74 protein-coding genes and 1 tRNA gene (1 of these 75 running past the window's edge) are annotated in these 51,011 nt (G+C 70.6%); 56 read left to right on the top strand and 19 right to left on the bottom strand.

The annotated features are described in order from the left end of the window. A protein-coding gene (locus ACFY1J_RS31305) for a class I SAM-dependent methyltransferase (protein WP_390710475.1) crosses the window boundary here: on the bottom strand, positions 1 to 174 show its start. It extends 426 nt beyond the left edge of the window; the window shows 174 of its 600 coding nt (coding positions 1–174); its start codon is at positions 172 to 174; its stop codon lies off the left edge, out of view. Between the two features lie 189 nt (positions 175 to 363). On the opposite strand from ACFY1J_RS31305, the gene ACFY1J_RS31300 reads away from it, so the two are divergent. The 5 genes from ACFY1J_RS31300 to ACFY1J_RS31280 all read left to right on the top strand — a co-directional run bounded on the left by ACFY1J_RS31300 (position 364) and on the right by ACFY1J_RS31280 (position 5,368). After that, positions 364 to 1,140, top strand: coding sequence for an MHYT domain-containing protein (locus ACFY1J_RS31300; protein WP_390710476.1), 777 nt, complete (start codon positions 364 to 366; stop codon positions 1,138 to 1,140). 47 nt (positions 1,141 to 1,187) lie between these two features. Beyond that, entirely contained in the window at positions 1,188 to 3,710 is a 2,523-nt protein-coding gene (locus ACFY1J_RS31295) for a nitrate- and nitrite sensing domain-containing protein (RefSeq protein WP_390710477.1), read from the top strand. Further along, on the top strand, positions 3,707 to 4,144 hold the full coding sequence (locus ACFY1J_RS31290) for a roadblock/LC7 domain-containing protein (protein ID WP_390710478.1): 438 nt from the start codon (positions 3,707 to 3,709) through the stop codon (positions 4,142 to 4,144). The genes ACFY1J_RS31295 and ACFY1J_RS31290 overlap by 4 nt, the downstream gene beginning before the upstream one ends. A gap of 22 nt (positions 4,145 to 4,166) precedes the next feature. Further along, positions 4,167 to 4,580, top strand: coding sequence for a DUF742 domain-containing protein (locus ACFY1J_RS31285; protein ID WP_390710479.1), 414 nt, complete (start codon positions 4,167 to 4,169; stop codon positions 4,578 to 4,580). 182 nt (positions 4,581 to 4,762) lie between these two features. Continuing rightward, positions 4,763 to 5,368, top strand: a complete 606-nt coding sequence (locus ACFY1J_RS31280; RefSeq protein WP_390710480.1) for an ATP/GTP-binding protein — start codon at positions 4,763 to 4,765, stop codon at positions 5,366 to 5,368. Between the two features lie 9 nt (positions 5,369 to 5,377). Here ACFY1J_RS31280 and ACFY1J_RS31275 read toward each other — a convergent pair whose 3' ends face one another. Then, a complete protein-coding gene (locus ACFY1J_RS31275) occupies positions 5,378 to 5,806 on the bottom strand; it encodes a PPOX class F420-dependent oxidoreductase (RefSeq protein ID WP_390710481.1) in 429 nt (142 codons plus the stop codon). Between the two features lie 92 nt (positions 5,807 to 5,898). On the opposite strand from ACFY1J_RS31275, the gene ACFY1J_RS31270 reads away from it, so the two are divergent. Continuing rightward, positions 5,899 to 6,312: a roadblock/LC7 domain-containing protein gene (locus tag ACFY1J_RS31270; protein ID WP_263206034.1), complete on the top strand. Its 414-nt coding sequence runs from the start codon at positions 5,899 to 5,901 to the stop codon at positions 6,310 to 6,312. Positions 6,313 to 6,439: 127 nt separating this feature from the next. Further along, positions 6,440 to 7,339 carry a DUF6397 family protein gene (locus tag ACFY1J_RS31265; protein WP_390732412.1) on the top strand — a complete coding sequence of 300 codons (900 nt, stop codon included), beginning with the start codon at positions 6,440 to 6,442 and terminating at the stop codon, positions 7,337 to 7,339. Between the two features lie 9 nt (positions 7,340 to 7,348). Here ACFY1J_RS31265 and ACFY1J_RS31260 read toward each other — a convergent pair whose 3' ends face one another. Together ACFY1J_RS31260 and ACFY1J_RS31255 are read right to left on the bottom strand one after the other, a co-directional pair. After that, positions 7,349 to 8,212, bottom strand: coding sequence for an acyl-CoA thioesterase (locus ACFY1J_RS31260; protein ID WP_390710483.1), 864 nt, complete (start codon positions 8,210 to 8,212; stop codon positions 7,349 to 7,351). Between the two features lie 19 nt (positions 8,213 to 8,231). Further along, positions 8,232 to 10,745, bottom strand: a complete 2,514-nt coding sequence (locus ACFY1J_RS31255) for a DEAD/DEAH box helicase (RefSeq protein ID WP_390710484.1) — start codon at positions 10,743 to 10,745, stop codon at positions 8,232 to 8,234. A 145-nt stretch (positions 10,746 to 10,890) separates the two neighbouring features. Between ACFY1J_RS31255 and ACFY1J_RS31250 the strand changes: the two genes are divergently transcribed. Continuing rightward, positions 10,891 to 11,685, top strand: a complete 795-nt coding sequence (locus ACFY1J_RS31250; RefSeq protein WP_390710485.1) for a metal-dependent hydrolase — start codon at positions 10,891 to 10,893, stop codon at positions 11,683 to 11,685. Between the two features lie 14 nt (positions 11,686 to 11,699). On the opposite strand, the gene ACFY1J_RS31245 is transcribed toward ACFY1J_RS31250, so the two are convergent. The 7 genes from ACFY1J_RS31245 to ACFY1J_RS31215 form a co-directional block, all read right to left on the bottom strand. Then, positions 11,700 to 11,978: a type B 50S ribosomal protein L31 gene (locus ACFY1J_RS31245; RefSeq protein ID WP_390710486.1), complete on the bottom strand. Its 279-nt coding sequence runs from the start codon at positions 11,976 to 11,978 to the stop codon at positions 11,700 to 11,702. Between the two features lie 45 nt (positions 11,979 to 12,023). Further along, entirely contained in the window at positions 12,024 to 12,494 is a 471-nt protein-coding gene (locus ACFY1J_RS31240) for a DUF5709 domain-containing protein (RefSeq protein ID WP_390710487.1), read from the bottom strand. A gap of 345 nt (positions 12,495 to 12,839) precedes the next feature. After that, a complete protein-coding gene (locus ACFY1J_RS31235) occupies positions 12,840 to 14,621 on the bottom strand; it encodes an ABC transporter ATP-binding protein (RefSeq protein WP_390732411.1) in 1,782 nt (593 codons plus the stop codon). Further along, positions 14,618 to 16,432, bottom strand: a complete 1,815-nt coding sequence (locus tag ACFY1J_RS31230; RefSeq protein ID WP_390710489.1) for an ABC transporter ATP-binding protein — start codon at positions 16,430 to 16,432, stop codon at positions 14,618 to 14,620. The genes ACFY1J_RS31235 and ACFY1J_RS31230 overlap by 4 nt, the downstream gene beginning before the upstream one ends. A 159-nt stretch (positions 16,433 to 16,591) precedes the next feature. Further along, positions 16,592 to 17,776, bottom strand: a complete 1,185-nt coding sequence (xerC, locus tag ACFY1J_RS31225) for a tyrosine recombinase XerC (protein ID WP_390732410.1) — start codon at positions 17,774 to 17,776, stop codon at positions 16,592 to 16,594. A 24-nt stretch (positions 17,777 to 17,800) separates the two neighbouring features. Beyond that, positions 17,801 to 18,757 (bottom strand): hypothetical protein, encoded by a 957-nt coding sequence (locus ACFY1J_RS31220; protein WP_390732409.1) that lies wholly within the window; start codon positions 18,755 to 18,757, stop codon positions 17,801 to 17,803. A gap of 148 nt (positions 18,758 to 18,905) precedes the next feature. Further along, positions 18,906 to 19,343, bottom strand: a complete 438-nt coding sequence (locus ACFY1J_RS31215) for a helix-turn-helix domain-containing protein (RefSeq protein ID WP_390732408.1) — start codon at positions 19,341 to 19,343, stop codon at positions 18,906 to 18,908. Positions 19,344 to 19,493: 150 nt separating this feature from the next. On the opposite strand from ACFY1J_RS31215, the gene ACFY1J_RS31210 reads away from it, so the two are divergent. The 23 genes from ACFY1J_RS31210 (at position 19,494) to ACFY1J_RS31100 (ending at position 30,878) form a co-directional block, all read left to right on the top strand. Next, entirely contained in the window at positions 19,494 to 19,745 is a 252-nt protein-coding gene (locus tag ACFY1J_RS31210; RefSeq protein WP_390732407.1) for a helix-turn-helix domain-containing protein, read from the top strand. Continuing rightward, the gene (locus ACFY1J_RS31205) at positions 19,745 to 19,957 is read left to right on the top strand and encodes a DNA-binding protein (protein WP_390732406.1); all 213 of its coding nucleotides are present in this window, start codon (positions 19,745 to 19,747) and stop codon (positions 19,955 to 19,957) included. The genes ACFY1J_RS31210 and ACFY1J_RS31205 overlap by 1 nt, the downstream gene beginning before the upstream one ends. 189 nt (positions 19,958 to 20,146) lie before the next feature. Next, complete coding sequence (locus ACFY1J_RS31200; protein ID WP_390732405.1) at positions 20,147 to 20,467, top strand: hypothetical protein; 321 nt, start codon at positions 20,147 to 20,149, stop codon at positions 20,465 to 20,467. Beyond that, positions 20,467 to 21,384, top strand: coding sequence for a hypothetical protein (locus ACFY1J_RS31195; RefSeq protein WP_390732404.1), 918 nt, complete (start codon positions 20,467 to 20,469; stop codon positions 21,382 to 21,384). Before ACFY1J_RS31200 ends, ACFY1J_RS31195 begins: the two co-directional genes overlap by 1 nt. Continuing rightward, positions 21,377 to 21,784, top strand: coding sequence for a hypothetical protein (locus ACFY1J_RS31190; protein WP_390732403.1), 408 nt, complete (start codon positions 21,377 to 21,379; stop codon positions 21,782 to 21,784). Before ACFY1J_RS31195 ends, ACFY1J_RS31190 begins: the two co-directional genes overlap by 8 nt. Further along, positions 21,781 to 22,146 (top strand): hypothetical protein, encoded by a 366-nt coding sequence (locus ACFY1J_RS31185; protein ID WP_390732402.1) that lies wholly within the window; start codon positions 21,781 to 21,783, stop codon positions 22,144 to 22,146. Before ACFY1J_RS31190 ends, ACFY1J_RS31185 begins: the two co-directional genes overlap by 4 nt. Beyond that, positions 22,143 to 22,607, top strand: a complete 465-nt coding sequence (locus ACFY1J_RS31180; RefSeq protein WP_390732401.1) for a hypothetical protein — start codon at positions 22,143 to 22,145, stop codon at positions 22,605 to 22,607. Before ACFY1J_RS31185 ends, ACFY1J_RS31180 begins: the two co-directional genes overlap by 4 nt. Next, positions 22,604 to 23,701, top strand: a complete 1,098-nt coding sequence (locus ACFY1J_RS31175; protein WP_390732400.1) for a YqaJ viral recombinase family protein — start codon at positions 22,604 to 22,606, stop codon at positions 23,699 to 23,701. Before ACFY1J_RS31180 ends, ACFY1J_RS31175 begins: the two co-directional genes overlap by 4 nt. 2 nt (positions 23,702 to 23,703) lie before the next feature. After that, positions 23,704 to 24,600, top strand: coding sequence for a recombinase RecT (locus ACFY1J_RS31170; RefSeq protein WP_390732399.1), 897 nt, complete (start codon positions 23,704 to 23,706; stop codon positions 24,598 to 24,600). After that, entirely contained in the window at positions 24,597 to 25,202 is a 606-nt protein-coding gene (locus tag ACFY1J_RS31165) for a hypothetical protein (protein WP_390732398.1), read from the top strand. Before ACFY1J_RS31170 ends, ACFY1J_RS31165 begins: the two co-directional genes overlap by 4 nt. A 4-nt stretch (positions 25,203 to 25,206) precedes the next feature. Further along, a complete protein-coding gene (locus tag ACFY1J_RS31160) occupies positions 25,207 to 25,818 on the top strand; it encodes a hypothetical protein (protein ID WP_390732397.1) in 612 nt (203 codons plus the stop codon). Continuing rightward, on the top strand, positions 25,818 to 26,102 hold the full coding sequence (locus ACFY1J_RS31155) for a hypothetical protein (protein ID WP_390732396.1): 285 nt from the start codon (positions 25,818 to 25,820) through the stop codon (positions 26,100 to 26,102). Before ACFY1J_RS31160 ends, ACFY1J_RS31155 begins: the two co-directional genes overlap by 1 nt. Positions 26,103 to 26,124: 22 nt before the next feature. Then, positions 26,125 to 26,529: a hypothetical protein gene (locus ACFY1J_RS31150; protein WP_390732395.1), complete on the top strand. Its 405-nt coding sequence runs from the start codon at positions 26,125 to 26,127 to the stop codon at positions 26,527 to 26,529. Next, complete coding sequence (locus tag ACFY1J_RS31145; RefSeq protein ID WP_390732394.1) at positions 26,526 to 26,984, top strand: hypothetical protein; 459 nt, start codon at positions 26,526 to 26,528, stop codon at positions 26,982 to 26,984. Before ACFY1J_RS31150 ends, ACFY1J_RS31145 begins: the two co-directional genes overlap by 4 nt. Beyond that, positions 26,981 to 27,250 (top strand): hypothetical protein, encoded by a 270-nt coding sequence (locus tag ACFY1J_RS31140; protein ID WP_390732393.1) that lies wholly within the window; start codon positions 26,981 to 26,983, stop codon positions 27,248 to 27,250. The genes ACFY1J_RS31145 and ACFY1J_RS31140 overlap by 4 nt, the downstream gene beginning before the upstream one ends. Continuing rightward, positions 27,247 to 27,654 (top strand): hypothetical protein, encoded by a 408-nt coding sequence (locus ACFY1J_RS31135; protein WP_390732392.1) that lies wholly within the window; start codon positions 27,247 to 27,249, stop codon positions 27,652 to 27,654. The genes ACFY1J_RS31140 and ACFY1J_RS31135 overlap by 4 nt, the downstream gene beginning before the upstream one ends. Then, positions 27,648 to 27,797 carry a hypothetical protein gene (locus tag ACFY1J_RS31130; RefSeq protein ID WP_390732391.1) on the top strand — a complete coding sequence of 50 codons (150 nt, stop codon included), beginning with the start codon at positions 27,648 to 27,650 and terminating at the stop codon, positions 27,795 to 27,797. Before ACFY1J_RS31135 ends, ACFY1J_RS31130 begins: the two co-directional genes overlap by 7 nt. A gap of 3 nt (positions 27,798 to 27,800) precedes the next feature. Next, positions 27,801 to 28,163: a VVA0879 family protein gene (locus tag ACFY1J_RS31125; RefSeq protein ID WP_390732390.1), complete on the top strand. Its 363-nt coding sequence runs from the start codon at positions 27,801 to 27,803 to the stop codon at positions 28,161 to 28,163. After that, entirely contained in the window at positions 28,160 to 28,633 is a 474-nt protein-coding gene (locus ACFY1J_RS31120; RefSeq protein ID WP_390732389.1) for a hypothetical protein, read from the top strand. The genes ACFY1J_RS31125 and ACFY1J_RS31120 overlap by 4 nt, the downstream gene beginning before the upstream one ends. A gap of 63 nt (positions 28,634 to 28,696) precedes the next feature. After that, positions 28,697 to 29,368 carry a hypothetical protein gene (locus ACFY1J_RS31115; protein ID WP_390732388.1) on the top strand — a complete coding sequence of 224 codons (672 nt, stop codon included), beginning with the start codon at positions 28,697 to 28,699 and terminating at the stop codon, positions 29,366 to 29,368. A 3-nt stretch (positions 29,369 to 29,371) separates the two neighbouring features. Further along, positions 29,372 to 30,103: a WhiB family transcriptional regulator gene (locus ACFY1J_RS31110; RefSeq protein WP_390732387.1), complete on the top strand. Its 732-nt coding sequence runs from the start codon at positions 29,372 to 29,374 to the stop codon at positions 30,101 to 30,103. Positions 30,104 to 30,123: 20 nt separating this feature from the next. After that, complete coding sequence (locus ACFY1J_RS31105) at positions 30,124 to 30,567, top strand: hypothetical protein (protein ID WP_390732386.1); 444 nt, start codon at positions 30,124 to 30,126, stop codon at positions 30,565 to 30,567. Continuing rightward, positions 30,564 to 30,878: a hypothetical protein gene (locus tag ACFY1J_RS31100; protein WP_390732385.1), complete on the top strand. Its 315-nt coding sequence runs from the start codon at positions 30,564 to 30,566 to the stop codon at positions 30,876 to 30,878. The genes ACFY1J_RS31105 and ACFY1J_RS31100 overlap by 4 nt, the downstream gene beginning before the upstream one ends. On the opposite strand, the gene ACFY1J_RS31095 is transcribed toward ACFY1J_RS31100, so the two are convergent. After that, the gene (locus tag ACFY1J_RS31095) at positions 30,854 to 31,150 is read right to left on the bottom strand and encodes a hypothetical protein (protein WP_390732384.1); all 297 of its coding nucleotides are present in this window, start codon (positions 31,148 to 31,150) and stop codon (positions 30,854 to 30,856) included. The genes ACFY1J_RS31100 and ACFY1J_RS31095 overlap by 25 nt on opposite strands. A gap of 49 nt (positions 31,151 to 31,199) precedes the next feature. On the opposite strand from ACFY1J_RS31095, the gene ACFY1J_RS31090 reads away from it, so the two are divergent. Then, the gene (locus ACFY1J_RS31090; RefSeq protein WP_390732383.1) at positions 31,200 to 31,511 is read left to right on the top strand and encodes a hypothetical protein; all 312 of its coding nucleotides are present in this window, start codon (positions 31,200 to 31,202) and stop codon (positions 31,509 to 31,511) included. Continuing rightward, positions 31,501 to 31,746, top strand: a complete 246-nt coding sequence (locus ACFY1J_RS31085; RefSeq protein ID WP_390732382.1) for a hypothetical protein — start codon at positions 31,501 to 31,503, stop codon at positions 31,744 to 31,746. The genes ACFY1J_RS31090 and ACFY1J_RS31085 overlap by 11 nt, the downstream gene beginning before the upstream one ends. Positions 31,747 to 31,750: 4 nt before the next feature. On the opposite strand, the gene ACFY1J_RS31080 is transcribed toward ACFY1J_RS31085, so the two are convergent. After that, on the bottom strand, positions 31,751 to 32,293 hold the full coding sequence (locus tag ACFY1J_RS31080) for a hypothetical protein (RefSeq protein ID WP_390732381.1): 543 nt from the start codon (positions 32,291 to 32,293) through the stop codon (positions 31,751 to 31,753). Positions 32,294 to 32,330: 37 nt separating this feature from the next. Between ACFY1J_RS31080 and ACFY1J_RS31075 the strand changes: the two genes are divergently transcribed. The 8 genes from ACFY1J_RS31075 to ACFY1J_RS31040 all read left to right on the top strand — a co-directional run bounded on the left by ACFY1J_RS31075 (position 32,331) and on the right by ACFY1J_RS31040 (position 36,504). Next, positions 32,331 to 32,909 carry a hypothetical protein gene (locus tag ACFY1J_RS31075; protein WP_390732380.1) on the top strand — a complete coding sequence of 193 codons (579 nt, stop codon included), beginning with the start codon at positions 32,331 to 32,333 and terminating at the stop codon, positions 32,907 to 32,909. 137 nt (positions 32,910 to 33,046) lie between these two features. Further along, positions 33,047 to 33,406: a hypothetical protein gene (locus tag ACFY1J_RS31070; RefSeq protein ID WP_390732379.1), complete on the top strand. Its 360-nt coding sequence runs from the start codon at positions 33,047 to 33,049 to the stop codon at positions 33,404 to 33,406. Between the two features lie 17 nt (positions 33,407 to 33,423). Further along, entirely contained in the window at positions 33,424 to 33,672 is a 249-nt protein-coding gene (locus tag ACFY1J_RS31065) for a hypothetical protein (protein ID WP_390732378.1), read from the top strand. Between the two features lie 110 nt (positions 33,673 to 33,782). Then, positions 33,783 to 33,855, top strand: a tRNA-Ile gene (locus ACFY1J_RS31060). Positions 33,856 to 33,884: 29 nt separating this feature from the next. Further along, the gene (locus ACFY1J_RS31055) at positions 33,885 to 35,093 is read left to right on the top strand and encodes a DUF932 domain-containing protein (protein WP_390732377.1); all 1,209 of its coding nucleotides are present in this window, start codon (positions 33,885 to 33,887) and stop codon (positions 35,091 to 35,093) included. Positions 35,094 to 35,378: 285 nt separating this feature from the next. Next, positions 35,379 to 35,963, top strand: coding sequence for a hypothetical protein (locus ACFY1J_RS31050; protein ID WP_390732376.1), 585 nt, complete (start codon positions 35,379 to 35,381; stop codon positions 35,961 to 35,963). Continuing rightward, entirely contained in the window at positions 35,960 to 36,250 is a 291-nt protein-coding gene (locus ACFY1J_RS31045; RefSeq protein ID WP_390732375.1) for a hypothetical protein, read from the top strand. Before ACFY1J_RS31050 ends, ACFY1J_RS31045 begins: the two co-directional genes overlap by 4 nt. Continuing rightward, positions 36,250 to 36,504 carry a hypothetical protein gene (locus ACFY1J_RS31040; RefSeq protein WP_390732374.1) on the top strand — a complete coding sequence of 85 codons (255 nt, stop codon included), beginning with the start codon at positions 36,250 to 36,252 and terminating at the stop codon, positions 36,502 to 36,504. The genes ACFY1J_RS31045 and ACFY1J_RS31040 overlap by 1 nt, the downstream gene beginning before the upstream one ends. Positions 36,505 to 36,516: 12 nt before the next feature. Here the strand turns inward: ACFY1J_RS31040 and ACFY1J_RS31035 are convergent, their stop codons facing one another. Further along, a complete protein-coding gene (locus ACFY1J_RS31035; protein ID WP_390732373.1) occupies positions 36,517 to 36,759 on the bottom strand; it encodes a helix-turn-helix domain-containing protein in 243 nt (80 codons plus the stop codon). 294 nt (positions 36,760 to 37,053) lie between these two features. On the opposite strand from ACFY1J_RS31035, the gene ACFY1J_RS31030 reads away from it, so the two are divergent. The 6 genes from ACFY1J_RS31030 to ACFY1J_RS31005 all read left to right on the top strand — a co-directional run bounded on the left by ACFY1J_RS31030 (position 37,054) and on the right by ACFY1J_RS31005 (position 41,164). Next, the gene (locus tag ACFY1J_RS31030; protein ID WP_390732372.1) at positions 37,054 to 37,263 is read left to right on the top strand and encodes a hypothetical protein; all 210 of its coding nucleotides are present in this window, start codon (positions 37,054 to 37,056) and stop codon (positions 37,261 to 37,263) included. After that, positions 37,260 to 38,156, top strand: coding sequence for a hypothetical protein (locus tag ACFY1J_RS31025; RefSeq protein ID WP_390732371.1), 897 nt, complete (start codon positions 37,260 to 37,262; stop codon positions 38,154 to 38,156). The genes ACFY1J_RS31030 and ACFY1J_RS31025 overlap by 4 nt, the downstream gene beginning before the upstream one ends. Then, positions 38,156 to 38,389, top strand: a complete 234-nt coding sequence (locus tag ACFY1J_RS31020; protein ID WP_390732370.1) for a hypothetical protein — start codon at positions 38,156 to 38,158, stop codon at positions 38,387 to 38,389. Before ACFY1J_RS31025 ends, ACFY1J_RS31020 begins: the two co-directional genes overlap by 1 nt. A gap of 25 nt (positions 38,390 to 38,414) precedes the next feature. Then, complete coding sequence (locus tag ACFY1J_RS31015) at positions 38,415 to 40,523, top strand: cell division protein FtsK (protein WP_390732369.1); 2,109 nt, start codon at positions 38,415 to 38,417, stop codon at positions 40,521 to 40,523. 132 nt (positions 40,524 to 40,655) lie between these two features. Beyond that, positions 40,656 to 40,898, top strand: a complete 243-nt coding sequence (locus tag ACFY1J_RS31010) for a hypothetical protein (RefSeq protein WP_390732368.1) — start codon at positions 40,656 to 40,658, stop codon at positions 40,896 to 40,898. 32 nt (positions 40,899 to 40,930) lie between these two features. Further along, positions 40,931 to 41,164 (top strand): hypothetical protein, encoded by a 234-nt coding sequence (locus tag ACFY1J_RS31005; RefSeq protein ID WP_390732367.1) that lies wholly within the window; start codon positions 40,931 to 40,933, stop codon positions 41,162 to 41,164. A 357-nt stretch (positions 41,165 to 41,521) separates the two neighbouring features. Here ACFY1J_RS31005 and ACFY1J_RS31000 read toward each other — a convergent pair whose 3' ends face one another. The 3 genes from ACFY1J_RS31000 to ACFY1J_RS30990 all read right to left on the bottom strand — a co-directional run bounded on the left by ACFY1J_RS31000 (position 41,522) and on the right by ACFY1J_RS30990 (position 43,653). Then, positions 41,522 to 42,433: a hypothetical protein gene (locus ACFY1J_RS31000; RefSeq protein WP_390732366.1), complete on the bottom strand. Its 912-nt coding sequence runs from the start codon at positions 42,431 to 42,433 to the stop codon at positions 41,522 to 41,524. A 352-nt stretch (positions 42,434 to 42,785) separates the two neighbouring features. Continuing rightward, complete coding sequence (locus ACFY1J_RS30995) at positions 42,786 to 43,223, bottom strand: hypothetical protein (RefSeq protein WP_390732365.1); 438 nt, start codon at positions 43,221 to 43,223, stop codon at positions 42,786 to 42,788. 76 nt (positions 43,224 to 43,299) lie between these two features. After that, on the bottom strand, positions 43,300 to 43,653 hold the full coding sequence (locus ACFY1J_RS30990) for a hypothetical protein (RefSeq protein ID WP_390732364.1): 354 nt from the start codon (positions 43,651 to 43,653) through the stop codon (positions 43,300 to 43,302). Between the two features lie 395 nt (positions 43,654 to 44,048). On the opposite strand from ACFY1J_RS30990, the gene ACFY1J_RS30985 reads away from it, so the two are divergent. From ACFY1J_RS30985 to ACFY1J_RS30970, 4 genes are all read left to right on the top strand, one after another. After that, positions 44,049 to 44,321: a hypothetical protein gene (locus ACFY1J_RS30985; protein ID WP_390732363.1), complete on the top strand. Its 273-nt coding sequence runs from the start codon at positions 44,049 to 44,051 to the stop codon at positions 44,319 to 44,321. 216 nt (positions 44,322 to 44,537) lie between these two features. Continuing rightward, positions 44,538 to 44,741, top strand: coding sequence for a hypothetical protein (locus ACFY1J_RS30980; protein ID WP_390732362.1), 204 nt, complete (start codon positions 44,538 to 44,540; stop codon positions 44,739 to 44,741). A 326-nt stretch (positions 44,742 to 45,067) separates the two neighbouring features. Next, a complete protein-coding gene (locus ACFY1J_RS30975) occupies positions 45,068 to 45,628 on the top strand; it encodes a hypothetical protein (RefSeq protein ID WP_390732361.1) in 561 nt (186 codons plus the stop codon). A gap of 27 nt (positions 45,629 to 45,655) precedes the next feature. Further along, complete coding sequence (locus ACFY1J_RS30970; protein WP_390732360.1) at positions 45,656 to 45,877, top strand: hypothetical protein; 222 nt, start codon at positions 45,656 to 45,658, stop codon at positions 45,875 to 45,877. Between the two features lie 29 nt (positions 45,878 to 45,906). Here ACFY1J_RS30970 and ACFY1J_RS30965 read toward each other — a convergent pair whose 3' ends face one another. Beyond that, complete coding sequence (locus ACFY1J_RS30965) at positions 45,907 to 46,815, bottom strand: hypothetical protein (RefSeq protein ID WP_390732359.1); 909 nt, start codon at positions 46,813 to 46,815, stop codon at positions 45,907 to 45,909. Positions 46,816 to 47,168: 353 nt separating this feature from the next. Here ACFY1J_RS30965 and ACFY1J_RS30960 point away from each other — a divergent pair, with 353 nt between their 5' ends. The 4 genes from ACFY1J_RS30960 to ACFY1J_RS30945 all read left to right on the top strand — a co-directional run bounded on the left by ACFY1J_RS30960 (position 47,169) and on the right by ACFY1J_RS30945 (position 48,709). Further along, complete coding sequence (locus tag ACFY1J_RS30960) at positions 47,169 to 47,498, top strand: hypothetical protein (protein ID WP_390732358.1); 330 nt, start codon at positions 47,169 to 47,171, stop codon at positions 47,496 to 47,498. Between the two features lie 3 nt (positions 47,499 to 47,501). After that, positions 47,502 to 47,735: a hypothetical protein gene (locus ACFY1J_RS30955; RefSeq protein ID WP_390732357.1), complete on the top strand. Its 234-nt coding sequence runs from the start codon at positions 47,502 to 47,504 to the stop codon at positions 47,733 to 47,735. Between the two features lie 4 nt (positions 47,736 to 47,739). Continuing rightward, positions 47,740 to 48,108 carry a holin gene (locus ACFY1J_RS30950; RefSeq protein ID WP_390732356.1) on the top strand — a complete coding sequence of 123 codons (369 nt, stop codon included), beginning with the start codon at positions 47,740 to 47,742 and terminating at the stop codon, positions 48,106 to 48,108. A 112-nt stretch (positions 48,109 to 48,220) separates the two neighbouring features. After that, a complete protein-coding gene (locus tag ACFY1J_RS30945) occupies positions 48,221 to 48,709 on the top strand; it encodes a phage terminase small subunit P27 family (RefSeq protein WP_390732355.1) in 489 nt (162 codons plus the stop codon). Here the strand turns inward: ACFY1J_RS30945 and ACFY1J_RS30940 are convergent. Then, positions 48,706 to 49,014: a hypothetical protein gene (locus tag ACFY1J_RS30940; RefSeq protein ID WP_390732354.1), complete on the bottom strand. Its 309-nt coding sequence runs from the start codon at positions 49,012 to 49,014 to the stop codon at positions 48,706 to 48,708. The two genes, ACFY1J_RS30945 and ACFY1J_RS30940, sit on opposite strands and share 4 nt — an antisense overlap. A 103-nt stretch (positions 49,015 to 49,117) precedes the next feature. Between ACFY1J_RS30940 and ACFY1J_RS30935 the strand changes: the two genes are divergently transcribed. Beyond that, positions 49,118 to 50,896 carry a terminase large subunit gene (locus ACFY1J_RS30935; protein ID WP_390732353.1) on the top strand — a complete coding sequence of 593 codons (1,779 nt, stop codon included), beginning with the start codon at positions 49,118 to 49,120 and terminating at the stop codon, positions 50,894 to 50,896. The last annotated feature ends 115 nt before the right edge of the window (positions 50,897 to 51,011 follow it).

Here is a 51,011-nt window from a genome sequence, read left to right as displayed (position 1 = left end):
CGGCGGCAGGGCGCGTCCCGTGCCGCAGCCCGCGTCGAGCACCCGGTCCCCCGCGCGCAGCCCCAGGTCGGCCACGGCGGACGCGTAGGCGGGGCCGTCGTCGGGGAACTTGCTGTCCCAGTCGGCAGCACGGGCTCCGAAGAACTCCTGGACGTGTGTGTGGTCGTCGCTCATGCTCCGCATGATCCCTCACCGGCACGGTTTCGTACGTCCACTGGTGCCGCTACGTCCATGACGCAGGGTGCCTTCTACGCGCATGTTCGAGCGGGACGCGATCGTTCCAGCGCGTCTCCATGTCATATTCCAGCACCTTTCGAAATGCGCCCCCTTCGTGCACCCATGCACCCCTAGCGTCCCGGGGCCATGGGACACCTCGACCACGCCGCCTTCGGCTGGCTGACCCCTGTGCTGTCGTATGCGATGGCCTGCGTCGGCGCCGCACTGGGACTGTGCTGCACCGTCCGCGCGCTCGGCACCACGGGCCGCTCGCGCCGCAACTGGCTCGTCACCGCGGCCTCCGCGATCGGTACCGGCATCTGGACCATGCACTTCGTGGCCATGCTCGGCTTCGGGGTCAGTGGCACGGGCATCCGCTACGACGTGCCGCTGACCATCCTCAGCCTGCTGGTTGCCATGGCCGTCGTCTGCGTCGGCGTCTTCGCCGTGGGCTACGGCCGGGACCGCACTCGGGCACTGTTCCTCGGCGGCCTCACCACCGGGCTGGGTGTCGCGAGCATGCACTACCTGGGCATGGCGGCGGTACGGCTGCACGGCGACATCACCTACGACCCGGTGCTCGTCGCGCTCTCCGTCGTGATCGCCGTGCTCGCGGCCACCGCGGCCCTGTGGGCGGGGCTGAACATCAAGTCGCCCGCCGCGGTCACGGTCGCCTCCCTCGTCATGGGAGCAGCCGTCAGCAGCATGCACTACACGGCCATGTTCGCGGTGAGCGTGCGCGTCACGCCCTCCGCCTCGGTCCTGCCCGGGGCCACGGCGATGCAGTTCATCTTCCCCCTCGCCGTCGGCCTCGGGTCCTATCTGTTCCTCACCTCGGCGTTCGTCGCCCTCTCGCCTGCGGCGGGCGAGCGCGAACCGTCCGCTGCCGCCCGGCGGACGGTCGAGAGCGCCGCCGCCCGCTAGTGGGCCCCGGCAGGGCGCGCCCCGCACCACTACCGAGCGAGGAGGCCATGCGTACACCCCGTAGGACCCCCACAGCAGCAGCTAAGACGCAGGCCCCGCCACCGTTGCGCGGCCGCCGCGCGCACGCGGGGCCGCCGGCCGACGAAGGCACGGACGCACCCGCGGGCGCGACGTCGGACCACCCGCCCACGCGCGCGGTGCGATGGCGGATACGGCCGCGGACCGTCCGGGCCAAGGTCGTCTGTCTGCTGATGGTGCCCGTCGTCTCGCTGCTCGCCCTGTGGGCGTACGCCACCGTCAGCACCGTCCAGGACGTCGTCCGGCTGCGGCAGTCCCAGCGCGTCGACTCCGAGCTGCGGTCCCCGGTCGCCGCCGCCGTCACCGCGCTGCAGGCCGAGCGCGCCGCAGCGGTGCTCTGCGCGAGCGACCCGGCCGCCGGACGGAGCGGCAACCTCCGCACACTCGCCGCGCGCACCGACCGGGCCGTCGCCGGGCTACGGCTCGGGCCCGACACCACCGTCGCCGACAGCGAGGAACTGCCCCGCGATGTCGCCCGGCGGCTGGCCGACTTCGTCACCGGAGCCGAGCACCTGCCCGCGTTGCGGACGGCGGTGCTCGACCGCCGGGCCGACTGGGACGACGCGTACGCGCAGTACACGAAGACCATCGCGAAGGCCTTCACCGTGGACGGAGCCCTCACCGGCGTCCAGGCGGACGACCTCGGCTCCGACGCGCGCGTGCTGCTCGAATTCTCCCGCGCGAGGGAGGCGTTGGCCCAGGAGGACGCGGTGCTGGCGAGCGCCCGCCCCACCGGCGGTCTCCAGGGCGAGCGGCTGCGGCTGTTCACCGGCGCCGCCGCCACACGCCGTACGCTCACCGAATCCGCCGCGGCGGACCTGCCCGAGGCCCAGCGCGCCGCCTGGCTGGACCTCGCCGACAGCAGTGCCTACACCGCGGTCGGCACGCTTGAGGACAAGGTCCTCGCCGGTGCTCCCGGTTCCCGGGCGCTCGCTGCGGCCCCCGTGGCCGCCTGGAGCGCGGCCCACGCGCGCGTGCGGGACGGGATGCGGTCCATCGAGACGGACGCCGCTCGCACCGTCGCGGGCCGGGCCGATCCGTTCGCACGAGGTCTGCTCACCCCGGCAGGCGCCGCGGTCCTCTTCGGCCTGGTCGCCGTCGCCGCCTCGCTCGTCATCTCCGTCCGCATCGGGCGCGCCCTCGTCGTGGAACTGGTGAGCCTGCGCAACAGCGCCCTGGATCTCGCCCGCCGCAAACTTCCCGAGGCGATGCGGAGGCTGCGCGCGGGCGAGGAGATCGACATCCGGGCCGAGGCGCCGTCCGGACCACCAGCGGAGGACGAGACCGGTCAGGTCGCCGAGGCCCTCGGATCCGTGCACCGCGCCGCGCTGCGCGCCGCCGTGGAGCGCGCCGAACTCGCCGACGGGATCTCGGGGGTGTTCGTCAACCTCGCTCGTCGCAGCCAGATCCTGGTCCATCGCCAGCTCAGCCTCCTGGACAGCATGGAGCGCCGCTCCGAGGACCCCGACGAGCTCAGCGACCTCTTCCGCCTCGATCACCTCACCACCCGTATGCGACGCCACGCGGAGAGCCTGATCATCCTCTCCGGAGCGGCACCGGGACGGGCCTGGCGCATGCCGGTGTCCCTGACCGACGTGGTGCGCGCGGCCGTCTCCGAAGTCGAGGACTACGCGCGCGTGGAGGTACGCCGGCTCTCCGAGGCCTCCGTCATCGGCGCGGCCGTCGCCGACCTCACCCATCTGCTCGCCGAGATCGTGGAGAACGCCGCCCAGTTCTCGCCGCCCCACACGCGCGTGCGCATCACCGGCGAACCCGTCGGCAACGGCTACGCCGTGGAGGTCGAGGACCGGGGCCTGGGCATGGGCCAGGAGACGCTCGCCGAGGCGAACCGGCGCGTCGAGCAGTCCGAGGCACTCGACCTGTTCGACAGTGACCGCCTCGGGCTCTTCGTGGTCAGCAGACTCGCCGCGCGCCATGGCATCAAGGTCCATCTGAAGACCTCGCCCTACGGCGGCACGACCGCCGTGGTCCTGCTGCCCACCGCCCTGCTGCACAGCGGCGCGGCGGAACGTTCCCCCCACTCGACGGGGGACGCGGAACGGGCGGCGGAACGCGAGTACGCGCGCGTGCCCGGCGCCGCCTCGCTCCCGGAGGCCGTCGCCGCGTCGGCCGACCGACCCGCCCTGGCGGCCACCGTCCCGGCACCGACGGACACCCCGAGCGGCCCCCCGCCGCCTGGAGTCACCGCCTTGCGGCCGCACCGCCCACCCCACGACTCCGAGGGCTCGGACGACCTCCCGCGCCGGGTACGACAGGCGAACCTCGTCCCCCAACTGCGCGAGCGGCGCGCCGGGGAGCCGGCCCGGACACCGGCCTCGCGAGAGGACGACCGGCGCACCCCCGAACTCGTGCGGGACCGCATGGCGGCCTACCGTGACGGCTGGGCGCGCGGCGGCGGCAGGCACCCGGGCCGCGGCGCCGCCCCGGACCCCGAACCGGGCACAGACAGCAGCGAAGGAGACCCTGCATGATCCAGGACCCGAGCATGAGGGCCGCCCAGCGATCCGGTGAACTCGACTGGCTGCTGGACGACCTGGTGGTACGCGTGGGCGAGGTGCGGCACGCCGTGGTGCTCTCCACCGACGGCCTGGCCGTCGGTGCCTCGAACGGCCTCAAGCGCGAGGACGCCGAGCACCTCGCCGCCGTTGCCTCCGGCTTCCACAGCCTTGCCAAGGGCATGAGCCGGCACTTCGGAACGGGTGGGGTACGGCAGACCATGGTGGAGATGGACGACGCGTTCCTGTTCGTGGCTGCGGCCGGCGACGGCTCCTGCCTCGCCGTCCTCACCGCCGTGACCGCCGACATCGGACTGGTCGCGTACGAGATGGCCCGGCTGGTCAAGCGCGTCGGCGAGCACCTCTGCGCGCCGCCGCGCGTCGCCGTGCGCCCGCCCGCCGCCCGCTGAGCCGAGAGGGCGGTCGGCACCGATGACCCAGGACATGAGGGGCGCCCCGCGGGAGCAGGACAGCCAGTGGTACGACAGCGAGGCCGGGCCCCTGGTCCGCCCGTACGCCATGACCGGCGGACGTACCAGCCCCGGGCCCACCGGAGTGCGGTTCGACCTGATCGCGCTTGTGACGCTCGACTCCGCCGCGCCCGCCGCCCACGACGACCCCGGGCTCGGGCCCGAGCACCGGGCGCTCCTCGACCTGTGCCGCACGGAATCCCAGTCCGTCGCCGAGCTCGCCGCGGGCGCCGACCTTCCCGTGGGTGTGGTCAGGGTGCTCCTCGGTGACCTCCTGGAACTGGGCTGTGTCACCGTCAGCCGCCCGGTGCCACCGGCGCAACTGCCCGATGAACGGATTCTCCGCGAGGTCATCGAGGGACTGCGGGCGCTGTAGATGAAGGTTCAGAACCAGCCGCGGTACGGCACAGGGTTGCACTCCCTTCCGCCGACAACCGGCCCGATCCGGTCGGATGGTGACGATATCGGTGCAATCCCTCGGAAGTGAACGTCAGTTGTCATGATGCTGACTTCGCACACAGACGTCGCACACAGTCGGCACTCCCGAGAGAAGTGATCATGGTCTCCGAGCATTCCGATGCCACGCATGGCGAGACGTCCGCCCTGGCGCTGAAGATACTGGTCGCCGGCGGATTCGGCGTCGGCAAGACCACCCTGGTGGGAGCGGTCAGCGAGATCAAGCCGCTGCGCACCGAGGAACTGCTCAGCGAGGCAGGCCAGTTGGTGGACGACACGGACGGCGTGGACCAGAAGCTCACCACGACCGTCGCCATGGACTTCGGGCGCATCACCATCCGCGACGGCCTCTCCCTGTACCTCTTCGGCACACCCGGCCAGGACCGGTTCTGGTTCCTCTGGGACGAGCTGTCGCAGGGAGCACTCGGCGCCGTGGTGCTCGCGGACACCCGGCGGCTGGAGGACTGCTTCCCGGCGGTGGACTACTTCGAGCACCGGCGCATCCCGTTCGTCGTGGCCGTCAACTGCTTCGCCGGCGCCCGCACCTACGGCCCCCACGACGTCTCCCACGCCCTCGATCTCGACCGGGGAACACCGGTGGTCCTCTGCGACGCCCGCGACCGGGACTCGGGCAAGGAAGTACTGATCCGCCTCGTCGAATACGCCGGGCGGATGCACACCGCCCGGCTCCTCGACTCCGTGAGCTGAGCGGGCGCCTCAGGCCGACAGGTCCTTCACCGCCACGACGTTGTCGACGGCGACGCGGACCACGAGCTCACCCGGAACGCCGTTGCGGGCGCCGAACTCCTCGGCGCGCTCCTCACCCATGTACCGCGCCGCGATCCGGGTCGCCCAGGCCCGTACTTCGTCGAGGTCCTCCGACACCCGGGCACGACCGTTCAGGACCACGAAGTGGAACGGCGGCCGGTCGTCGTCCACGCACAGGGCGATCCGTCCGTCACGGGCGAGATTGCGCCCCTTCACGGTCTCCTTGCCGGTGTTGAAGACCACTTCGTCCCCATCCAGCAGGAACCAGATGGGGGCCACATGCGGGCTCCCGTCTGCCCGTACGGTCGCCAGCTTGCCGGTGCGGGTGCCGTGCGAGACGAACGCCCGCCATTCCTCGTCGGTCATCTTCTGTGCCATGCCCCCATCCTCCTTGCCCGGACGGCGGTCGTGGGGAAGGCTGGCGGACAGACCCTCCGGCCAGGGGGAGACATCACACGGGGAGACGGAGCATGGCGCAGAACCAGGGACTCGGCTGGCTGCTCGACGACCTGACGGAGCGCGTGGAACACGTACGCCACGCGCTGGTCCTGTCGAACGACGGCCTGGTGACCGGGGCGAGCACCGGCCTTCGCCGCGAGGACGCCGAGCACCTCGCCGCCGTCGCTTCCGGACTGCACAGCCTGGCCAAGGGTTCGGGACGCCACTTCGGCGCGGGCACGGTGCGCCAGACCATGATCGAGTACGACGACGCCGTCCTGTTCGTCACCGCGGCCGGCACCGGCAGTTGTCTGTGCGTGCTCAGCGGCGCGGAGGCCGACATCGGTCAGATCGCCTACGAGATGACCCTGCTCGTCAACCGGGTCGGCGAACATCTCGGCGTGGACGCCCGACGCCCCGAGCGAACCTCCCCAGCAGACCTCTGACCTGCGCATTTTTCATACCCCTCGGAGTTATCCACAGGCTTGCCACGCGATTCGCCAAACCGGCTACGGTTTTTTTCACGGCGAGCGCACACGGCGTGAGCCACCGACTCCACGGGGGAGTACGACCATGTCAGGCAACACCGTCACTCAGCCGCGTTCCCTCACCTGCGCGCCGAGCCGCGCCGCACGCGAACTGAGTCTGAAACGAGGTGAGTTCGACCTCGCCGTGCACCTCGGCCGTATCAGGACCGTGCCGGACGAGGGAGGAGGCGGAGGCCGCCGGGTCGAGCGCGCCGAGATCGACCGGCTGCGCTCGGGGGAGGGGTTTCCCGAAGCGCTCCGCGACAGCGTCAAGGCCGTGGGCACCACCGAAGGCGCGGAGATCATGAACGTGTCGGCCACCAGGTTCACCCGCTTTGCGCGCCTGGGGCTGGTGGTTCCGGTGAAGTTTTATTTGAATCGCTATCGAGCCGTGGTCTGGCTCTATCTTGCCGAGGAACTGCGGGAGTTCGCGGCCGACGAGAAGAATGCGTCCCTGCTGACCGGACGTACGCCCGAGGTGCTGCGTTCGCAACTGGACACCGGTCTGGATCTGCGCGCCCGGAACTGGCGCGGACGTCACCTCGGCTTCCTGCTCCGCCAGGCCGGCGATCCCTGGGAGCGCGCCGGAGCCTTCGCCGCGTTCCTCGACCCCGCCCATATCGCGGACGTGGTCAAGGACCCGTACGAGCGCTCCCATCTGAACCGGTTCCGCCCGGCGCCACCTGCCCACGGGGCACCGGGATCGCCCTCGGCGCATCTCGCCGAGAAGATCATGACGGCGAACGACCTGGACGAGCTCGGCTGGCTGAGGAGCGACCTGGCCCGAGGACTGGAGGAGGCCCGCGCCTACCGACCCGCTCCGCGTCCCGCACCGCGACACGACCCGACGGCACCCACACCCGCACCTATGCCCGAAGCGCCGGAGCGGCCGCGCGGGTTGCTGGGCCGGCTGCGCCGCAGAAGCCTCCGGCCCGCGGAACTGTGAAGCCCCGGCCTACAGGGCCCTGAACAGACCCTCCTGGACGACCGAAACGAGCAGGCGCCCCTCCAGGTCGTAGATGCGCCCGCGAGCCAGACCGCGGCCGCCCGTCGCGATCGGCGACTCCTGGTCGTACAGGAACCACTCGTCCGCGCGGAACGGCCGGTGGAACCACATGGCGTGGTCCAGTGAGGCCATGTCGAAGTTCCGCGCGCCCCACAGGGGTTCGACGGGTATGCGGACCGCGTCCAGGAGAGTCATGTCGCTGGCGTAGGTCAGCGCGCAGGTGTGCACCAGCGGGTCGTCGCCCAGAGGCCCGACCGCGCGCATCCACACCGCGCTGCGCGGCTCCGCGCCTTTGACCTCGTCGGGATTCCACCGCAGCCGGTCGACGTAACGGATGTCGAAGGGCTGACGGCGTGCCATCCGCTCCAACTGCTCCGGCAGAGCGCCCAGATGCTTGCGGATCTCCTCCGTGACCGTCGGCAGGGACTCCGGGTCCGGCACGTCACGGGTCGGCAGCTGGTGCTCGAAAGGTCCTTCCTCAGGCATGTGAAAGGAGGCGGTGAGATTGAAGATCGTGCGGCCCTGCTGTACGGCGGTGACCCGCCGCGTCGTGAACGACCGCCCGTCCCGGACCCGCTCCACCTGGTACACGATCGGCACGCCCGGACGGCCCGGGCGCAGGAAGTACGCGTGCAGCGAGTGCACCGGACGCTCGCCGTCCGTGGTGCGCCCCGCGGCGACCATCGCCTGGCCCGCCACCTGGCCGCCGAAGACCCGCTGGAGGGATTCCTGGGGGCTGCGGCCACGGAAGATGTTGACCTCGATCTGCTCCAGGTCGAGCAGGTCGACGAGCCTCTCGGCCGGGTTCGTCATGGGCGGCATTCTCCTGTGTTCACAGCTGGCCGACGTCGGTCACACGGACGACCGCACGGCCCTCCGTGTCGGAGGCCGCGAGGTCGACCTCCGCGCTGATGCCCCAGTCGTGGTCGTCGTTCGGGTCGTCGAAGATCTGGCGGACGCGCCACAGCCCGTTCTGCGGCTCCTCCTGGATCACGAGCAGCTTGGGGCCGCGGGCGTCGGGGCCGGTGCCCAGGTCCTCGTACTCGTCCCAGTACTTGTCCATCGCCTCGCCCCAGGCCTGCGCGTCCCAGCCGGACTCGGCGTCCATCTCGCCCAGTTCGTCGACCTGGTCGAGGGCGGCGAGCTCCACGCGGCGGAACATCGCGTTGCGGACCAGCACGCGGAAGGCGCGCGCGTTGGTGGTCACCGGCTTCACCTCGTCGGCCTTCTCCTGGGCCTCCTCGGCGGTCATCTCCTCCGGGTTGGCCAACTGCTCCCACTCGTCCAGCAGGCTGGAGTCGACCTGGCGCACCATCTCGCCCAGCCACTCGACCAGATCCTGGAGGTCCTCCGACTTGATGTCGTCCGGGACGGTGTGGTCCAGGGTCTTGTAGGCGCCGGCCAGGTAGCGCAGCACAATGCCCTCGATGCGGGCCAGCTCGTAGAAGGACACCAACTCCGTGAAGGAAAGGGCCCGTTCGTACATGTCACGGATGACGGACTTTGGCGACAGCGGATGGTCGCCGACCCAGGGGTGGCTCTTGCGGTAGGTGTTGTACGCGTGGAAGAGCAGCTCCTCCAGCGGCTTCGGCCAGGTGACGTCCTGGAGGCGCTCCATGCGCTCCTCGTACTCGACACCGTCCGCCTTCATCGCGGCCACCGCCTCGCCGCGCGCCTTGTTCTGCTGGGCAACCAGGATCTGGCGCGGGTCGTCCAGCGTGGACTCCACGACGGACACCATGTCCAGGGCGTAGGACGGCGACTCCGGGTCCAGCAGTTCGAACGCGGCGAGCGCGAACGTGGACAGCGGCTGGTTGAGCGCGAAGTCCTGTTGGAGGTCGACCGTGAGGCGGACGATGCGGCCCTCGGCGTCGGGCTCGTCGAGCTTCTCGACGATGCCGCCGTCGAGCAGCGAGCGGTAGATGGCGATGGCCCGCCGGATGTGCCTGAGCTGCTGCTTGCGCGGCTCGTGGTTGTCCTCCAGCAGTCGCCGCATCGCGTCGAAGGCGTTGCCGGGCCGGGCGATCACCGACAGCAGCATCGTGTGCGTCACACGGAAGCGGGACGTCAGCGGTTCCGGCTCGGAGGCGATCAGCTTCTCGAAGGTGTTCTCCGTCCAGGCGACGAACCCCTCGGGCGCCTTCTTGCGGACGACCTTGCGGCGCTTCTTCGGGTCGTCACCCGCCTTCGCGAGCGCCTTCTCGTTCTCGATGACGTGCTCGGGCGCCTGCGCGACCACGAGTCCGGCCGTGTCGAACCCGGCCCGCCCGGCCCGGCCCGCGATCTGGTGGAACTCACGGGCGCGCAGGGTGCGCACGCGGTTGCCGTCGTACTTGGTCAGGGCCGTGAACAGCACCGTCCGGATGGGGACGTTGACGCCCACGCCGAGGGTGTCGGTGCCGCAGATGACCTTCAGCAGACCGGCCTGTGCGAGCTTCTCCACCAGGCGCCGGTACTTGGGCAGCATGCCGGCGTGATGGACACCGATGCCATGGCGGACGTAACGGGACAGGTTGCGGCCGAACTTGGTGGTGAAGCGGAAGTTGCCGATCAGTTCGGCGATCTGGTCCTTCTCCTCGCGCGAGCACATGTTGATGCTCATGAGCGCCTGCGCCCGCTCCACGGCCTGCGCCTGGGTGAAGTGGACGATGTAGACCGGCGCCTGCCTGGTCTCCAGCAGGTCCGTGAGCGTCTCCGTGAGCGGGGTGAACTTGTACTCGTAGGAGAGGGGCACCGGGCGGGTGGCGGAGCGCACCACCGAGGTCGGGCGGCCGGTGCGGCGGGTGAGGTCCTTCTCGAAGAAGGAGACGTCGCCGAGCGTGGCCGACATCAGGATGAACTGCGCCTGCGGGAGTTCGAGCAGGGGGATCTGCCAGGCCCAGCCGCGGTCGCCCTCCGCGTAGAAGTGGAACTCGTCCATGACGACCTGGCCGACGTCCGCGTCCTTGCCGTCGCGCAGCGCGATGGACGCGAGCACCTCGGCGGTGCAGCAGATGACGGGAGCGTCGGCGTTGACGGACGCGTCGCCGGTCAGCATGCCGACGTTCTCGGTGCCGAAGAGCTTGCACAGCTCGAAGAACTTCTCCGACACCAGCGCCTTGATCGGGGCCGTGTAGAAGGTGACCTCGTCCCGGGCCAGGGCGGCGAAGTGGGCGCCCGCGGCGATCATGCTCTTGCCGGAGCCGGTGGGCGTCGACACGATCACGTTCGCGCCGGAGACCACCTCGATCAGCGCCTCCTCCTGGTGGGGGTAGAGCGTGAGACCCCGCTCCTGTGCCCACGACTCGAAGGCTTCGTAGAGGGCGTCGGGGTCGGCGGTCGGCGGCAGCTGATCGATGAGGGTCACGCACCCATCTTGCCTGGCCTCCCGGCCGATGGGTGAATCGGCTGCGGGTGCGAAGATCACGGCAGCTACGCTGTGGCGCCGACGGAGCGTCAATGCACCCGGTCAACTGGACAGCGGCACACGAGGAATGGGGCGGGGAACGGCCATGATGGGACCAGCACACTCACTGTCGGGAGCCGCCGCCTGGCTCGGCGTCGGAGCGGCGGCCGCCGCGGCCGGGCACCCCATGCCCTGGCCGGTCGTGCTGGTCGGGGCCCTGATCTGTGCCGGCGCGGCGCTCGCCCCCGACCTCGACCACAAGGCGGCCACCATCTCGCGCGCCTTCGGGCCGCTGTCGCGCTGGCTCTGCGAGATCGTCGACAAGCTGTCGTACGCCGTCTACAAGGCCACCAGGAAGCAGGGCGACCCGCGCCGCTCCGGTGGACACCGGACGCTGACGCACACCTGGCTGTGGGCGGCTCTGATCGGCGCGGGCTGTTCGGCGGCGGCGATCACCGGCGGCCGCTGGGCGGTGCTGGCGATCCTGTTCGCGCACATGGTGCTGGCGATCGAGGGCCTGCTGTGGCGGGCGGCCCGCGGCTCCAGCGCCGACGTCCTGGTCTGGCTGCTGGCGGCGACGAGCGCGTGGATCCTCGCGGGCGTCCTGGACAAACCGGGCAACGGCTCGGACTGGCTGTTCACCGCGCCGGGCCAGGAGTACCTGTGGCTGGGGCTGCCGGTCGTACTGGGGGCGCTGGTGCACGACATCGGGGACGCGCTGACCGTCTCCGGCTGCCCGATCCTGTGGCCGATCCCGGTGGGCCGCAAGCGCTGGTACCCGGTGGGTCCGCCGAAGGGCATGCGGTTCCGGGCGGGCAGCTGGGTCGAGCTCAAGGTGCTGATGCCGGCCTTCATGCTGCTCGGGGGAGTGGGCTGCGCGGCCGCCCTCAATGTGATCTGACGGCCGGGCCGGGGTCAGTCGGCTCCTCGGCTCCCGCCGGGGGCCTGCCCGGCCCCGCCGTAGCGCCGCTCGAAGCGCGCGACGCGGCCTTCCGAGTCAACCGTGCGGGCCTTGCCCGTGTAGAAGGGGTGGCTCTCCGAGGAGATCTCGACGTCGACCACGGGGTACGTCTCGCCGTCGTCCCACTCGATGGTCTGGTCGCTGGTCGCGGTGGACCGGGTCAGAAAGGCGTATCCGGCGGAACGGTCGCGGAAGACCACGGGACGGTAGTCGGGGTGCTTGTCCTGCTGCATGGATGCTCCTCGCACGGGGCGGCAGGCGGGCCGTGGACGTCGGGGTCAGCCGTAGTAGGTGTCCTCGTCCACGATGTGCATCGCGGCCTCCTCGGCGGAGGCGCCGGCGCCGTCGATCCCGACGTCCGTGGCGACCAGGGCGCTTTCCTCGTCCTCGTGCGCGCCTTCGTCGGGTGCCACGAGGCGGCCGGAGCGGAGCCCGCCGACCTCGTTGTCCAGGAGTTCGCCGTCGGTGCCCTGGCAGTCGCCGATGCCGTCGTCGTCCGGTGCGGCGAGATCGGGCAGCTCCTCGGCGAGGCGCTGGTCCAGGGTCTCGCCCTGGTGGCGCTCCGCCGCCGTCACGCCGGTGTGCTCCACGGCCCAAGGCCGCTCGGGAGGGGACCAGCCCCGGTCGAGGGGATCGTCGACACCGTCGGCGACCAGCGTGTCCTCCGCGTCGAGCAGCCCCGAGTCCTCCTGGATCTCGGATCCATCGGGCTGGTAGACGTCGTCTCCCCATCCGTCGGCGCTGTCCACGGGTACCTCCAGGTGCTGGGGACGGCTCCTTCTCACCACGGTCGGCGCAGGGCCGTCGGCGCGCGCGGCACGAGTTTCACCCGGCTCGAACCGGACGGTTCCCGGGCGTCCCCCGAACCGGTGCTGCCCTCCAGCCTTCCACCCCGGTTCGGCACCGCGCAACGGCACGGGCCCTGGCCTGGGGGTGCATGTCCGCGCCACGGTCCGAGGCGGCAGGCAGGGCGGCCCGGCGCGGGGCGGGCATGCCGCTGTCCGGGCCGGCCGCTTCCGGACCGGCGGCTTTGCCGGGGTGGCTCCCGCCCCACCCCGGCCGGCTGTCATGGGCCCGGTGACCTGCCTGTTCGCTCACCCGTGCCAGGACCGCCAAAGCGCCGCGTAGGCTCCGTCCGCCGCTACGAGCTGGTCGTGGCTGCCGAGCTCGCTGATGCGGCCGTTCTCGACGACGGCGATGACGTCGGCGTCATGGGCGGTGTGCAGGCGGTGGGCGATGGCGACCACGGTGCGGCCGTCGAGGACGCGGGCGAGGGACCGCTCCAGATGGCGGGCCGCGCGCGGGTCGAGGAGCGAGGTCGCCTCGTCCAGGACGAGCGTGTGCGGGTCGGCCAGGACCAGCCGGGCCAGCGCGATCTGCTGGGCCTGGGCCGGGGTGAGCGCCACACCGCCCGAACCGACCTCGGTGTCCAGGCCGTCGTCCAGCGCCCGCGCCCAGGCGTCCGCGTCCACCGCGCCCAGGGCCGCCCACAGCTCGGCGTCGACGGCGTCGGTGCGGGCGAGCAGGAGGTTGTCGCGCAGGGAGCCCACGAACACGTGGTGTTCCTGGTTGACGAGGGCGACGTGGGAGCGGACCCGTTCCGCGGGCATCCGGGACAGTTCGGCGCCGCCCAGGGTGATCCGGCCGTCCCGGGGCGCGTAGATGCCGGCGAGCAGCCTGCCCAGCGTGGACTTGCCCGCGCCGGACGGGCCGACCAGGGCCAGCCGGGTGCCGGGCGCGACCTCCAGCGACACCTTGCGCAGGACGTCGACGCCCTCGCGGTAGCCGAAGTGCACCCGGTCCGCGTGCACGTCGCGTCCGTCGGGGGTCAGCGAGGCGTCCCCGGCCTCCGGCTCGATGTCGCGGACACCGACCAGGCGGGCCAGCGACACCTGGGCGACCTGTACCTCGTCGTACCAGCGGAGGATCAGGTTCACCGGGTCGACGAGCATCTGGGCGATGAGCGCGCCGGTCGTCAGCTGACCCACGTCGATCCAGCCGTTCAGGACGAAGACCCCGCCGGCCATCAGCACCGAGCCGAGCACCAGCACGTGCACGGTGCTGATCACCGGGAAGAGCACGGACCTCAGCCACAGGGTGTACCGCTCCCAGGCCGTCCACTCCTTGATCCGCCGATCCGACAGGGCGACGCGACGGTCGCCGAGGCGGTGCGCCTCGATGGTGCGGCCGGCATCCACGGTCTCGGCGAGCGAGGCGGCCACGGCGGCGTATCCGGCGGCCTCCGAGCGGTAGCCGGACGGTGCCCGCCTGAAGTACCAGCGGCACCCCACGACCAGCACCGGTACGGCGAGCAGCACCGCGGCCGCGAGCGGCGGCGCGGTGACGACCAGCCCGCCGAGCAGCAGCACGACCCACACGGAGCCGATGGCCAGCTGCGGCACCGCCTCGCGCATGGCGTTGCCGAGCCGGTCGATGTCCGTGGTGATCCGCGAGAGGAGGTCGCCCGTGCCCGCCCGCTCCAGGACGCCCGGCGGCAGGCCGACCGAGCGCACGAGGAAGTCCTCGCGCAGGTCGGCCAGCATCCGTTCGCCGAGCATCGCGCCGCGCAGCCGTACTTCGCGTACGAACACGGCCTGCACGACCAGCGCCAGCACGAAGAGCCCGACGGTCAGGCCGAGATGGAGCTCCCGCGCCCCGTCGGACACCCTCTCGACGAGCCCGCCCAGCAGACAGGGGCCCGCCATGGAGGCCACCACGGCCACGGTGTTGACGCCGATGAGGAGCAGGAAGGCACGGCGGTGCCGGCGGAACAGCTCGGCCACATAGTCGCGGACGGTCGCGGCGGCGCCGACGGGCAGGGTGGTGGCCGTCGTCGGGGCTGCCGGGTCGTACGCCGGTGGCGCGACGCCGATCATGCGCTCTCCTCGATCTCTTCGAACGCCCCTCGCCGGGCGGCCTGGTGGTGGTCCGGCACACCCCGCAGGGCGGCTGTCCCGTCCTCCGTCTCGCGGGTCACGACCGCCCGGTACCGGGGCTCCGTGTGCACCAGTTCGCGGTGCACACCGACCGCCGCGACCTCGCCCTCGTGCACCAGGACGACCCGGTCCGCCCGGTCCAGCAGGAGAGGCGACGAGGTGAACACCACGGTCGTGCGCCCCGTCCGCAGCTGCCGCACCCCCTCCGCGATGCGGGCCTCGGTGTGCGAGTCGACGGCGGAGGTCGGTTCGTCCAGGACGAGCACCTCGGGGTCGGTGATCAGGGACCGGGCCAGCGCGAGCCGCTGGCGCTGGCCGCCCGACAACGAGCGTCCCCGCTCGGTGATCCGGGTGTCCATCGGGCCGGCCGCGTCCAGCGACGCCTGTGCGAGCGCCTCCAGGACGTCTCCGCACTGCGCGGCCGCCAGCGCGTCCTCGGCGCGTACGGCACCGGACGCGGGGACGTCGAGCAGCTCGCGCAGCGAACCGGACAGCAGCACCGGGTCCTTGTCCTGGACGAGGACGGCGGTGCGGGCGGATTCCAGGGGCAGTTCGTCGAGCGGCACACCCCCGAGCAGGACCGGCACACCGGCCTCAGCGGGATGCCCGCCGAGCCGTTCCGCGAGCCGCCCCGCCGCGTCCGGGTCGCCGCACACCACGGCGGTGAACCGGCCGCTCGGCGCGAGCAGTCCGGTGGCCGGGTCGTACAGGTCGCCCCCCGGCAGCTGGGCCTCGCGTGCCCCCGCGGTGTCCGTGGCCCGTTCCAGGGACAGTACCCGCGCGGCCCGTTTGGCCGACGGGCGCGAGAAGGAGTACGCCATGGCGATCTCCTCGAAGTGACGCAGAGGGTAGGTGAGGATCATGACCGCGCTGTAGACGGTGACGAGTTCGCCGACGGTGATCCGGCCCTGGTGGGCCAGGTCGATGCCGTGCCGGACGACCGCGATCAGCAGCAGCCCCGGCAGCAGTACCTGGATTGCGGAGATCAAGGACCACATCCGGGCGCTGCGTACGGCCGCGTGCCGCACCTCCTGCGAGGCGCGGCGGTAGCGGTCGAGGAACAGGTCCTCGCCGCCGATGCCGCGCAGTACGCGCAGTCCGGCGACGGTGTCCGAGGCCAGCTCGGTGGCCCGGCCGGCCTTCTCGCGCTGGAGGTCGGCGCGCCGGGTCGCCCGGGGCAGCAGCGGCAGCACGGCGAGCGCCACCACGGGCAGCCCGACCGCGACGATCACGCCGAGCGCCGGCTGGTAGACGACCAGGCCGACGCAGACCACGACGACCGTCAGCGCGGCCGCCGTGAAACGCGACACGGCCTCGACGAACCAGCCGATCTTTTCCACGTCGCCGGTCGAGACGGCCACCACTTCGCCGGCCGCCACCCGCCGGGTCAGCGCCGAGCCCAACTGGGCGGCCTTGCGGGCGAGCAGTTGCTGAACGCGGGCGGCTGCCGTGATCCAGTTGGTGACTGCGGTCCGGTGCAGGAAGGTGTCGCCCACGGCAATGCCCGTACCGCACAGCACCATCAGCAGGCCGGTCAGGGCCAGCCGGGTGCCGGAGCGGTCGACGACCGCCTGGACGGCGAGGCCGACGCAGAACGGCAGCGCGGAGACGGACACGAAGTGCAGCAGGCCCCAGGCCAGCGCCTTCAGCTGTCCGCCCAGTTGGTTCCGCCCCAGCCACCACAGGAATCGGGGACCCGAACGAGCGTCCGGTACGCCCGGGTCGGGATACGGAAGGTCTTGAATCTGCATGACGTCCCAGTGGCTCGTGTCAGGTGGGGGAGCGGCAACAAGCCGTGAAAGGTTCGCGTCGGAGCGTGGTCGAAATCAAACGGTTTTCCACGGACCTAGGCAGCGGGCCAGATCACAGGCCCCACCCCTTGATCACAGGGAAGGAAATCACACAATTACTCACGACCCCGCGGTATCCCCGCCGTGGAAGACGTCCCACGCAGCGGCGGCCGGGCGCAGATCTTCCACGCCGGGGTGGACGTACTTCTTCTTCGTGAACGAGGCGTTCGTGTGCCCGGCCCACGCGGCCAGCACCACGTCCGGGACGCCGGACACGGCGAGGAAGGTCAGGCAGGAGTGCCGCGCGTCGTACAGGCGCACCCGGCGCAGGCCCAGGCCGCCCATCAACCGGTAGGCGTACATGCGCAGCTGGCGGATGTTCAGGACCGCGCCCAGCTCGTCGACCGTGACGTAGCCGGAGTCCGTGTACGCCTCGCCCGCGGCCAGCTTCTCCGCGGCCTGCTTCGCCCGGAACCTCTTCAGCGCGTCGGCGGCCTTGGACGGCAGGGGAAGGCCGCGCTCTCCGGCCTCCGACTTGGTGTCCTTCTCGACGACCCTGCTGTTGCCCATCATGGTGCGGGTATTGGCCGTCTCCAGCGCGCCGAGCGTCAGGTCGACGTCCGACCACCGAAGGCCGCACACCTCGGCCGGGCGCAGGCCCATCAGGGACAGCAGCAGCACCGCATACATGCGGTCGCTCTCGATGCCCTTGATGAACTGCTGTACCTCCCCGACGGTCCACGGCTTCCCGCGGCGCCGCTGCCGCTTGTCCGTCTTCCTGTCGGCCAGCGAGATCTTCACGTACTGGGCGGGGTTGGAGGGGATCAGCCCGCGCACGACGGCCCGCCCGAGGGCCTCGCGCAGCCGGGCCAGGACGAACCTGACCGTCGTCACGGCCAGCCGCGTGCCCGGCGTGCCGCCTGTCCTGCGCCCCGTGGCGACGAGGGTGTCGACGAAGTTCTGCACCTGGTCCTCGGTGAGCTCCTGGAGCCGGATGTGCCCCAGGTGCTCGTGGACGTGGATGAGGGCGAGGCGGTAGGTGTTCAGGCTGGTCTCTTCGACGTCCCGCTCCTTGCGCTCAAGCCACTCGTCGATCCACTTGGCCACGGTCGTCTTGCTGGGCGCGATGTACGTCCCGCCGGTGATCTGCCCACGGATGCGGTCGACTTCGTTCTTTACCTCGGTCTTGGTGTCCTTGGTGATGGTCAGCTGCTTGCGCTTGCCGTCAGCGTCGCGGCCGATGTCGATCACGGTGCGGTATCTGGTCTTACCGCCCTTGAGGACGATCTTCTTGATCTCTGCCACTGGTTCCTCTCTCTCGACAGGTGGCTATCCACCTCCCAAGGACGGGAGGCAGAGTTCCACGTCCAGGACCGGGCTGACGCCGACGCCGGCACAGAGCCCGCTCCGGGCGGGTGCGGGCAACGGCGAGCTCCAAAGGGCTTCTTGGTCCTGGGAATCCTCCAAGTCCTCGGAGTCCTCCGGGTCCTGGGAGTCCTCAAGGTCCGCGGACTCGTCCAGGTCCTGGGACTCCTGCGGGTCTTCGGACTCCTGCTCGTCGGGCGAGCCTGTGGGTGTGATACCCGGGCCGGGCCCGGCAACTGTGGTGCCCGGTGCGGCTGTCGGCTCCTTGCCGACCTGCGCCACCGGTGTGGTGGGTACAGAGCTTGGCCGGGCGGATTCGCTGGGGCCGGGCGCGCTCGCAGAAGCGGGCGACGGGGTCCGGGCCAGGCCGCTCTGGCTGGACGCCAGCGGGGGGTTCGGGGGCGGTGTGACGGTCGCGGTGGGAGCCGTCGTCGGTGCGGAGGACGGCGGCCGGTGGTCGGCATCCGCATACCAGGGTGTGATCACGAGCAGAGTGGCCGTTGCGGCGCCGGCGGCCGTCGCGCCGATCGCCGTGCTGACGACGTAGCCGCGGTGTTCCCGCAAGGCCTCGCGCAGGAGCCCGGGTAATGCGAGGACCACGGCGATGGCGCCGCCCTTGTAGAGGCGCAGGTGCTTCTTGACGCGGACGGGTCTGTCACCCGGTTCGGGCTCTTTTCCCGGGTGGTCGCCGCCCACGACGGCCGGTTTCTCGGACAGGTGTGTGTCGGGCCGGGCGGCGCCGCTGGATCGGCGCCTGAGAATCGTGAGTTCGCGGTAGAGCTCGACGTGTACATCGGTGAGCTGCCGGATCGCGTCGTCAAAGCGGGCTTGGCGCCCCGCGATGCTGCTGATCCGCCGGAAAAGCAGAACCATCACGATGGTTAAGACGCCGAGTGCGACCGCGAGAATGAATTCGATCATCCTCATCCCCAGGTGGGTGCACGCGGGTCTTGCGAACATCAGTTACGTAGAGTGGGGGGATAGACACTCTGTGCTACATTGGACTATCTGTCATGCATATGCGCACGCTTCGTGACCGAACCGTGACCGTCGCCTGGCCGAACTGACCTCACCCGGCAGGACGTTGGCGGTCCTCCCCACGCCGGGTATCGGTCGCCTGGTGCAGCTCCTCGAACAGCTCCCGGAACGCCTCCCGCTGCTTGTCCAGGGGAAGCCTGCGGAACCGCTCGACCAGCTCCTCGACCTCGTCGGCGGCTCCGGCCTTCGGGGGTGCATGCTCCGGGTGCGGCACGTCCTCTGCGAGGCCCTTCGGCTTGCGGCCCTCCAGGGCGTCGCCATAGCCGCCCGGCGCCCACTTCAGTGCTCGTTCGATGCCGCGCCGAGTGAGGGGGCTGGCGTTATGGGGGTTGGTCCGGCCCTTCCGCAGGGCCGACAGGGTCTCGACGGTGACGCCCGACTGTGCGGAGACCTCTTTCCAGGTCATCCCGAGTTCGAGGCGTCGGTCCTCCATGGCCTGATCAAGTAGCTCGTGGGGGTTCGGGGCCATCGCTCCTCCTGTTGTCCTCCGCAGATTAGCGCAGATCAAAGCAGAACGCAGGAGGGGAGTCCCGGCCATTCTGTTTCTGTGCACAGATCTCGCGAGATGCTGGCAGCAGACCTGTTGAGATCTGAGTGGATCTGAGTTAGTCTCACTCGCATGCATCAGGTCAACAGCAAGCTCCGCAACGCACGCTTGCGACTCGGTCTGACGACGGTCGAGCTGGCCGCCCGGTGCACCGCTGAGGGCGCCGACGTCGACAACTCGCAGATCAGCAGATACGAGCGCGGCATCAACGCCCCGCGCGACCCCCGTGTCCGCGTGGTTCTCGCCCGCATCCTCGGCGTCGACGCGGCGACCGACTTCGGGCCCAACACCTTGATCGGCGAGTCCGGCGAGGGCGCGGCGTGATGGCCGGCAGCGCCGTCCGCCCGACTCTCGACCAGGTCCGCGCCTGGCCCGCCACGGTCGCGCCTGCCCAGGCGGCGACCGCGCTCGGCGTCTCCAAGAGCCACCTCAACGAGCTCATCCGGCGTGGCCAGGCTCCGGTCAAGGTCCTGCGCCTCGGAGGACGCAACCGCGTCGTCACCGCTGCACTCGTGCGCCTCCTCGAAGACGCCTGAACGAGGGAGGGCCCATGGCCCGGCAGATCCGCGTGCAGCCGCGCACGCCCCGGCCGCGCGAACCCCGGCCGATCGACAACCGGACGCCCAGCGGCAGACCGCTGCCCTACTGACGCGAGCGGGGCCGTCGTGCACCCGACGGCCCCGAATGATCCACCAATTCACCCTCACCAGGAAGGAAGTGGACTCGTGACCAGCATGACACAGCCGGGTCCCGAACCGCCGCCGCGCGTGGAGGGCGGCAAGCCCGCCGTCGAGGTCGAGCGGGACGACCTGCGCGAGCTGCTGCGGGCCATCGTCGAAGCCCTCGACGTGCCGGACGGCGCCGGGCGTTCGCCGCTTCTGGACCGGCGCTCGGCCCGCATCGTCGAGGCGCTGCGAGCCGTCCTGACGGGCAAGACCCCGTCTCCGGGCATCCCGTGGGAGACGGCCTTCCTGCGCATGAAGACCGCCGAGGACAGGCCGGTGCCGTATGCACTGACCGCCAGGACGCTGGGCGGTGATGTCTGATGCCGCGCATCGCCTACGTGGAGAAGAACTTCAGCCCGTCCAGCATGGCCATCATCAGCCGGGCCAACGCCATCTGCGCCGAGTACGCGGGCCAGGGCTTCGACTTGACCTTGAGGCAGCTGTACTACCAGTTCGTCGCGCGCGGCTACCTGGCGAACAAGCAGACCGAGTACAAGCGGCTCGGCTCGATCGTGAACGATGCCCGCCTGGCCGGGCTGCTCGACTGGAACTACATCGTCGAGCGCACCCGGAACCTGCGCGGCCTGTCCCACTGGGACGACCCGGAGTCGATCATCCGGTCGGTGGCGTACGGCTACCGCACCGACCGGTGGGCCGACCAGCCGCACCGGGTCGAGGTGTGGATCGAAAAGGACGCCCTTGTCGGTGTGATCACCGGGGCGTGCAACCGGAACGACGTCGACTACTTCTCGTGCCGGGGCTACACCTCGCAGTCCGAACTGTGGGGCGCCGCCCGCCGCCTGGCCCGCTACGAGGCGGACGGCCAGAAGCCGGTCGTCATCCACCTCGGGGACCATGACCCGTCCGGCATCGACATGACCCGCGACATCGCAGAGCGGTTCGCCCTGTTCGGCGCCGACGTCACGGTGCGGCGCATCGCGTTGAACATGCCGCAGGTCGAGGAGCACCAGCCGCCCCCGAACCCGGCCAAGCTGACCGACTCCCGCGCGTCCGGCTACATCCGCCGCTTCGGGCGCAGCAGTTGGGAGCTGGACGCCCTCGACCCCACCACCCTGGACCGGCTCATCGAGGATGAGATCTGGGCGTGGCGTGACGCCGACCTGTGGGCCGCCGCCACGGCGGAGATGGAGCGCGAGCGCGCCCAGCTCGAAGCCGTCTCCCGCCGCTGGCCGGACGTCGCCCGGCTGGTCGCCGAGGACGGTGACGGCAATGGCTGAGCCGCTGAGCCGGGCGGTGCTCGCCCAAATCCGCGCGGGTGTCGAACGCAACCCGGGCACGCCGTCCGCGCGCACGATCCGCCTGCTGCTCGACGAACTCGACCGGTGGCGGCCCGTGCAGCAGACGCCCTTCCCGCTGGACGGCATCTACCTCGACGTCCTTGTCTGCTCGGCCAACGGCCAGAACGTCGTCCAGACGGCCCACGCCCTGCACGTGGCGCCCGACGCCGTCCGCTCCCGCCGCAAGCGGATCCGCGACCGGCTGAACGTCGCCTCCATGGAACAGGCCGTCGCCGTGGCCATCCGGCAGGGCTGGCTGCCCCTCGGCGAGATCGAGATCCCCAGCGGCTGCACCCACCACACCCGCGACCTGATCCGCACACCCGGAGGCGCAGCATGAGCATCGACACGCCCGCCATGAAGCTCGACTGGCGGGGCATCGTCACCGCCGATGATGAGCTGCTGCGCCGAGTCGCGGCGCTGGCCGTTCAGTTCCCCGTCGGCTGCCGCATCGAGAGCATCCGGTCCGGCCGCGAAGGCACCGTCCGTGCCGACGAGCCCGTGCACGTGCCCGGCTACTTCGACGGCGATCCGACGGCCGTCTGCCTCAGCCGCATCGGCACACCCATGGTGTTCGCGCACTGGGACAACGAAGAGGGGATCACCTGGGGCGTGTGGGTGCCCGCCGACACGGTGCACCGCGTCCCGTCCCGCGCCGTGAACCGGCCCTCGAACCGTGCACAGACGGGTGCTCGGCGATGAAGTGGGCTCTGATCACTCCGGACGGCGAACTCACCCACCACGACGGCGAGCCCGACTGGAACGCGGTCATCGGGCCGGAAGGCCGGGCGCGGGTCCGGCTGCCGGATCTGGCCGTGGCCGGGTGGGTCAACGACGTCGGCCACGTCCTGACCGAGAAGTACCCGCGCAACATCACCGGTTCCTGCGTGCTCATCGCGCTCGGCGCCCTCCGGCAGCCGTACGCCGGGCCGGTCGTCTTCACCGGGTGGGAACCGCGTCACACCGCGCTCGGCCTGCCGGAGATCGTCTCCCTGCCGCAGCCCGGCTTCCTGACGGCCTTCCACCGCGAGGTGACGGCCGCCCTCGAAGGCCGCCACACCGCCCACCCGCCACGCTGGGCCGCCGCCATCCGCGAGATCGCCGACTTCGTGCACACCGCCCCGACGCCCGGCATCACCATCCGCCCGGGGAGGCCGTGGTGAAGCCGCCGGTCCCCTCCACCGGGCCGGAGGCTCATCCCCCCACGTCCGGCCCGGGACGCCTCGTCGCGCCCACTGCGCGCCTGCTGCTGCCTGCCGGTGCCCCGGAGGACATCTGGCGCACGGTGCGGCAGACCGGGGCCGGCGGCAGCGACGTGGCCGCCATCCTCGGCCTGGACCGCTACCGGGGCCCCCTGCACGTGTGGCAGGACAAGACCGGCCAGCTGCGGCCCGAGCGGGACGTCCGCCTGGAGCGCGCCGCCCGCCGCGGCCACCGGCTGGAATCGCTGGTCGCCGAGTTCTTCACCGAGGACTCCGGCCTCACCGTGCTCGACTCGCCCGGCACCCTCCAGCACATCGACCACCCGCACTGGATCGCCAACCCGGACCGGCTCACCGTTGCACCAGATGACACCGGCCGCGACGAACTCGGCGTCCTGGAGTGCAAGACCCGCACCTGGCGCTCCGCCCGCATCGAGGGCTGGCGCGGCGAGGAGCCGCCCGACGGGCCCTCCCTGCAAGCCCACTGGTACCTCACCGTGACCGGCTACCGGCACGCCTACATCGCCGGTCTCCTCGACGACGACCTCGTCTGGTTCCGCCTCGAACGCGACGACGAACTGTGCCAGCTGCTCGCTGACGCCGTCGACGAGTTCTGGCAGCACCACGTCCTCACCGGCATCCCGCCCCAGCCGGACGGCTCCAAGGCCACCGCCGACCTCCTCGCCCGCATGTGGGAGGCCGAGCAGGACGCGACCGCCGACGTCGACCCCGTGGAGACCACGCTGCTGCTGGCCCGCCGGCGCGAGCTCGCCGCGCGCGCGGCCGAGCTGGGCGGCGACCTCGACACGGTCGACAACCGGCTCCGGGCCCTGCTGGGGGAAGCCGAGGTGGCGCTCGTCGGCGGCCGTCCCGCCTACACGTGGCGGCAGAACGGCACCTTCGCGGCGAAACGGTTCCGTGAGGCCGAGCCCGAACTCGCCGCCGCCTACACCCGCTCGGTCCCGGCCGTCGACCTCGACCGGCTGAAGGCCGAGCGCCCCGAGACCTATCGCCAGTACCGGGCGCGGCGGCTCGTCGTGCCCACGGAAGGATGACCATGGCCGACCTCAAGGACCGCGTGAAGCAGGCGACCGGTGACCAGGAACCGCCCCTGGAGGGGCCGCAGCCGCACGACGTCGCACTGCGGGACGACAAACTCGCCTGGCTCCAGGGCCACAAGGCCTATTTCACCGACGCCCTGCCTCGGCATGTCGACCAGGCGCACTTCACCGCGGTCGCCCTGTCGGTGATGCCCAACCTGAAGAACTGCACCAATGCGTCGATCATGCGGTCATTCCTCGCGTGTGCCCGATTCGGCCTGGAGCCCGACGGCCGCCAGTCCGCGATCGTCCCGTACAAGGACGTCGCGACCTTCCAGCCCATGTACGAGGGCTACATCGAGCTGATGTACCGGCACCCCCGCGTCGACAGCGTCCACTTCGGCTGGATCCGGGAGAAGGATCAGTGGGACTACACGCCCACCGAGCCGAGCCCCCGCGACTTCTTCCACAAGCCACGCGTCGACCTGTCTGAGGAGGAGCGCGGGCCGGTGATCCTCGCCTGGGCATTCGCCTGGATCGAGGGCCGCCGCTCCCAAGTGATCATCCTGAACCGGCAGCAGGCCACGCAAATCCGCGACAAGTACAGCAAGGCCTATGCGAAGGCCGAGCGCGAGGGCAAGCGGGACAGCACCTGGCACACCGAATTCGACGCCATGTGGGCCAAATCCTGTGTGCGCCGCCTCGTCAAGGTCGTGCCGACGTCCACCGAACTGTCTGAGCTGATCAGCGCCGACGATGACGCTGACGAGGCAGGCTCCGCGCCCGCCGTCATCCGCGGCACAGTCATCTCCCGCGACGACCAGGGCGACAGCGAGCAGCAGCCGTCGGCCGCCAGGTGGCCGGAGACCGCACAGCCCCGTTCCGGTGGTGAAGACGGCGGTGAGACGCCGTGAGCGTGGTTCTGCTGCCGCCGGTGACCACGTCGTGCGGCCGGATCGATGCCGAACCCCTCACCGTGGGGCCGCGGTTCGTTCGCACGCGGGCCATGTCCCGCTGGCACCGGCCCCGTTCCGGCCGCCGCTACGTCAGGACCGGGCGGGCCGTCTTCGACCTGTGGTGCGGGGGCGGCTACGTCGACGACACCGCGCTGGGGTGCGACACTCCGCCGCCTGGCGAGCTCGTGTGCGGCACGTGCGACGGCCGCGCGGTCGGCGCCGGACAAGAGGTCGACGGGCCCGACGGCAGGGAGTTGCTGTTCTCGCCCCGCTGGATCGACCCGCCGAAGAACTGCCCCGGCTCCCGCCGCACCTTGTTCGCCGAGATGGCCGGCGGGCGCGTGGGCCGCTGTCTCGTGTGCGGCGACCTCCAGCCGCTGCGGGCGATGGGCGGCCCGTACGACCCGCGCTGGGCCATCGTGCAGCACCCCACGGGGGCCGCCCTCGTGGCACCGTGCGCGTTCCACCGCTGGCGCTACCTGACCGTCGCAGGCGATCGGATGGCGTGCGCGTGCGGCAGGGTCCTGGACGCCCCCACCGCAGCGGACCAGAGGGACTGAGGCGGTGGACTGGGTGAAGCTCTCGTCCTCGTACTACCTGGACCCGGCCGTCGCGAGCCTCCCGGATGCCGAAGCCGAGATCGGCTTCATCCGGTCGCTGGCGTACGCCGGAGCGCAGGAGACGAGTGGCTTCATCCCCGCGGCGATCGCCCCGTCGTTGTTCCGTCGTCGTCGGTACGCGGCGTCGGTCGAGGCACTCGTAGCGGCCTCGCTGTGGATTCCGGTCTGTGGAGATCGCGACCAGCTTGAGGGTTGGCGGATCGCTCGCTGGCAGGAATGGCAGGAGGAGCTAGAGGCTCTCGCCCGGCGCAGGGCGGCCGACCGTGACCGGAAGCGCAAGGAGCGCGACAGGCGGAAGAACGAGCAGGTCAAACCCCTGTCACGTGACACGTCCGCGGACAGTCCGCAGCCAGAGAGTAAGAGCTCGCCCCCTCCTTCGGAGGGGGGCGAGCGAGCGCGTACGCGAGCGCGCCCACGCGCACGCGACGCCCCGCCGCAGGGCGGTGGTCTGCCCGCCGTCGACTGGCACCCGTTCCAGCCCGACGCGGACAGCGACGGCACCAGCTGCCTGCTGTGCGGGCTGCTCGCCGACAACCGCCGCCACCGGGAGGTGTGATGGCCGACCGCGACCCCGACCAGGAGACCCGCGACGCCGTGACGGCGCTCGCTCACCGGCTTCGCCAGCGCGACGCCGACGCGCCCGGCGAGCGGCTAGACGCCGAGCTGTTCGCCCGCGAGTTCGTCACCGCGCTGCGCACGCGCGGCTGGCGGCCCACCCTCGCCCGCCCCGCCCCGCCGTGGAAGGCCACGCCGCCGCCCGCCACGCCGGACACGGTCCACCAGCGCGCCGCCGAGATCCGCTCGGCGCTGCGCCACCCGCCGACCCCCACCACCGAATGATCACCTGAGGGAGATGAGGGCGATGACCGCAACGCACATCGCCGCGCCACACCACCCGCTCGCCGCGCTCACCACGTGGCTGACCGAGCACTTCCACCACCGGCGCCCCGCCGAAGCCGGCACCCCAGACGGCTGCGAGGTGCTGCGCCTGGCCTTCCCGCCCGGCCACCCCTACCGCCAGGACCTCGAAGCCCCGGCCCTGAAGGGCGCGTTCGCGCAACTGGCCGCCGACCACCCGACCGAGGTGGCCGTGGCCGCGATGCGCGACGCCGACCGCGAGGAACTCCTGCTCGGCATCGTCGACGACTGGTTCCGGCACGCCCACGCCGCGCCGCAGCACCGCTGGTCGCCGCAGGAGATCACCCTGTACGAGCAGCTGCTCGGCTCCGTGCGCGCCTGTTTCCGCCCCGCCGGTGGTGCACGATGAGCCGCCGCACGATCAGCCCCGAGAAGCGTGCTGCCGTCGAACAGCTGCTGCGCGACGGCCTGTCCGACAAAGGCATCGCCCGGCAGACCGGAGCCCACCACACGACCGTGGCCAAGGTCCGCAAGGCCCTGCGGCTGCCCGTGCACAAGTCCGGCCGCAAGAGCTACCCGAGTCTGGAGGAGGCGTTCCGGGCGCGCATCGAGCCGGTCGAGGGCGGGCACCTGCGCTGGATCGGCAACCGTGTCAGCGGCGGCAACCCGCAGCTCATGCACGACGGAAAGCCGTACAGCGCGTACCGGGTCGCCTTCACGCTGCGCACCGGCCGCGAGGCGACCGGCCAGGCCCGGCCCGGCTGCGACTACGCGCACTGCGTCGAACCCCGTCACGTCGAGGACCAGGACGAGCGGGAGCGCAATCGCAACGACTACGCGGCGATCTTCGGCGGTGAGTCATGAGCGGCCTGAAGGGCCGGACGAGGGCCGACCACCGGCACGCCGCCGCCACGGCCCGGCAACTGCCCGGCACATGGGTGCTCGCCGCGACGTACGGCAGCTCGCAGAGCGCGACCTCCGCTGCCTGGCACGTCCGCACCGGCAACGCGCGCATGCCCGCCTACCAGCCCGCCGGAGCGTTCGAGAGCCGCACCGAACTCACCCAGGACGGCGCCGACCTCTACGTCCGCTACGTCGCGCCGCAGCCCGCACAAGGAGCCGCACGGTGAGCCCTGACGACTACGACCGGCTGTACGCCGAGGCGCGCGAGCGGCCCGCCTTCTCCAACGGCACCGAGGGCTACGGCTGGATGGCCGCGAACTGTGACCGGTGCATCCACGACAAGTCGGCCCGCCAGGGCAACGACGCCCAGGGCTGCCCGCTCGTTTTGATCACGCTGATGGGCCGCACCCCGGCGCAGTTCCTCGACGGCCCGCGTGACGAGGAGGGCCGGTACGGGATCGCCGACCAGTACGTGTGCACCGAGTTCCGCAGCGAGGACGACCCCGACCCGGAGCCCCGGCCCATCCCGACGCCGCCCGGGCAGGGCGAGTTGTGGCCGCGCGAGCCCTTCGAGGGCCGCCGGATGCTCACGCCGCTGGAGCCGGCGGCGGAGGGGGTGACCCCGTGCTGAGGCCCCTTGTCGACGAGTCCCGTCCGGCCGCTGTCGCGGAGGCCGCCCGCCTGTACGTCCTCGCCGTCATCTACGCGGCCCTCGGGGGAGTCGCGTGGCTCCTCGCCGGCCGCCGCCTCGCCCGTGCCAGCAAGGAGAACTGATCAATGTCCTACCGCAAGCTCACCCAGGCAGAGCTGGTCGCCGAGGCCCGCGAACGGTTCGGTGACGACCCGCTCAAGTGGGCGTTCCAGTGCCCCTCCTGTAAGGACATTGCCACGGGCCAGGACTTCCGCGACGCCCTCGCCGAGCAGCCGCGCACGAACCGGAACGGCGAGCCCGTCGTCGCCTCCGACGTGCTCGGACAGGAGTGCATCGGCCGCACCCTCGGCGTCCTGGAGGGCCGCGAGACCCGCAGCTGCGACTGGGCGGCGTACGGACTCTTTCCGGGCCCGTGGGAGATCGTGCTGCCGGACGGCCGCAGCGTCCACGGCTTCCCGCTCGCCCCGGCGCCGGAGCGTGTGCCGTGATCGTCTACGCCCTCGCAGCCGGAGGTTCTGCCGGTGCCCTGGTGCTCGCCTGGCAGTCGCTTCCACGCGTGATTCAGCGTCTCGCCCCCGCAGGCAGCGGACTGCACCGGTACGCCAAGACGCCCGGCCAACTGCGCGCCGAACTTGCCCGCAGCGACCGTGAGAACGAAGACCTCGCGTGCGCGCTCACCACGGTCAGCAACGACCGTGACCGCGCCGTCCGCACCGCGTGGGCGTGGCGGCACGCGGCGCACATGGCCGCCGACCGCGTCGGCGAACTCGCTGAGCAGGCCCGCGAGGTTCCGCAGCTGCGCGAGGACACCCGTGCTCTGCGCGCCCAGCTCGCCAACGCGACCGCAGTCAGCCAGGCCGCCACCTTCGGCGACGACGACCCGACCGTGCCGGGCGGCATCCCGATCATCACCGGCGCCCCCTACGCCTCCAAAGACCCCGGGCGCATCCGCGTCTGACCCGAGACCCGCCCGCCGCTGGGATGTCACCGGCCCGGCGCCGGGCGCACCAAGGAGAACACCGTGACCCGTCCCCTTCCCGCCCCGCCGCCCCGCGTCGCCCGGCTGCCCCGCGACAAGCACGGCCGTCCCATCCCCTGGTTCGTGGCCCGCGTGAACGGGGCGCCGGACTTCCGCATCGCCGAGGACCGCAAGATGACCGGCGCGATCATGTTCCGGTGCTGCTGGATCTGCGGCGGCACCCTGCGCAACCAGACGCTAGGCCTGGCCGCCACCCAGTACGCGTACGTCATCGGGCCGATGTGCGCCGTGAACCGGGTGAGTTCGGAGCCGCCCTCGCACCGCGACTGCGCCCTCTACGCCGCTATGGCCTGCCCGTTCCTGACCACGCCCGGCATGCGCCGCCGCGACACCAACATGCCCGTGGACGTCATCGACCCCGAGGGCGTCATGATCCGCCGCAACCCGGGCGTGAGCCTGGTGTGGATCACCAACACGTGGCGCATGGTGCGCGGCGCCCGGCTGTGGGACGTCGCCGCGCCCGTAAAGACCCACTGGCTGTGCGAAGGCCGGCTCGCCACCCGTGACGAGGTGGTGGCCTCCCTGGACGACGGCATGCCGGCCCTGAGGACCGAGGCCGAGCGGGCCCCGGACCCGCAGGCCGCGCTCGACGAGCTGGAGTGGCGTTACGAGCACGCCCTCGACCTGCTGCCTGCCGAGACGGCCGTGAGGTGACCCATGAGCGCCTACACCGGGTCCATCCCCGACACGGCCGCGCGCCGCCGCGACTGGGCGGAGGAAGCCGCCTGCCGCGACGAGGACCTGGAGCTGTTCTTCAGCGACCTCACCCAGCACCAGGCACGCACCCTCTGCGTCGTGCACTGCCCGGTCCGGGCAGCCTGTCTCGAATCCGTCATGGCCGCCGAAAGCGGCAAGGGCCGCGACCACCGGCATGGCATCTTCGCCGGCCTCGACGGCAGGCAGCGCTGGCGGCTGGACCCGGATGCACCCGGCAAGGACGAAGAGGAGGAACCGGCGGCCGATCCACAGCCCTGCGGTACGGCTGAGGCTCTTGAAAGGCACCTCGCGCACGGCGAGCAGGTTGACGACCGGTGCTGGAGCGGCGAGGTGCGGCGCGTCCGTCACCGGTCCGGGCCCCGCGACGGCCGCTTCGAGCCGGAACCGGACCCGGTTCAGCAGCCGTCGCCGATGGCCGAACCGGACCTGTTGACGGCCGTGCCCGAACCGGAGCCGGCGCCGGCGCCGGAGCTGGCGGCGCCCTCGCCCGTACCGAAGCCCCGTCCCCGACCGCGCGGCGATACACCCCACGAACGCCGCATCTACACCCTGTGGATGACCGGCGCGAGCGACCTGGACATCGCCCGCCGCATGGCCGTCAGCGTGCCGTCCGTGCGGCGCGTCCGCGAACGGCTCGGCCTGCTGCCCAACCTGCATGCGAGGGCGTCATGACGCCGGAAGAAGCTGCCTGGGTGTACGAGCACGTTATCTGCGGCTACCACGACGCCAACGAGCGCAATTGGTGGTGCGGCCCGGACCAGTCGGATGACCGCCTCACCTGCGTCTGCCAGTTGCCCTGCGTCTGGTGTGCGGAGGGCCAGCACGACCGCTGCCGTCGCCAGCACGAGCGTCAGCGGGCGGAAGCAGTACGAGCCGGGCAGACGGACCCGTATGCCGACGCCACGCCCCGCAAGCCCTGGCGGCCGCTCGGGTACGGCGCGGAAACCTCCCTGCGTGCACCCGCCTCGTGGTGGCCCGTGTCCCGCAAACGGACGCTGTATGTGGCTGTGTGGCTCGCCGACCGGGTGTGCCGTTACCTGTCCGGCTGCGCCGTCTGCCAGCCGCCGCAGCCCGCCGCGGCACCCGAACCGGACGCGTGGGCGCACGGGCTGCTGTTCGACCTGGAGGCGTCATGACGGCCCGGCTCCAGATCTTCGCCGACTGCCCCTATGGCGGCTGCGAGGACGGCTACTGCGCCTGCCTCGAACGGGACATTGACGAGGAGACGGACCCCGACGAGATCGCCGAACTCGCCGACGTCTACGGCCTCCTGGACGAGCACGTGCCGGAGCGCACGGTGCGGCGGTACTGCCCCGTCTGCGGTCAGGTCGTCGACGCCGACGAAGACAACCCCGACCGGGTGCCCGGCCACGACCGGTTCGGCGACCGCGTCCTGACTTGGTGCCTCGGCAGCGATACCCGTCAGCGCCTGGAGGTGGCTCCGTGACGCCCCGCGACGTGCTGATCGTCAGCTTCATCGGCGCATTCTTCGGCGTCGTGATCGCCCTGGTCCTGGCCCTTGCCCGCGGCTTCCGCCTGCACCTCGCCGACGGCCGCACCCTCGACGGCGCGTGTTTCCCGTCCGGCCGCGCGGTCGTTCTCGACGATCCCGAATACGGGCTTGCGTCCGCGGCGACGTCCGTTGAGGAACTGCTGAAGGGCTACCGCGGCGCCCGCATCGAGTGGTCTCCCGAAGCCCTGGCCGTCATGGAGAGGCACCGTCAGGCGCTCGATGAGAAGGCGGCCGACGAGGCTGCGGGGAGGGCCGATGGCTGGCCAGCATCCCGCCGATGTCCTCCTCCAGCACCCGACGGTCATCGAGGCCACGCTCGCGGTCGCCGACGCCGACCTCCGGGATCGGAACGGCCCCGAGAACTCTGTCAGTCCCTGGTACCTCGCACCGATGGGGCCGACCGACCACATCTATCCGACCTGCCCCGGCCTGCGCCGTTCCCTGCGCCCCGGCGACGAGCCGCGTGAGGGCAGCGGCGACCTGTACCCCAATGCCGGCGATATGTGCGGCTGGTGCTGCCGCGTCTGGCGTGCACGACGAAGCAAGGAGAACACCGATGGACGCTGATCACCGCGTCGTCACGATCGACCGGCACGAGTGGACGCTGAAGAGCCCCGCCCACCACACCGAGGTGGAGAAGGCCGTCGCCGTTGCCGAGCACGAGCGGGCCGCCCTGACCAACAAGGGGGTGCGGGCCGGCGACGTGCACATCCATGGCGACGACACTGAGCTGGTCGTCTACTTCGAGACAGAGCGCCCGAAGGTTGCCACGCGCCACCCAAGGGAGGCCGTCGGTGTCTGATTGGTCACTGGACAGGACGATCAGGAGCCGAAAGGACTCTGCGGGCCTCTTCCACAAAGGCTATTCGGGCGTTCATGCCACGCGTGGTGCTGTTGTTGTAGTCCCGAACTCGTGCCTCGTAGTCGAGTTGCCCGTTGGCCACTGCGATAACCCGATCCCATATGGCGGCGGCGATTTCGTCCGCCAGCGTCGTCATTCGCTCTGGACCGGCGATCGCGACGTCCATGACGGCTCGTTGAAAAGTCTCGACAGCAACACGTTCATCCCGGCGCAGGTCTTCAGGAACCTCGGTATGACGTACGCCGTGATCCGTCCGGTATTGCAACACAATGCTGGTGGCCTGCCTGGACCGGTCGTAGTGCTCAAGAACCGCGGCATAGGCCGCGCGTCGCTCATCGCGGATACGGAGCCGTACTTCCGCCCATTCCTGATGCACCACCTGAGCGCGAGTCGTGCGGGCCTGAACCCAGGCCCCTCCAAACGCCCCCAGCAAGGTTCCAGCGATGCCAAGTCCCGCCGCCCATACAGCGGCAACCCCCTGATCCATGCAGGACATGATGCCGCCCCCGTGCTGGAGGCCTCCGATGCAGACGCTTGACGGCCTGGTCGCCGATCTCGGCGATCGCTACACCGGCGACGAGCAGCACCCAGGCGACGGCGGCCCCGGCCTGATAGCGCGCCTCGACAGCCTCGCCCTGCGAACACGGCAGCCGCCCGCCGGCGGGCACGCCCCGCCCGGCTCCCGACCGCCCACCTCGCTGGATGCCGTCCACTGGTCCACAGCGATCAAGGCGCAGGCCCGGATCCTCGACATGGAGCTGCGCGGCTCGACGCACATGCAGCAGTGGGACAGGGCCCTGCGCGCCATCCCATACGGGGCGGAGGCCACCGGCCGGGTCGGCGAGGTCACGTCGACGGTGGGCGGTTGGCACAGCGCGTGCCGTACGGTCCTCGGCCTCCAGGCGCCCGCCCGGGAGATGCGGCATGTGCGCTGCCTGGTGTGCGGCCAAGCGTCGATCAAGTCCCGCCCGGACAGCGACCGTCCGCGCGCCTGGTGCACCAACCCGGCGTGCGTGGACGAGGACACGGGGCGGCCAGCCCGTTACGAGGGCGGCCGATTGTACCTGCTCACCACCAACATCACGCACGGGCATCCCGCGTGAGGGTCTCAGCCGGTCTCGCGTGCGGCGCGGGTGCGGGAGTCGCCGTGGATCCGCCATATTCCCCGCTGCGCAGATCTGGACAGATCTGATGTGATCTGTCATCCTGGAAGTGTCCAGGAGATAGGCAAGGGGGCGTCATGAAGGGCCAGTTCATCCGCAGGATCACAGTCGCCGAGTACTTGGTGCAGCGCGGTCTTCCGGCTGACTGGCGTTACGGGTCGTGGCTGGGCCGCGTGGCCGCTCAGATCTACCGCGACACCTACCGGTGCGAGCCCGGCCGGGCGTTCCGGTTCATCAACGGACGGTTCCGTCGCGTCATGGCCTACCGCCCGGCTGAGCGGCACGTACTCACCGAGGCGTGGGACCACTACGGCTGCTACGCCGAGCGCCGCCCCGCTCCGGTCGCCCGCCCCCGCCGTACCGCACCGGTCTGGAACGGGAGCGGCGACTCGATGCGGTGGACCCCGACCGCCAGCCCCGTCCGCAGCCACCCGTAACCACCCAAGGGGGAGTCATGTCCGACACGCTGATCCGTTCGCTCGACCTCGTCGAGCCGGGCGACCTGGTCGTCTACCACGGGTCCATCCGCCTCCTGCACGGCGTCGCCTGGGTGGCGATCCCGTGCCCGTGCCAGGTGTGCGGGGCGTTCGACCGCATGGGGCTTCCCGAGTCCCGGTTCGCGCTGGCCGACCCGTGGGGTGAGCTGCCCGGCCCGCACCACGTGCGCCGCCAGTCCCTGACCCGCTCGGCCGCCTGCGGCTGACAGACCAGCGGCCGGGGGCCTGTCCCCCCACCCACCCCGGCCGCTCCCAGGGCCGCCGCCCCGACTCATCCCCCGTCACCGGGGCGGCGGCCCGCACAACTCAACATCGACACGCTGTAGCTCAGTTGGCAGAGCGCGGATCTTATAAGTCCTGGGTCGTGGGTTCGAGTCCCACCAGCGTGACTCCGAACAGCACGCCTTGGGAGGCAGCAGTGAGCACCACCATCGACGTCAACACCGCTTTCGCCGCCGAGAAGACGGCACAGATCGAATCCGTCCGCGAGCGTGAGCGCGCCTTCGAGGCCCGCGTCGACCGGGGTGAGATCCGCCTGCTCGGCGGCGACCGGTACGAGGTCCTGACCGGCTGGGACCGGGGCGAGTCCTTCACCGTCTCCCGCAACGCCCAGGGCGAGATCGAGGCGATCATCGCCCGGCACGGCCTCGACGAGCGGGCGGACGGCACGATCGCCCTGTACGCGTCCTCGCCCGCATGGCACGGCCTCGGCCAGATCATCCCCGGCGGCACCACGGACATCGACGGGGTACTGGCCCTGTCCGGGCTGGACTTCGAGGTCACCACCGTCCCGGCCCTCTACCGGTGGGGGGAGGAACTGCGGGAGCACGCCGACCAGCGGCACACCGTCCGCACCGACACCGGGGCCGCCCTCGGCGCGGTCGGCCGCAAGTACACGCCGATCCAGAACCGGCAGGGCTTCGAGTTCCTGCAAGAGCTGGTCGGCAAGTTCGACGTCGTCTGGGAGTCGGCCGGGCTGCTGCGCGGCGGGAAGCGGGTATTCATCTCCATCCGCCTGCCCGAGGCCGTCCGGGTCGACGCCGACGCCATCAACGACATCGTCGTCCCGTACGTGGCCGTCATGAACGACCACTCCGGCAACGGCCAGTTCCAGTGCGTCGTCACCCCTTGGCGGCCCATCTGCGCCAACACCGAACGCTTCGCCGTCCGCGACGCCGTGACCCGGTGGGCCGTCCGTCACACCAAGGGCGCCATCGACGAGATCAAGGAAGCCCGCCGCACGCTCGGCCTGTCGGTCCACTACTTCGAGCGGTTCGCCGCCGAGGAGACGGCCCTCGCCCGTACGGACATCGCCGTGCAGGAGTTCCACGACGTGATCGCCGAGCTGTGGCCCCTGGACGACGACGCCAAGGACCGGACCCTCACGAACCACGCGAACCGGCTCGGCGCCCTCGACGGCATGTTCCACACCGAGACCGAACGCGTCGGCCGCACCGCGTACGCCGCCGAGCGCGCCATCACCGGCTACCTCGACCACGTCGCCCCGCGCCGCCCCGGCAAGTCCATGACGGAGGAACTAGCCCGCGCCACGGCCGTCATGGAAGGCGCCGACGACGAGCTGAAGACCAAGGCCCACCGGCGCCTGCTGCTCCTGCGGCAGGGCTGACCCCGAGACCGGCGGCCGGGCTGAATCCCCCCGGCCCGGCCGCCAACAGGGCCGCGCCCCGTCCCGCCCAACCCGCGAGGCACGGCCCGCCCCCCAACCGGCTGAGGGCCCGGCACAGCCACCGCGCGCGGCCGTAGCAATGGGGCCCGGCACCCGCCGAAGCGACGACCTGAAACGGCAGACCCTCAGCCGCACCGTCCCCGGCGGCCGGACATGCGACCACCCGTCCCACGGACGGCCCGCCTCGCTTCCCGCCGCCGGGCCCCACACCAGGAAGGAAGATCAATGGCCCACAATGCCGCTGGCGCCTTCGGCGTCCCCGCTGGCCCTGTCGAGGCCGCGCCTGTCGGCTTCCGCCCGGGCGACGAGCAGGGGGCCATCCTGCGGGACATCTTGCACGCGGCCGGTGTCGAGTTGGGCGCCTATGACGAGCGGATCGTGCGCTGGTTCGCGGAGTTCGCGGACTGGTCCACGTTCGCCGTCATGGTCTCGTGGGTGGCACGTGCCGCCCAGCGCGAGCCGGTCCCGGGTGTCGCTCTGCCGTCGCGCTTCGACGCCCCGCCCGCCGAGGTGGATCAACACTTGCGCCGGATCCTCGCCGAGGACACCTACCTGCGCTATCAGCAGTGCATCGGTGGACACGCGGTCAGAGAGGCCGCCAAAGACCTGCGGATGGAGGCTGCGGAGGCGCAGGCGCACGGCCACCTCGCCGCAGCGACCACGACGGTCGAGGCGGCCAACTACATCGACCCCTTCAAGGGCGGCGGCCCGTACCCGTTCCAGCTCCTGTGCTCCCAGCACAACGGCTTCGGGCCGTGCCCGGGAGCGCCCGCCTGCACGCCGCGCGAGGATGACGGACGGCCCCGATGACGGACATCAAGCAGGCCGCCCCGGAGGCCGTCAGCATCCCGGCCGAGGTCGCCCACGCGTTCGCCGACACCAGGTGCGGCGCCCTCACCGAAAACGTGGCCCCGGCCCTCAACTGCGCCGAGCTGGACGCCCTCGCCGGACTGCTGCGGGCGCTGGGCGCCGAGCAGGCCGCCGACGAGTGGACCGCCGCCCACGCCGAGGCCGACAGCGTGGGCGACGACCACTTCCGGGGCACGGTGCCCGCCGCCGTGTCCTTCGACTGCGATGCCCACCGCTGGAGGCCGTAATGGGCCGCCGCATGACGGCCGTCGCCTGGCTGGAGAGGCACTACGACGCTCTGTTCGCCTGTGGCGAGGAGATCGTGTCTCCGGTCATGTCGCTGATGGGTCTGCCGATCACCAGCTACGCCGCCGACCCCACCGCCGACGGGCCGGGCCCGCTGTTCACCCTCAAGCGCGACGCGCTCGGCCCCGAGCCCCAGTGGCCCGACGCCGCCTTCTGGCCGGAGCCTCACTCCAGCGACGACCTCGACGCGTGGTGAGCGGGAGCCGGCCTACTCGCCGGCCTCGCCCAGCTTCTTCAGGTAGGCATCCCGGATCTGGCGGACGGTCTGCCGGTCGATGTTCAGCTCGGCCCCGACGGACGCAAGGGATGCGCCGGGCTGGGCCAGCAGTTCCACGACCAGCTTCCCTCGCAGCAGGCTCAGCCGCTTGTTCTGGTCGGGGAGGCTCTTGAGTACCTGGGTCAGCGCTCGTGCCCGTTCGACCGGGTCGGCGATCTCTTCGAGCGCGGCCATAGCATCCAACACCCGCTTCGCCTCCTCTGACTCACGCCCCGTCACACCCGTTCCCTTCCCCGGGCGGGCCCTTCCCAGACTGTAGGGGGTCCCCCTACAGTGACGGAAGGCAGCCCACGCTGCCTACGCACAACGGCCCCGGCCGAAACCTCCACGCCCCGGCCGGGGCCTTTCACCCTCCAACCTTCAAGCCGAGAGGGCGAGACCAATGACCACAGATCGTAGGCGAGCCCCTACGCCTACCCGTACCCCCGTGCACGCCGCTTGCCCCGTGCAGCCGAGGAGGTGGCGTCCGTGACCCCCGTCCTGTCGTGGCTCGCCGCCGGCCTCCTGCTTGTCCTCGTCGGCCTGTGGCCGCCGCTCGCCGGGTACCTTGCGCAGCTGCTCTCCCTGGCCCTCGGTCTGCTGCTGACCGGCGCCGTGGCACTGCTGTCGCAGCCCGTGCTCCTGGCGGTCGCCGTGGGAGCCGTCCTCGTCATCCGGCGTGTGTGGAGGCCCGCGTGAACCGCTCAGCCTGGCGTGCGGCGCTCACCCTCGTCTCCGCGGCCGCCGTCGCCACGACCGGATGGTCCCTGTACGCGATGGGCCGCCACTATGACGCGCCGATGGTCATCGCCGGCGCGGCCGTGGCCGTGTTCGACGGCGCCGCCTACGCGAGCCTGCACCTCGCCTCCGAGGCGTCGGCAGCCGGGCGTTCGGCCGTCGGCCCGCGGTTTGCTGCGCTCCTGACCGCTGCCGTGTCGGTGTACCTGAACATCACGCACGCCGACCTGATCGGTGGTGGCACACCCGCAGCGCTGTTCTTCGCCATGCCCACCGTCGCGCTGCTCGCCGTCTCCGAGATGTGGGCGGGCCCGCGCGCGGCGAAGCGCGCCGAGCTCGGCGAGAAGCCGTTCCGGCTGCCGACGCTGGGCGGCTGGGCGTGGACGCTCGCCCCGAGGAGGGCCGGGCGCACGGTCAAGTCCCAGGCGGTGGACCACATCAAGCGTGCCGGGCAGGCAGGCAACGCCGCGGTGATCCGGCTCGCGCACACGGCGCACCCTGATATGCCTCCCGCCGAACTCGCCACGCTGCTGGCCATGTACGGCTTCACTGTCGACACGGTCCAGGTCGCCCTGGTGCTCGCCCACGGCCCTGCCGAGGTCACGCTGGAGCGTGCTGATACGGGTGATGCGCTGCTGGTCAGCCAACTGCCTGCGGTGAACGTCGCCGGGGCGGTGCTGGAGGCCGCATCAGCCCTCGGCCCGGAGGCGTCGGTGCGGGAGATCGCCGACCGGATCCGCGACGAGCGGCGCCTGATCGTCGACGACCCGTACATCCGCACCGTGCTGTCCCGCGCCAAGAAGCAGCGCGACCGGGCCCCGGCGGTCCAGACGATGGAAGGCGGATACGCCTGATGCGTCTGCCCGAACACCGTCACAGCGCGGGCTGCTGCTGCCACCGCCAGCCGCCGCCCGCACCGCGGCCGTCCGGCGGGGCCGCGAAGTGGATCGGGATCGGCATCGGTGGGTCCGTCTTCCTGCTGGCCTTCGCTGTGGCCTCGGTCGCCGTCGCCATCTCCGCCGTGTCCCTGACCGTCTGCGTCCTCGTTCTGCGCTCGGTCTGGAACGACATCCGCCGCGGACGCTGACCCGCCACGACCAGGAAGCCCCCGCATGACCGACACCATCCACCGCCCGCCCGACGCCGCACCCGAGGCCGCCGAGGACGCCGTCCCGGTCCCCGAGAATGGGCCCTCCCCGCCGCTGCCCGTCGACAACCCGAAGCTGCCCGCGCCCGGGATCACCGACTACCGGCGGCGGCCGATCATCGCGTCGTGGATGACCACCCGGCGCGACTTCCTCGCCACCACGCGGCTCGCCACCGGGCGCCTGCTGTACGCGTCGCTCTACCACGGGCTGCGCGTCCCTTGGTACACCACACAGCTCACGTCGATGGCGCCGCGCGGTACCTGCCGGTTCGTCACCTCGACGAACCGGTGGGTGTGGGACCGCGAGGCCGCCCCGCTGCGCGACCATGCCGTGCGCACCGAGGACGCCGAGGAATACCTGCGCCTGGCCCGCCTGCGCGCCGGACGCGTCCGCCTGCGCCTGTTCGTGACCGCCGTCGCCACGGTGTTCGGTCTCGGCTTCGCCTTCTGGCTGTACGTCATGGCCCCCGCCTGGCTGTACGCGTTCGCGGCCGGCAGTGTGCTCGCCGCCGGCTTCGTCGGCCAGCAGCCGGACGCCCCGGTCATCGGGCCCGCGGTGCTGAAGACGGAGGTCCAGAAGCTCACCGGGTCGATCGTGCTGCGCGCCCTGGACTCCATCGGCAACGCGAAGATCTGCGCCGCCGTCAAGAAGGGCGCAGACATGAACGGCATGCGCTTCACCTCCGAGATCTGCCGCGACGGGCCCGGCTACCGGGCCGAACTCGACCTCCCGTACGGCGTGGTCCCCGAGGACGTGATGGAGGAGCGCCAGGCCCTCGCCTCCGGCCTGCGCCGCAAGCTGGGCTGCGTGTGGCCGTCCGGCGACCCCGACGAGCACGAGGGACGCCTCATCCTGTGGGTGGGCGACCGGCCCATGAACGAGACCACGAAGCCGCCATGGCCGCTGCTGAAGGACGGCGAGGCCGACCTGTTCAAACCAGTCGTGTTCGGCAACGACCAGCGGATGCGGCCCATCACCGTGACGCTGATGTTCGCCGCGATCGTCATCGGCTCCATCCCCCGCATGGGCAAGACGTTCCTGCTGCGCCTGCTGCTGCTCATCGCCGCCCTCGACCCGCGTGCCCAGCTGTACGCGTTCGACCTGAAGGGCACCGGCGACCTGGGCGCCCTGGAACCGGTCTGCCACCGCTACCGCGCGGGCGAGGAAGACGAGGACATCCAGTACATCCTGTACGCGCTGCGGGAGTTGAAGGAGGAGCTGCGCCGCCGCGCCAAGGTGATCAAGTCGTTGCCGCGGTCGATCTGCCCCGAGTCGAAGGTAACCGGGCAGCTGGCCAGCGACAAGCGGTACGGGCTGCACCCCATCGCCATCGGCATCGACGAGTGCCAGAAGCTCTTCGAGCACGAGAAGTACGGCGCCGAAATCGAATCCATCTGCACCGACATCACCAAGCGCGGTCCCGCCCTCGGCATCGTCGGCATGTTCGCCACCCAGCGCCCCGACGCCAAGTCCCTCCCGCCCGGCATCAGCGCGAACGCGGTCCTGCGGTTCTGCCTGAAGGTGATGGGCCACCAGGCCAACGACATGGTGCTGGGAACCGGCGCCTACAAGGCCGGCATCCGCGCCACCATGTTCTCCCGCTCGGACCTCGGGATCTGCTGGATGTCCGGCGAGGGCGACGACCCGCGCATCGTCTCCTCCGCGTTCGTCGACGCACCCGGCGCCGAGTTGGTCGTCGCCCGGGCCCGGAAGGTGCGCGAGGCGTACGGCAACATCACCGGCCACGCCATCGGGGAAGCCCCGGCGGAGCACCGCGGCATGGACATCCTCGGCGACACGCTCAAGGTGTTCCACGCCGACGAGGACCAGCTGTGGTGCGAGCGGATCGCCGCCCGCCTCGCCGAGTGTTGGCCCGACCTGTACGGCGAGTGGACCACGGCCAGTGTCGCCCCGGCGCTGCGCCCCTGGGGCATCACCACCACCGACGTGTGGGGCACCACCGACGACGGCGAGAAGACCACCAGGCGCGGCATCAAGCGCGCCGATCTGGCCGCGGCCATCACGCGCCGTGACGCTGACCGGGCCGCCGCACAAGCCGCGGGCTGCTGCTAGGCCTAGCACCGGCACCTGCTAGGTCTAGCACCCCCGCTAGCACCCCAACCGGGCCCCAAGCAGGCACCTAGCGTCTAGCGGCGAGGACCCCGGGGACCGGGAAAACCCGCCTGAGAGGGGAGTTGAGACCGGGTGCTGACTGCTTGCGCCCTGCCCGTCGTCTGGCTGATCGGCTACGCAGCGTTGTGCGCGGCTCAGCCGTTCACCCGCTGCCGCACGTGCGCGGGCACCGGCGAGACCGAACACTTCCGCATCGCCCGGACATGCCCGCGCTGCCACGGCGACCGCTACCGGCTCCGCCGCGGCCGCCGCCTCCACAACGCCTGGCGCCGCACGTACGAGGCCGGCACGCGTCCACCGCGCAAGAACTCCTGACGCCCGGCCACGCCCCGAGGGAGGATGAGCCCATGGCGAAGGACAGGCCTTGGAACCGGCCCGAATACACCGAACCCCCCGAAGCGTTCAACATCGGGGACGCTACCGACGAAGAGGTCCGCGCCTACTGCCTGCGGCGCTCCCGCGCCTTCCTTGCCAGGGCCGAGACCACCGACGCCGCAATCAGCAGCGACCGGCAACTTCAGATCGCGGCCCACTACGCGATGATTGCTCAGGCATTCCGACCTGGCCCCGCACCGGAGTAGCGGCGGCCCCATGCCCCTGTGGCCCCGCCACGCACGAGGCCCGGGCGCCGAACCGCAGTCCGGCGCCCGGGCCTCAGGGGACGATCCCCTAGATGCGGCGTCGCATGGCGAGCCAGCTCATGAGCGCCACGGACAGCGCGCCGATGATCTGCTTAAGCTCGTCGACGCTCCAGCCGAGCGCGTAGGCGATCACGAGAGTGACGCCAAAGAGACCCCATGGTGGCGGCCCCTCGCTCTGAGAGACGGAGTTATGCATACTGAAACTGACCTGCCTTTCAAGTAGAGGTTGGGTTGGCCGCCGGGCCCCCACTGCCCTGGTAAGCCTTCGGGGGTACCGGCGGAGTCTTTTGCGGATGTCTACGGTGCGCTCGTTTGCTGCATCAGTTGGGCGACCAGGTCTTCAAGCCGAGCGACTCGCTGCTCCAGGTCGGGCTGGGACCGGGTGTTGGTCGCCTCCTCCGCGGAGAGAGCGGCCAGGCGGCGATGGATCGCATCGCGCCGCGCACCCTCCCTGAAGCCCACCTCGTGTTCAACGGCCGGTTCAGCGGTCAGACGCTCCCATGCGGCCTGCAGCCGATCGCGCGCGAGCACCTCATTCAGGTGCGAGCGCTGAGTGCAGCCCTGGGAGAGCATGCGCGTCTGGAAGAGCCAGGGGCTGACCGGTCGGCTGCCGTTTGCGAGCAGCCTCCCCGCCTCAGTGTCGTCCGCCCCGGAGAGACGCGCGATCAACGCCACCACATCGAAGTTCGTGAAGTCGCACTCTCCGGAGTCGATGCGGTCGTGCTCTCCTCGCGTCGCCTGCGAGGGCAGTCCTTGCGCGGCTGCCTTGGGCTTGGCATCGCCGACAGGGAGGCGCCCGACGTTCGAGACTTTGGCCGCAGCGCCCCGGAGCTCGGCGATTAGGACCTGGGCGTCGACGATGCGGGCGGCCTCGGCCCACTTCTCGCTCAACTCGCCGTAGGACAGCTCGAAGGGCTCCGGCTCCGATACGTCCTCGGGGGCTGGGGACTCCATCCACTCCTTGACCATGGAGCTGTAGCGCGCATGGGCAGCCGACTTGGAGACATCGCCCAGGCTCTTGCCGATCTCGTCCCACGAGGTGCCCCGGGCGCGCTCGGCGACGACGGCCACCTTCAGCAGGTCCTCGGCAAGGAGCGCAAGACGGCGGGCCTGCTCAATGAACTGGCCAGCAGGGGCACTACGGGCCGCATCGACCCGAGAAGGGCCGGGGAGCCGGTCCTGAGTAGTTGGCGCGTCGGTGGACGTCATGCCCCCAAGGGTGCGCCCGTGGACGACGCTTCGTCAAGTTTCTCTGGACGGGACGTCCAGGAACGGTTAACTGCCATGGAATGCATGGATCTTGTCGCTGCTCCATGGGGTGCCGCGGATGCGAGTTGGGGCTGCGGAGAAGCAAGATAAGGCGAGGCGTGCGCGGCGGGAGAAGTCCGTGAGGGGCAGGCCTGTCAGGCTGCGCCCCGCAGGCCGCCCTCGCAGCGGCGTACGCTGACTTCGAGCCCTGGCAAGGGGCAGGCGTACCAGGCGGCCGTACACCGCCTGCTTCCGGGTGGACCGCGCGAACCCGTGCGCCCTGGAGGGGTAGAACCCCGGCCCACCCGCAGTTTCAGACCCCCATCTGCCTCGAAATGACCGCCGTCGCGACGTCGACGAAGACGTCCCGCGCCATGCCGCCTGCGGAGCCGGCCAGCTCGCGGAGCCGTCCACGGCGCTCCGGGTCGGGCTCCTCGTCGGCAGCGGCCTGGAGTCCCCGAACCACTTGGTCTACGAACTGCTCGGCGGTCGGCCACTGACCCACAAGACGACGCGCCTCGCCGGATACGCCTCGCACATCCCAGGTTTCAGGACCACCCGCGTACATCCGCAGATCGATCAGACCGTCGCTCTGGAGAGCGAGAGCCGCCTTGCGGACTTCGACGACTTCCAGGTTGGTCAACTCGACGATATCCCGGAGTTCGGGGACCTTCGCACCGGCGGCGTCGTCCAGGTACTTCACTATCGCGTCCAGTACGGGCAGATCACGATCCGCCCAAGTGCTATCCATGTCAGGCAAGTTACGCGTTCTTGCCGCTCTGAGGTACGACCAATCCGCCGAAATGCTGGGCTGCTGGGCTGCTGAGCTACGGGTGATTGCCGTAGACCTCATAGTTCGGCGAGTCGTTCGCCCCGTCCGTGCAGCCCTCCATCCAGGTGGCCCTGTCGGCAACGTCGTCTGGCATCTGCTCGCCGCACTGTTCACGGACTGAGGACTGCGAAGGCGTCTCCCACCCACTGCACGCCCTGAGGTACTCGGCCGTATCGGTGATACTTCCGTCGCTGCACCGCGGATCCTGCGGCGGCGCCACGTAATCCGCAGCGATCTGGGCCCCAGTGTCGAAGGCGTCCCAGTAGACCTCTTCCTGCGATGCTGAACAGCCCGTCATTGCGAGCAGGCTGATCGACGCCAGAACGGCGCCAGTGAACAACCGCTTCAAGTGCCCCCCTTGGTGACGGGCGGAGCGTACCGCGCGTTTGGCGCACGCTGAAGGTGTGTCCACAGGTGACGCGAACAGGGGCAGGCCCGTCACGGGGGCGAACGGGCCTGACCCTGCACGTCGCCGCCCGCATGACTCCCCCCGGAGTGCAGGCGCCTCGACCCCGTCGGGTGGGGTCACTTGCTCCAGCGTGTCGTGAGTCTCGAGTGTCACCGGGGTTTGCGCATGGTTGCGAAACCAACACCTATGCGTAGAGCCGCACTTGCCAGCGTCACGAGACGGACACGAAGGTGCGCGCCCCCTAGCCGGGCGTTCACTCCGCCTCCACAATGATCGGCGGTCGTCCTCGCCACCCCCCGCGTTCGACGCTCGCTCGCATCGCGAAAGGTCATGAAATGGCACAGTCTCTCGGACATGGCGAGACCACCGCCGCTGAAGGCTTCTGGTACGTGCTCGGATGCATCTGCCTGGGCGCCTCATACTTCGCCAAGATCCCCGTCAAGAAAGCCCTGAGCGAATACGGCCTCGTTGCCATGACCAGCGCGGAGAGATTCTGGTACGTCGTGATGAACATCGCGTTTGGCTCCGGCTACCTGTCCAAGGTCATCGTGAAGAAAGCCATGTCGGAGGTCCGCACCCCGGTCGAACCGGGTACGACTACGGTGTGATCGCAGCGCTCGGCCGTGACGGTCTGCTCCTCGTGACGACGGCTCAGGCCGCTTACTCGCTGGGCATGAAGACGTCATGCCGCATCCGCGCCTGTGTATCCCGAACACGGTGAAGGCCCGGGCGCCACACCACGGCTGGGCGCCCGGGCCGACCTATGTCCGTCTGCCTCGTGGGAAAGCCTTCCCGAAACGACGCACGGGCCCTACCCTCCGCGCATGAGAAAGCTCGTCGCCTTCTGGATCACGCTTGCGGGAGTGGGTGCCGCCTGCGGCACGTTTCTGTCCGGCGGGATCGGAGGCCGCATCGGCTCCGGCGTCATCGCCGTACTGCTCCTATGGTTCGCCTCGCTCGTCTGGCGCGGCCCCAGGACTCCGAAGCCTGATGAGGCCCGTATGTGGCCAGATCGCCCCTGGCAGTGATAGGGCGGTGGGTGCCCGGGCTGCTTCGCGCGAGCAGGGGCAGACCCGTCACGGGGGGAACGAGCCTGCCCCTGCACGTCGCCGCCCGCATGACTCCCCCCGGAGTGCAGGCGCCTTGACCCTCATGATCGGGTCACTCTCTTCAGCGCACCATGGGGCGGGAGTGTCACCGGGGACGGCCGATGGTTGCGAGGCCAACACACTTGTGCAGCACGGCACTTGCCTCCGTCACGAATCGGCCACGAACCATGCACATGCCCTCGCCATACCGGTGGTAGGCCCCCACACTGACGGGCCACCAGGACAGCGTCGTCCAGGGAGGAACGATGCGCACCAGAGCCGCGCTGCCAGCTGCCGCCATCCTCGCCGCCGTTCTCGCCGCCTGCTCCGCCAACGACACCACCGCCGGCAGCCGGGAAAGCGCCAGCACCCCCGATGTCACCGTTACCCCGTCCGTCGAAGAGACGCCAACCGAAGAGGCAACCGACGAAGCCTCTGACCAGCCGTACAAACTCACCGACACTGTCATCTACGAGAACGACGTCAAGGTCAGTCTGGAGAAGTTCTCTCGCGCCGTCTCCAGCGACTACGCGGCCCCGGAGAACACGCCGTACGTGAAGTTCACCGTCCGCGTCGTCAACGGCTCGGACAAGATCGTCGACGTGACCGGGCTCACGGTCAACTGCTCGTACGGCGGCGACGGCAAAGAAGGGGAAGCGATCTTCGATGAGGGGCTGGACGGGTCACCGTCGACGAGGCTCCTAGCCGGCCGCACTGTGACCGTCCCGTGGGGCTGCGCGCTGCCGAAGAACGAGTCCCACGTGCAGATCGAGGTGGCACCCGACTTCGAGTCCGAGGCGGCGATCTTCACAGGCGCGGTCAGGTAATGGAAGGCCACCGGGCACACTTGCGGCGTGAGGACACCGTTGGGGCGTGACGGACGCCCGCTCGTCGACACGGCCATGGCCGCCTACTCGCTCGGCATGAAGACGACTGGTCAGTTCCGCGAGTGGGCCCGTCGGCGCGGCATCAGGCCCGCCGCCTGGCAGCCGAACCCTGCACGCGGCCAAGCCTTGGCACTGTGGGATCTGTGCGATATCGGTGAGGCCGTGCGCAGCGGCAGACCCGCAGCCTGATCAGGATCCGCGACCGTCAGGGGTCCTTCTCACTTGATGTGCTCGATCGGGGCGGGCGCGGAGGAAGCGGATCCGCAGCTGCCAGCCTTGCTTGCGGAGGCTGCGTAGCCATAGGCGCTGGCGACGTTGGCGTTGATCTGGTCGATATCGCCGTTGACCTGCTTGACCAGATCAGTGATGAAGGACTTGGCCCCCGTAATGGCCTTCTCGACGTCAGCAGGGCTCGGCCTCCCGTTGCCGCCGCTGTAGTCGGGCACGTCCTTCTGGACGGCCTGAAGGCTGGACCGGAGGCTTGAGACCGTCTTCCGCAGCGCCGACAGATCATCGGTAATCGTGACCAGGTCGGTGCTCGCGCCGTCGGCATCGACACTCACACCGTCGGCGTCCACGGCGACACCGTCAGCGTCGACACACACCTCCGACGCATCGCTCGTGGACGACTCCGCGATGACCGCCTTCTCGTCGTCGTGGGTGGTCTTGAGGTCGTCGCCGGCCGTGGACACGTCGGACGCCAGCGTGGACAGGTCGTCCTTGAGCGAGCCCTTGTACTTCCCGACCGTTGCGTAGTCGTCCGTGAGGGCCTGGATCTCCTGTTTGATCTGCTGGTCTTGCTGCGCGCGGCCGTTGGCGCGTGTGACCGTATTCCTCAGCGCGGCGAGCGCCTGGTTGTAGTCGCTCGGCGAAGCCCGGTGGTAGGTGACGGCGCGTATGCTCCCGTCGGTCTGGCGCACGTTCAGCGTGAGGGTGCCGCCGGACAGGTTGCCGTAGTCGGTGTGGAAGTCGATCTGAAGGGTCACCGAGCGGCCGTCGATCCGTCCTGTGAACGAACCGGTGTTCGTCTCGACGGTCGCGTCCGGCGGGCTGCCGGATGCCATCGCCCGGTCGATGGTGCCCTCCAGTTCACCAGAGGCGTCCGCTTTCCACTGGAGGAAGGCCACCCAAGAGGAGGCTGTGGAGAGATAGCCAGCCACCCCGGCCGGTGCCGATGGCTCTCGGCTTCGTTCTGGAACGGCAGTGGGTTTCGCGCCACAGGCAGCCGTGCTGAGAACGACGAACAATGACACGAAGATGACTCGCCGCACAGCGCGGACGGTACCGGCGCGACGCCCGGTTGTCGACGGGGCAGGAGATCTCGTCTCTTGTCTCCCAAAAGCGTTACGCGGCCACCGGTGCCGTAGTTGACCAGTGGTGGGGCGCGTGTGCATTCTGTGTCATGGTGCACGTAGTGCCTCCGAAGCCCGGCCAGTGAGCCGGGCTTTCGCATGTCCGGGCTCTCGAAGGGACCACCGCCATGCCGCGCACGCAGATCCCCGTGACCCAGCTGTCCGACGCCGGTGTGGCCGACCCCGTGGAGACCACCGCCGACACCGTCAATGGCAACCAGGTTGCGAACACGGGCAAGACCGTGATCCGCGTGCGGAACGCGCACGCCACGCTGGCGCAGAACGTCACCTTCGTCACCCCGATCACCGTGGGCGGGAAGGCCGTCGCGGACACCGTGGTGTCGATCCCCGCCACGGCGACGCGTACGTTCGGCAGCTTCCCCACCGCGCTGTACGGCACGCAGATGCCGATCGACGGGGCGACGACCGACATCAAGTTCATCGTCTTCGAGCCCTGATCCATGACCGACATGTGGACCTTCGGCCCGGCCGAGGACGATACCGAGACGTACGGCGACGGCACCCAGGTGCCGCACCGCAAACAGATCATTTACCGCAACGGGCAGCCCGTCGGCGAGATCGAGATCCACGCGCACCGCCGCGCCGGACCTGACCGCATCACCGACCTGTCGTTCGGGATCACCTGCGTCACCTACGGCCCGCTGCCCGAACGCAAGACTCCCGACACCTGGTGACCCCGTGCCCACCCGCGCACGCTCCCGCTGCCCACGCTGCCGACGCATCCGCCAGGCAGACGGCAGCTGCTCCCCGCAGTGCGCACGCCGCCGCAAGGCGGCAGCCGAGCGGGCACGCGGCAGCTCCACACAGCAGGGCTACGGATGGGAGCACCGCGAGCTGTTCCGCAAGCCCGTCCTCGCCCGCGACCCGGTGTGCGTCCTCTGCGGTACGGAGCCCAGCACCGTGGCCGACCACTACCCGCGCTCCCGCAAGCAGCTCATCGCCCAAGGGTTCGACCCCAACGACCCCCAGCACGGCCGCGGCCTGTGCAAGACATGCCACGACCAGTCCACCGCCCACCGCCAGCCAGGCGGATGGAACCGGCGGTGATCACTGGGAGGGGGGACGGGGTCGCCGATCTCAGCTGATCTTGTACGGAGCGCCGGGGTGATGCGGAGCCCTCACTGACGAAAGATCCGAATCTGTACCGGGGGTGGTGATCATGGGTCGTGGTGGGCAGGGTCGCCCGAGCAAGCCGACGGCGCTGAAGGTGTTGCACGGGGACCGCTCGGACCGGATCAACGCCGCGGAGCCAGTGCCCGACGAGGGGGACATCCAGCCGCCGGCCTGGCTGGCGGAGCTGGAGGCCGAGGCGGAGCCGGGCACGGGGTCGGCGCTGGGCGTGTGGCGTCGTCTGGCCCCGGACCTGATCCGCAAGCGGGTGTTGACCGCGTGGGACGTGGAGGCGTTCGCCGTGTTCTGCGATGCCGTGGTCGGGCACCGGCGGGCCGCGCTGGAGGTGGCGCGGTCCGGGCTGACGGTGGCGGGCGCACGGGGCGTGGTGAAGAACCCGGCGCTGACGGCGCTGAAGGACTACGCCGAGATCCTCAGCCGATACGGTGCCCGGTTCGGGCTGACGCCATCGGACCGCGCGTCGCTGAGTATCGGAGGCGACGCGCAGGATCCGAAGTACGACCTCCTGACTGGCTAGGCGAAGCCACCGAGGAATTGCGGCTCCGGCCCGATGGCCGCATCGAGCTGGCGCGCCACAAGCAGGGCGTCCGCCGCGCGCACCGGTTCGCCCAAGGCGATCTGATCCGCCGACACGATGCCCCGCACGGCGTCGACCACGGGATCGTTGGGAAGCGCGGCGCGTACGGATTCGATCACGGCATCCAGAACGGGCAAGGCGATGCCCTGGACTTCCTGCTCTGGGTCGCGCTTGGTGAGAGCTTCGAGCGTCTGAATCAGCGCCTCGACCTTGCGGTGGGCGTCGTACGGATAGTGATCGTCCACTACTGGCGTCTCCTGCTCTCTCTTGGGCTGGGCTGGGGGCACAGCGTAGGCGGTGCCACTGACATGCCTGGCCCAAGTGCCACACGTTTCCCTGGGAGATCGCATGCCGCCCAGGCGCCGCAGCGGTGGGCAGACGGCCTCGCGCCGGCCTCGCACCTGGACGGTGGACCACGACGCGCGGTGGCGGCCGCACGACCGGCGGGGCGAGGTCTGCGGCTACACCTTCCGCGGCGTCACGTGCACCAAGAGGGCTGCCCACTACTGCGAGCCGCGCGCGGACCGGGTGGTTCGGTTCTTCGCCGAGCTGCTGGTGCACACGAAGGGCCCGCACAAGCGGAAGCCGTTCGTGCTAAAGGACTGGCAGGAGCACGAGATCGTCCGACCTCTCTTCGGGGAGGTCCTCTGGTCGGCGGAGTACGGCTGTTACGTCCGCCGTTACCGGATCGCGTACATCGTCGTCGCCCGCAAGAACGGCAAGTCCGAGCTGGCCGCGGGGCTGCTGCTTTACCTGCTGGTGGGGGATGACGAGGAGTCCGCCGAGGTATACGGCGCCGCTGCCGACACCAAGCAGGCCGGGAAGGTCTTCGAGCCCGCGCTGCGCATGATGCAGCTTCAGCCTCTGCTGACGAAGCGGCTGAAGCACAACCGGAACGCGCGGCGGCTGATCGACGAGAAGACCGCCTCCTACTACGAGATCATCACGGCGGATGCGGAGGGCGAGCTCGGCCACAACCCGCACGGGTTCTGCCTGGACGAGGTGCTGTCCCAGAAGGACGGCTCGCTGTGGCAGGCGCTGACCACTGCGGTGGGTGCGCGGCTTCAGGAGCTGCTGTTTGCGATCACCACGGAGACCAACGACTCCGCGTCGTTCGGCGCCGACCTGATCGACGAGGCTGACCGGGTCATGGAGGACCCGAAGCGGGCGCCGCACATCTTCGCCTACGTCCGCAAGGCGCCCCGCTCCCAGGACGAGCTGGACCGGCTGCGCCGCCTCTTCCCCGGCCACCCGGATCTGCCCGTCTCCCTCGACCCGTGGGACGAGGCGAACTGGAAGTGGCCCAACCCGGGCCTCGACCAGTTCAAGTCCCGCGACGCGATGCGCCGCCAGGCGCTGGAGGCCCGCGGGGACCCGCACAAGGAGAACGGGTTCCTCCAGTTCCAGCTCAACGTGCGCGTGCAGCAGGTCACCCGGTACATCCCGATGGACCTGTGGGACGCCAACTGCGGGGAGATCGCGCCGACTCCGGAGTGGGTGCGCGTCCGCCTGGAAGGACGCCAGTGCTGGGCCGGGCTCGACCTCAGCTCGAAGTTCGACATGACGGCCTGGTGCCTGCTGTTCGCCGACGGCAGCGTGCTGTGGCGGTTCTGGGTGCCGGAGTCCGTGGTGCCCGTGCTCGACGAGCACACCAACGGACGGTTCACGCAGTGGGTGGCGGACGGCTGGGTGACGGCCACCGACGGCAACGTCATCGACTACGAGACGGTGTACGGCGAGATCGACGAGGACAACGGCGACTTCGTCATCGTCGACGTCACCTACGACCGGTGGTGCGGTGAGAACACGCGGCAGGCGGTCGAGGACCGCACCGGCCTGGACATGATCGAGTCCGGGACGACGTACGACCGCATGACGCAGCCGATGACCGAGCTGATGCGGATGCTCAAGGCGGGCGAGCTGAAGCACTACGCGAATCCGGTCGCCCGGTGGATGGCCGACAACCTCGAAGCCAAGCACCCCGCCGACGACCCCGACCGCGTCCGCCCGGTCAAGCCCGACCGCAAGAAGTCCGGCAAGCGCATCGACGGCATGCCGGCTCTGTGCTTCGCGATCGACGGATCGCTCGCCGTCGACGAGGGCGGCGCCGTCGCCGACATCTTCTGAACCTCATCCCAGAGAACCTCAGTGCGTTGTGGCAAAGGGAGTCCCTGTTCGATGAGCAGGGGCTTCTTCGTGTGCGGGGCATGATCGCCCTGGGGTAGGGGCAGGCAGCGGACGG

The organism is Streptomyces sp. NPDC001406, from assembly GCF_042895285.1.
GTDB lineage: Bacteria > Actinomycetota > Actinomycetes > Streptomycetales > Streptomycetaceae > Streptomyces.
This window is presented reverse-complemented; position numbering and strand designations above follow the sequence as displayed.

Excerpts from the sequence above, each read along its gene's own strand:
- ACFY1J_RS31300 (WP_390710476.1), top strand. The coding sequence starts at position 364 with ATGGGACACCTCGACCACGCCGCCTTCGGCTGGCTGACCCCTGTGCTG.
- ACFY1J_RS31295 (WP_390710477.1), top strand. The coding sequence starts at position 1,188 with ATGCGTACACCCCGTAGGACCCCCACAGCAGCAGCTAAGACGCAGGCC.
- ACFY1J_RS31290 (WP_390710478.1), top strand. The coding sequence starts at position 3,707 with ATGATCCAGGACCCGAGCATGAGGGCCGCCCAGCGATCCGGTGAACTC.
- ACFY1J_RS31285 (WP_390710479.1), top strand. The coding sequence starts at position 4,167 with ATGACCCAGGACATGAGGGGCGCCCCGCGGGAGCAGGACAGCCAGTGG.
- ACFY1J_RS31280 (WP_390710480.1), top strand. The coding sequence starts at position 4,763 with ATGGTCTCCGAGCATTCCGATGCCACGCATGGCGAGACGTCCGCCCTG.
- ACFY1J_RS31275 (WP_390710481.1), bottom strand. The coding sequence starts at position 5,806 with ATGGCACAGAAGATGACCGACGAGGAATGGCGGGCGTTCGTCTCGCAC.
- ACFY1J_RS31270 (WP_263206034.1), top strand. The coding sequence starts at position 5,899 with ATGGCGCAGAACCAGGGACTCGGCTGGCTGCTCGACGACCTGACGGAG.
- ACFY1J_RS31265 (WP_390732412.1), top strand. The coding sequence starts at position 6,440 with ATGTCAGGCAACACCGTCACTCAGCCGCGTTCCCTCACCTGCGCGCCG.
- ACFY1J_RS31260 (WP_390710483.1), bottom strand. The coding sequence starts at position 8,212 with ATGACGAACCCGGCCGAGAGGCTCGTCGACCTGCTCGACCTGGAGCAG.
- ACFY1J_RS31250 (WP_390710485.1), top strand. The coding sequence starts at position 10,891 with ATGATGGGACCAGCACACTCACTGTCGGGAGCCGCCGCCTGGCTCGGC.
- ACFY1J_RS31245 (WP_390710486.1), bottom strand. The coding sequence starts at position 11,978 with ATGCAGCAGGACAAGCACCCCGACTACCGTCCCGTGGTCTTCCGCGAC.
- ACFY1J_RS31235 (WP_390732411.1), bottom strand. The coding sequence starts at position 14,621 with ATGATCGGCGTCGCGCCACCGGCGTACGACCCGGCAGCCCCGACGACG.
- ACFY1J_RS31230 (WP_390710489.1), bottom strand. The coding sequence starts at position 16,432 with ATGCAGATTCAAGACCTTCCGTATCCCGACCCGGGCGTACCGGACGCT.
- ACFY1J_RS31220 (WP_390732409.1), bottom strand. The coding sequence starts at position 18,757 with ATGATCGAATTCATTCTCGCGGTCGCACTCGGCGTCTTAACCATCGTG.
- ACFY1J_RS31215 (WP_390732408.1), bottom strand. The coding sequence starts at position 19,343 with ATGGCCCCGAACCCCCACGAGCTACTTGATCAGGCCATGGAGGACCGA.
- ACFY1J_RS31210 (WP_390732407.1), top strand. The coding sequence starts at position 19,494 with ATGCATCAGGTCAACAGCAAGCTCCGCAACGCACGCTTGCGACTCGGT.
- ACFY1J_RS31205 (WP_390732406.1), top strand. The coding sequence starts at position 19,745 with ATGGCCGGCAGCGCCGTCCGCCCGACTCTCGACCAGGTCCGCGCCTGG.
- ACFY1J_RS31195 (WP_390732404.1), top strand. The coding sequence starts at position 20,467 with ATGCCGCGCATCGCCTACGTGGAGAAGAACTTCAGCCCGTCCAGCATG.
- ACFY1J_RS31190 (WP_390732403.1), top strand. The coding sequence starts at position 21,377 with ATGGCTGAGCCGCTGAGCCGGGCGGTGCTCGCCCAAATCCGCGCGGGT.
- ACFY1J_RS31185 (WP_390732402.1), top strand. The coding sequence starts at position 21,781 with ATGAGCATCGACACGCCCGCCATGAAGCTCGACTGGCGGGGCATCGTC.
- ACFY1J_RS31180 (WP_390732401.1), top strand. The coding sequence starts at position 22,143 with ATGAAGTGGGCTCTGATCACTCCGGACGGCGAACTCACCCACCACGAC.
- ACFY1J_RS31170 (WP_390732399.1), top strand. The coding sequence starts at position 23,704 with ATGGCCGACCTCAAGGACCGCGTGAAGCAGGCGACCGGTGACCAGGAA.
- ACFY1J_RS31155 (WP_390732396.1), top strand. The coding sequence starts at position 25,818 with ATGGCCGACCGCGACCCCGACCAGGAGACCCGCGACGCCGTGACGGCG.
- ACFY1J_RS31150 (WP_390732395.1), top strand. The coding sequence starts at position 26,125 with ATGACCGCAACGCACATCGCCGCGCCACACCACCCGCTCGCCGCGCTC.
- ACFY1J_RS31145 (WP_390732394.1), top strand. The coding sequence starts at position 26,526 with ATGAGCCGCCGCACGATCAGCCCCGAGAAGCGTGCTGCCGTCGAACAG.
- ACFY1J_RS31140 (WP_390732393.1), top strand. The coding sequence starts at position 26,981 with ATGAGCGGCCTGAAGGGCCGGACGAGGGCCGACCACCGGCACGCCGCC.
- ACFY1J_RS31125 (WP_390732390.1), top strand. The coding sequence starts at position 27,801 with ATGTCCTACCGCAAGCTCACCCAGGCAGAGCTGGTCGCCGAGGCCCGC.
- ACFY1J_RS31110 (WP_390732387.1), top strand. The coding sequence starts at position 29,372 with ATGAGCGCCTACACCGGGTCCATCCCCGACACGGCCGCGCGCCGCCGC.
- ACFY1J_RS31100 (WP_390732385.1), top strand. The coding sequence starts at position 30,564 with ATGACGGCCCGGCTCCAGATCTTCGCCGACTGCCCCTATGGCGGCTGC.
- ACFY1J_RS31090 (WP_390732383.1), top strand. The coding sequence starts at position 31,200 with ATGGCTGGCCAGCATCCCGCCGATGTCCTCCTCCAGCACCCGACGGTC.
- ACFY1J_RS31085 (WP_390732382.1), top strand. The coding sequence starts at position 31,501 with ATGGACGCTGATCACCGCGTCGTCACGATCGACCGGCACGAGTGGACG.
- ACFY1J_RS31080 (WP_390732381.1), bottom strand. The coding sequence starts at position 32,293 with ATGGATCAGGGGGTTGCCGCTGTATGGGCGGCGGGACTTGGCATCGCT.
- ACFY1J_RS31075 (WP_390732380.1), top strand. The coding sequence starts at position 32,331 with ATGCAGACGCTTGACGGCCTGGTCGCCGATCTCGGCGATCGCTACACC.
- ACFY1J_RS31070 (WP_390732379.1), top strand. The coding sequence starts at position 33,047 with ATGAAGGGCCAGTTCATCCGCAGGATCACAGTCGCCGAGTACTTGGTG.
- ACFY1J_RS31065 (WP_390732378.1), top strand. The coding sequence starts at position 33,424 with ATGTCCGACACGCTGATCCGTTCGCTCGACCTCGTCGAGCCGGGCGAC.
- ACFY1J_RS31050 (WP_390732376.1), top strand. The coding sequence starts at position 35,379 with ATGGCCCACAATGCCGCTGGCGCCTTCGGCGTCCCCGCTGGCCCTGTC.
- ACFY1J_RS31045 (WP_390732375.1), top strand. The coding sequence starts at position 35,960 with ATGACGGACATCAAGCAGGCCGCCCCGGAGGCCGTCAGCATCCCGGCC.
- ACFY1J_RS31040 (WP_390732374.1), top strand. The coding sequence starts at position 36,250 with ATGGGCCGCCGCATGACGGCCGTCGCCTGGCTGGAGAGGCACTACGAC.
- ACFY1J_RS31035 (WP_390732373.1), bottom strand. The coding sequence starts at position 36,759 with ATGGCCGCGCTCGAAGAGATCGCCGACCCGGTCGAACGGGCACGAGCG.
- ACFY1J_RS31020 (WP_390732370.1), top strand. The coding sequence starts at position 38,156 with ATGCGTCTGCCCGAACACCGTCACAGCGCGGGCTGCTGCTGCCACCGC.
- ACFY1J_RS31015 (WP_390732369.1), top strand. The coding sequence starts at position 38,415 with ATGACCGACACCATCCACCGCCCGCCCGACGCCGCACCCGAGGCCGCC.
- ACFY1J_RS31005 (WP_390732367.1), top strand. The coding sequence starts at position 40,931 with ATGGCGAAGGACAGGCCTTGGAACCGGCCCGAATACACCGAACCCCCC.
- ACFY1J_RS31000 (WP_390732366.1), bottom strand. The coding sequence starts at position 42,433 with ATGACGTCCACCGACGCGCCAACTACTCAGGACCGGCTCCCCGGCCCT.
- ACFY1J_RS30995 (WP_390732365.1), bottom strand. The coding sequence starts at position 43,223 with ATGGATAGCACTTGGGCGGATCGTGATCTGCCCGTACTGGACGCGATA.
- ACFY1J_RS30985 (WP_390732363.1), top strand. The coding sequence starts at position 44,049 with ATGGCACAGTCTCTCGGACATGGCGAGACCACCGCCGCTGAAGGCTTC.
- ACFY1J_RS30980 (WP_390732362.1), top strand. The coding sequence starts at position 44,538 with ATGAGAAAGCTCGTCGCCTTCTGGATCACGCTTGCGGGAGTGGGTGCC.
- ACFY1J_RS30975 (WP_390732361.1), top strand. The coding sequence starts at position 45,068 with ATGCGCACCAGAGCCGCGCTGCCAGCTGCCGCCATCCTCGCCGCCGTT.
- ACFY1J_RS30960 (WP_390732358.1), top strand. The coding sequence starts at position 47,169 with ATGCCGCGCACGCAGATCCCCGTGACCCAGCTGTCCGACGCCGGTGTG.
- ACFY1J_RS30955 (WP_390732357.1), top strand. The coding sequence starts at position 47,502 with ATGACCGACATGTGGACCTTCGGCCCGGCCGAGGACGATACCGAGACG.
- ACFY1J_RS30945 (WP_390732355.1), top strand. The coding sequence starts at position 48,221 with ATGGGTCGTGGTGGGCAGGGTCGCCCGAGCAAGCCGACGGCGCTGAAG.
- ACFY1J_RS30935 (WP_390732353.1), top strand. The coding sequence starts at position 49,118 with ATGCCGCCCAGGCGCCGCAGCGGTGGGCAGACGGCCTCGCGCCGGCCT.